General features: G+C 63.3%; 51 protein-coding genes and 1 tRNA gene (1 of these 52 running past the window's edge). 35 read left to right on the top strand and 17 right to left on the bottom strand.

What is annotated here, in order from left to right:
• On the bottom strand, positions 1-1,781 hold the 5' portion of the coding sequence (locus FHR70_RS17735) for a glycosyl hydrolase family 28-related protein (RefSeq protein ID WP_183452621.1). 1 nt of this gene lie to the left of the window's left edge; the window shows 1,781 of its 1,782 coding nt (coding positions 1-1,781); its start codon is at positions 1,779-1,781; its stop codon straddles the left edge of the window (only 2 of its three bases are visible, at positions 1-2).
• Between the two features lie 663 nt (positions 1,782-2,444).
• Here FHR70_RS17735 and FHR70_RS17730 point away from each other — a divergent pair.
• The 3 genes from FHR70_RS17730 to FHR70_RS17720 all read left to right on the top strand — a co-directional run bounded on the left by FHR70_RS17730 (position 2,445) and on the right by FHR70_RS17720 (position 4,290).
• Positions 2,445-2,855, top strand: coding sequence for a S24/S26 family peptidase (locus tag FHR70_RS17730; RefSeq protein ID WP_183452619.1), 411 nt, complete (start codon positions 2,445-2,447; stop codon positions 2,853-2,855).
• 85 nt (positions 2,856-2,940) lie between these two features.
• Positions 2,941-3,168 (top strand): DUF6894 family protein, encoded by a 228-nt coding sequence (locus tag FHR70_RS17725; RefSeq protein ID WP_183452617.1) that lies wholly within the window; start codon positions 2,941-2,943, stop codon positions 3,166-3,168.
• Positions 3,169-3,420: 252 nt separating this feature from the next.
• The gene (locus FHR70_RS17720; RefSeq protein ID WP_183452615.1) at positions 3,421-4,290 is read left to right on the top strand and encodes a hypothetical protein; all 870 of its coding nucleotides are present in this window, start codon (positions 3,421-3,423) and stop codon (positions 4,288-4,290) included.
• A gap of 64 nt (positions 4,291-4,354) precedes the next feature.
• Here the strand turns inward: FHR70_RS17720 and FHR70_RS24535 are convergent, their stop codons facing one another.
• From FHR70_RS24535 to FHR70_RS17705, 3 genes are all read right to left on the bottom strand, one after another.
• A complete protein-coding gene (locus FHR70_RS24535) occupies positions 4,355-6,481 on the bottom strand; it encodes an ATP-binding protein (protein WP_183452613.1) in 2,127 nt (708 codons plus the stop codon).
• A gap of 187 nt (positions 6,482-6,668) precedes the next feature.
• On the bottom strand, positions 6,669-7,478 hold the full coding sequence (locus tag FHR70_RS17710; RefSeq protein ID WP_183452611.1) for a class I SAM-dependent methyltransferase: 810 nt from the start codon (positions 7,476-7,478) through the stop codon (positions 6,669-6,671).
• 78 nt (positions 7,479-7,556) lie between these two features.
• Positions 7,557-8,297: a DUF4336 domain-containing protein gene (locus tag FHR70_RS17705; protein WP_183453032.1), complete on the bottom strand. Its 741-nt coding sequence runs from the start codon at positions 8,295-8,297 to the stop codon at positions 7,557-7,559.
• Between the two features lie 186 nt (positions 8,298-8,483).
• Between FHR70_RS17705 and FHR70_RS17700 the strand changes: the two genes are divergently transcribed.
• Both FHR70_RS17700 and FHR70_RS17695 read left to right on the top strand, forming a co-directional pair.
• Entirely contained in the window at positions 8,484-9,599 is a 1,116-nt protein-coding gene (locus tag FHR70_RS17700) for an NADH:flavin oxidoreductase/NADH oxidase (protein ID WP_183452609.1), read from the top strand.
• A 150-nt stretch (positions 9,600-9,749) separates the two neighbouring features.
• Entirely contained in the window at positions 9,750-10,826 is a 1,077-nt protein-coding gene (locus tag FHR70_RS17695) for an NAD(P)H-dependent flavin oxidoreductase (protein WP_183452608.1), read from the top strand.
• Positions 10,827-10,846: 20 nt separating this feature from the next.
• On the opposite strand, the gene uvrA is transcribed toward FHR70_RS17695, so the two are convergent.
• A complete protein-coding gene (gene uvrA, locus FHR70_RS17690) occupies positions 10,847-13,840 on the bottom strand; it encodes an excinuclease ABC subunit UvrA (RefSeq protein ID WP_183452606.1) in 2,994 nt (997 codons plus the stop codon).
• Positions 13,841-14,125: 285 nt separating this feature from the next.
• On the opposite strand from uvrA, the gene FHR70_RS17685 reads away from it, so the two are divergent.
• The 3 genes from FHR70_RS17685 (at position 14,126) to FHR70_RS17675 (ending at position 17,243) form a co-directional block, all read left to right on the top strand.
• Complete coding sequence (locus FHR70_RS17685; RefSeq protein WP_183452604.1) at positions 14,126-16,153, top strand: PD40 domain-containing protein; 2,028 nt, start codon at positions 14,126-14,128, stop codon at positions 16,151-16,153.
• Positions 16,154-16,287: 134 nt separating this feature from the next.
• Positions 16,288-16,815 carry a single-stranded DNA-binding protein gene (gene ssb, locus FHR70_RS17680; RefSeq protein ID WP_183452602.1) on the top strand — a complete coding sequence of 176 codons (528 nt, stop codon included), beginning with the start codon at positions 16,288-16,290 and terminating at the stop codon, positions 16,813-16,815.
• 200 nt (positions 16,816-17,015) lie between these two features.
• Positions 17,016-17,243, top strand: coding sequence for a DUF6894 family protein (locus FHR70_RS17675; RefSeq protein WP_183452600.1), 228 nt, complete (start codon positions 17,016-17,018; stop codon positions 17,241-17,243).
• A 193-nt stretch (positions 17,244-17,436) separates the two neighbouring features.
• Here FHR70_RS17675 and FHR70_RS17670 read toward each other — a convergent pair whose 3' ends face one another.
• Positions 17,437-18,867 carry a calcium-binding protein gene (locus FHR70_RS17670; RefSeq protein ID WP_183452598.1) on the bottom strand — a complete coding sequence of 477 codons (1,431 nt, stop codon included), beginning with the start codon at positions 18,865-18,867 and terminating at the stop codon, positions 17,437-17,439.
• A 195-nt stretch (positions 18,868-19,062) separates the two neighbouring features.
• On the opposite strand from FHR70_RS17670, the gene FHR70_RS17665 reads away from it, so the two are divergent.
• The 3 genes from FHR70_RS17665 (at position 19,063) to FHR70_RS17655 (ending at position 21,135) form a co-directional block, all read left to right on the top strand.
• Positions 19,063-20,181: a M20 family metallopeptidase gene (locus FHR70_RS17665; protein ID WP_183452596.1), complete on the top strand. Its 1,119-nt coding sequence runs from the start codon at positions 19,063-19,065 to the stop codon at positions 20,179-20,181.
• 98 nt (positions 20,182-20,279) lie between these two features.
• Positions 20,280-20,642, top strand: a complete 363-nt coding sequence (locus FHR70_RS17660) for a GNAT family N-acetyltransferase (protein WP_246408264.1) — start codon at positions 20,280-20,282, stop codon at positions 20,640-20,642.
• A complete protein-coding gene (locus FHR70_RS17655; protein WP_183452594.1) occupies positions 20,635-21,135 on the top strand; it encodes an RNA pyrophosphohydrolase in 501 nt (166 codons plus the stop codon). Before FHR70_RS17660 ends, FHR70_RS17655 begins: the two co-directional genes overlap by 8 nt.
• 6 nt (positions 21,136-21,141) lie before the next feature.
• On the opposite strand, the gene FHR70_RS17650 is transcribed toward FHR70_RS17655, so the two are convergent.
• On the bottom strand, positions 21,142-21,780 hold the full coding sequence (locus tag FHR70_RS17650) for a MarC family protein (RefSeq protein ID WP_183452592.1): 639 nt from the start codon (positions 21,778-21,780) through the stop codon (positions 21,142-21,144).
• 69 nt (positions 21,781-21,849) lie between these two features.
• Between FHR70_RS17650 and FHR70_RS17645 the strand changes: the two genes are divergently transcribed.
• A complete protein-coding gene (locus tag FHR70_RS17645; RefSeq protein WP_183452590.1) occupies positions 21,850-22,704 on the top strand; it encodes a protein phosphatase 2C domain-containing protein in 855 nt (284 codons plus the stop codon).
• A gap of 26 nt (positions 22,705-22,730) precedes the next feature.
• On the opposite strand, the gene rnk is transcribed toward FHR70_RS17645, so the two are convergent.
• Positions 22,731-23,159: a nucleoside diphosphate kinase regulator gene (gene rnk / locus FHR70_RS17640; protein WP_183452588.1), complete on the bottom strand. Its 429-nt coding sequence runs from the start codon at positions 23,157-23,159 to the stop codon at positions 22,731-22,733.
• Between the two features lie 1,557 nt (positions 23,160-24,716).
• On the opposite strand from rnk, the gene gyrA reads away from it, so the two are divergent.
• Positions 24,717-27,407 carry a DNA gyrase subunit A gene (gene gyrA / locus FHR70_RS17635; RefSeq protein WP_246408276.1) on the top strand — a complete coding sequence of 897 codons (2,691 nt, stop codon included), beginning with the start codon at positions 24,717-24,719 and terminating at the stop codon, positions 27,405-27,407.
• Positions 27,408-27,465: 58 nt separating this feature from the next.
• Here gyrA and FHR70_RS17630 read toward each other — a convergent pair whose 3' ends face one another.
• Entirely contained in the window at positions 27,466-28,044 is a 579-nt protein-coding gene (locus FHR70_RS17630) for a hypothetical protein (RefSeq protein ID WP_183452584.1), read from the bottom strand.
• An 83-nt stretch (positions 28,045-28,127) separates the two neighbouring features.
• Positions 28,128-28,610, bottom strand: a complete 483-nt coding sequence (locus tag FHR70_RS17625; protein ID WP_183452582.1) for a hypothetical protein — start codon at positions 28,608-28,610, stop codon at positions 28,128-28,130.
• A 9-nt stretch (positions 28,611-28,619) separates the two neighbouring features.
• On the opposite strand from FHR70_RS17625, the gene FHR70_RS23765 reads away from it, so the two are divergent.
• The 8 genes from FHR70_RS23765 to FHR70_RS17590 all read left to right on the top strand — a co-directional run bounded on the left by FHR70_RS23765 (position 28,620) and on the right by FHR70_RS17590 (position 33,784).
• Positions 28,620-28,838, top strand: coding sequence for a hypothetical protein (locus tag FHR70_RS23765; RefSeq protein ID WP_210277690.1), 219 nt, complete (start codon positions 28,620-28,622; stop codon positions 28,836-28,838).
• A gap of 105 nt (positions 28,839-28,943) precedes the next feature.
• Positions 28,944-29,444 carry a pantetheine-phosphate adenylyltransferase gene (gene coaD, locus FHR70_RS17620; protein ID WP_183452580.1) on the top strand — a complete coding sequence of 167 codons (501 nt, stop codon included), beginning with the start codon at positions 28,944-28,946 and terminating at the stop codon, positions 29,442-29,444.
• Between the two features lie 31 nt (positions 29,445-29,475).
• Positions 29,476-30,024 carry a peptidylprolyl isomerase gene (locus FHR70_RS17615; RefSeq protein ID WP_183452578.1) on the top strand — a complete coding sequence of 183 codons (549 nt, stop codon included), beginning with the start codon at positions 29,476-29,478 and terminating at the stop codon, positions 30,022-30,024.
• A complete protein-coding gene (locus FHR70_RS17610; protein ID WP_183452576.1) occupies positions 30,024-30,530 on the top strand; it encodes a hypothetical protein in 507 nt (168 codons plus the stop codon). Before FHR70_RS17615 ends, FHR70_RS17610 begins: the two co-directional genes overlap by 1 nt.
• Before the next feature lie 117 nt (positions 30,531-30,647).
• A complete protein-coding gene (locus FHR70_RS17605) occupies positions 30,648-31,115 on the top strand; it encodes a peptidylprolyl isomerase (RefSeq protein WP_183452574.1) in 468 nt (155 codons plus the stop codon).
• A gap of 122 nt (positions 31,116-31,237) precedes the next feature.
• Positions 31,238-32,314: a tRNA preQ1(34) S-adenosylmethionine ribosyltransferase-isomerase QueA gene (queA, locus tag FHR70_RS17600; RefSeq protein ID WP_183452572.1), complete on the top strand. Its 1,077-nt coding sequence runs from the start codon at positions 31,238-31,240 to the stop codon at positions 32,312-32,314.
• 67 nt (positions 32,315-32,381) lie between these two features.
• Entirely contained in the window at positions 32,382-33,563 is a 1,182-nt protein-coding gene (gene tgt, locus FHR70_RS17595; RefSeq protein ID WP_183452570.1) for a tRNA guanosine(34) transglycosylase Tgt, read from the top strand.
• A 145-nt stretch (positions 33,564-33,708) separates the two neighbouring features.
• Positions 33,709-33,784: transfer RNA gene (locus FHR70_RS17590), tRNA-Lys, on the top strand.
• A 335-nt stretch (positions 33,785-34,119) separates the two neighbouring features.
• Here the strand turns inward: FHR70_RS17590 and FHR70_RS17585 are convergent.
• The 6 genes from FHR70_RS17585 to FHR70_RS17560 all read right to left on the bottom strand — a co-directional run bounded on the left by FHR70_RS17585 (position 34,120) and on the right by FHR70_RS17560 (position 41,452).
• Entirely contained in the window at positions 34,120-35,010 is an 891-nt protein-coding gene (locus FHR70_RS17585) for a hypothetical protein (protein ID WP_183452568.1), read from the bottom strand.
• 166 nt (positions 35,011-35,176) lie between these two features.
• Positions 35,177-37,108, bottom strand: coding sequence for a DUF3604 domain-containing protein (locus tag FHR70_RS17580; RefSeq protein WP_425487882.1), 1,932 nt, complete (start codon positions 37,106-37,108; stop codon positions 35,177-35,179).
• Between the two features lie 52 nt (positions 37,109-37,160).
• Positions 37,161-38,144 carry a HupE/UreJ family protein gene (locus FHR70_RS17575; RefSeq protein WP_183452564.1) on the bottom strand — a complete coding sequence of 328 codons (984 nt, stop codon included), beginning with the start codon at positions 38,142-38,144 and terminating at the stop codon, positions 37,161-37,163.
• Positions 38,141-39,007: a peptidyl-prolyl cis-trans isomerase gene (locus tag FHR70_RS17570; RefSeq protein ID WP_183452562.1), complete on the bottom strand. Its 867-nt coding sequence runs from the start codon at positions 39,005-39,007 to the stop codon at positions 38,141-38,143. Before FHR70_RS17570 ends, FHR70_RS17575 begins: the two co-directional genes overlap by 4 nt.
• A gap of 703 nt (positions 39,008-39,710) precedes the next feature.
• Complete coding sequence (locus FHR70_RS17565) at positions 39,711-40,607, bottom strand: dihydrodipicolinate synthase family protein (RefSeq protein ID WP_183452560.1); 897 nt, start codon at positions 40,605-40,607, stop codon at positions 39,711-39,713.
• 17 nt (positions 40,608-40,624) lie between these two features.
• The gene (locus FHR70_RS17560; RefSeq protein WP_183452558.1) at positions 40,625-41,452 is read right to left on the bottom strand and encodes an IclR family transcriptional regulator; all 828 of its coding nucleotides are present in this window, start codon (positions 41,450-41,452) and stop codon (positions 40,625-40,627) included.
• A gap of 157 nt (positions 41,453-41,609) precedes the next feature.
• Between FHR70_RS17560 and FHR70_RS17555 the strand changes: the two genes are divergently transcribed.
• From FHR70_RS17555 to FHR70_RS17530, 6 genes are all read left to right on the top strand, one after another.
• Entirely contained in the window at positions 41,610-42,566 is a 957-nt protein-coding gene (locus FHR70_RS17555) for a PfkB family carbohydrate kinase (RefSeq protein WP_183453028.1), read from the top strand.
• A 62-nt stretch (positions 42,567-42,628) separates the two neighbouring features.
• On the top strand, positions 42,629-43,591 hold the full coding sequence (locus tag FHR70_RS17550; protein WP_183452556.1) for a Bug family tripartite tricarboxylate transporter substrate binding protein: 963 nt from the start codon (positions 42,629-42,631) through the stop codon (positions 43,589-43,591).
• 25 nt (positions 43,592-43,616) lie between these two features.
• A complete protein-coding gene (locus FHR70_RS17545; protein ID WP_183452554.1) occupies positions 43,617-44,111 on the top strand; it encodes a tripartite tricarboxylate transporter TctB family protein in 495 nt (164 codons plus the stop codon).
• Positions 44,112-44,118: 7 nt separating this feature from the next.
• Positions 44,119-45,666: a tripartite tricarboxylate transporter permease gene (locus FHR70_RS17540; RefSeq protein ID WP_183452552.1), complete on the top strand. Its 1,548-nt coding sequence runs from the start codon at positions 44,119-44,121 to the stop codon at positions 45,664-45,666.
• Positions 45,667-45,705: 39 nt separating this feature from the next.
• Positions 45,706-46,764 (top strand): tagatose 1,6-diphosphate aldolase, encoded by a 1,059-nt coding sequence (locus FHR70_RS17535; protein ID WP_183452550.1) that lies wholly within the window; start codon positions 45,706-45,708, stop codon positions 46,762-46,764.
• Positions 46,765-46,777: 13 nt separating this feature from the next.
• Positions 46,778-47,542, top strand: a complete 765-nt coding sequence (locus FHR70_RS17530; protein ID WP_183452548.1) for an SDR family NAD(P)-dependent oxidoreductase — start codon at positions 46,778-46,780, stop codon at positions 47,540-47,542.
• 445 nt (positions 47,543-47,987) lie between these two features.
• Here the strand turns inward: FHR70_RS17530 and FHR70_RS17525 are convergent, their stop codons facing one another.
• Positions 47,988-49,577, bottom strand: a complete 1,590-nt coding sequence (locus FHR70_RS17525; protein WP_183452546.1) for an ABC transporter substrate-binding protein — start codon at positions 49,575-49,577, stop codon at positions 47,988-47,990.
• A gap of 652 nt (positions 49,578-50,229) precedes the next feature.
• Here FHR70_RS17525 and FHR70_RS17520 point away from each other — a divergent pair.
• The 8 genes from FHR70_RS17520 to FHR70_RS17485 all read left to right on the top strand — a co-directional run.
• The gene (locus tag FHR70_RS17520; protein WP_183452544.1) at positions 50,230-50,925 is read left to right on the top strand and encodes a TetR/AcrR family transcriptional regulator; all 696 of its coding nucleotides are present in this window, start codon (positions 50,230-50,232) and stop codon (positions 50,923-50,925) included.
• 78 nt (positions 50,926-51,003) lie between these two features.
• A complete protein-coding gene (locus tag FHR70_RS17515; protein ID WP_183452543.1) occupies positions 51,004-52,059 on the top strand; it encodes a C4-dicarboxylate TRAP transporter substrate-binding protein in 1,056 nt (351 codons plus the stop codon).
• A 26-nt stretch (positions 52,060-52,085) separates the two neighbouring features.
• Positions 52,086-52,658 carry a TRAP transporter small permease subunit gene (locus FHR70_RS17510; protein WP_183452541.1) on the top strand — a complete coding sequence of 191 codons (573 nt, stop codon included), beginning with the start codon at positions 52,086-52,088 and terminating at the stop codon, positions 52,656-52,658.
• On the top strand, positions 52,651-53,961 hold the full coding sequence (locus FHR70_RS17505; protein WP_183452539.1) for a TRAP transporter large permease: 1,311 nt from the start codon (positions 52,651-52,653) through the stop codon (positions 53,959-53,961). The genes FHR70_RS17510 and FHR70_RS17505 overlap by 8 nt, the downstream gene beginning before the upstream one ends.
• Positions 53,962-53,980: 19 nt before the next feature.
• Positions 53,981-54,757 (top strand): cyclase family protein, encoded by a 777-nt coding sequence (locus FHR70_RS17500; protein ID WP_183452537.1) that lies wholly within the window; start codon positions 53,981-53,983, stop codon positions 54,755-54,757.
• Positions 54,758-54,781: 24 nt separating this feature from the next.
• Positions 54,782-55,744, top strand: a complete 963-nt coding sequence (gene kce / locus FHR70_RS17495; protein ID WP_210277689.1) for a 3,5-dioxohexanoate:acetyl-CoA acetone transferase — start codon at positions 54,782-54,784, stop codon at positions 55,742-55,744.
• 11 nt (positions 55,745-55,755) lie between these two features.
• Complete coding sequence (locus FHR70_RS17490) at positions 55,756-56,775, top strand: SMP-30/gluconolactonase/LRE family protein (protein ID WP_183452535.1); 1,020 nt, start codon at positions 55,756-55,758, stop codon at positions 56,773-56,775.
• An 88-nt stretch (positions 56,776-56,863) separates the two neighbouring features.
• Positions 56,864-56,957, top strand: a 94-nt coding sequence (locus FHR70_RS17485) for a CoA-transferase (protein ID WP_281381312.1), incomplete at its 3' end; no start/stop codon positions are given.

Genomic DNA, 56,957 nt, shown 5'->3' with positions numbered 1-56,957 from the left:
CAGATCACGAAGAACTCGTGGTGGTTTAAAGCGAGACCCTTCTTGAACTGTGCGAACTCCATCGCCTTCCGGGGGCCCGAGCCGTCGGGATCGTAGGACAGGATGCCGGTCTTCCTGTTGTAGTTGATGTAGTCGTCCGAATCCTTGGGTCGGTTGCCCCCGTTGAAGAAGTCGGCATCCAGCTTGTGCGGCTTGCTGGCGCTGCCGGGACCGAGTTTCCGGAAGATGGCGTTGTCGAGCCAGATCGAGTCGGCGCGCACGGAATAGTCCACGACAGTGTCGAAGGCCACGCGCCGGTCACTGACGGACGTTCCCAGCTTCGTATTGAAGACGAAAATGTCCCGGCCGGCTTCGCCGAAGAGGGTGTCGTTGCCGAGACCGCCATAGAGCCGATCGTTGCCGCTCCCGCCGACGACCATATCCTTGCCGTCGCCGCCGAAGAGTCTGTCGTTGCCGAGATCTCCATGGACGTGGTCATTGCCCCCCAGGCCTCGGATCGTATCGTTGCCGGATCGTCCGTTCAGGTCGTCGTCCTGACTCGTGCCCCGGCGATAATTGGAGGCCGCGTTGCCTATCCATCGATGAACTGAGGTCGAGATCGCTCCCGAGCTGAACTCGGAGACGATGTTGCCGGAGACGAAGATCATTGTGGGGCCACCCTGAGCGTTGGTCGGCTCCTCGCGGATCCCGTAGCGTGCGTCGGTCGCGCCGTGGGCGAAGATGTGATTGTTGATGATCCTCGTATCGACCGAATAGTAGGTTTGCTGAGAGAACTCGGTATCCAGCCTTAGACGAATGTTGACCTCATCATAACGGCCGTCGAATTCCTGCGAGTTGTCGTGGATGCGGCTTCCGGCGAGGGTCACGGACTTTGCGCCCTCGATCCTCACCCCTTGATTGTCGTTGCCGTAGACATCGACGCCCGTGATATTGATCCGTTCCGACAGCTTGACGAGAATTCCTTCCTTGCCGTTGTGATGGTACGAGCCGCCGATGATCTGAATGTCGGACACCCAGGGAATCGTCGTTTCGCCAGCGGGCAGGATGTTTCCTCTTTGAATGGTGATGCCAGCGCCTCCCGCTAATGCACCGTTGAACATGTAGCGGAGGCCGTTGTGGTGAGCCTCGTTGTTCTGCAGGATGAGGTTTCTCGTCTCGTTCTGGATGTTGAAGCCATGACGGTCGTTCTCGTACGCGACGTTGTTGCTGTACACGCCTCCATGGACCGCATCGGCCACGAAACCGTCGAGCCCGTTGTGATGGGAGACCGAGTTCCGGATCACCATATTGTAGGTGATCTCATGCGGATTGATCCCGTAGGCCGTGCAATTCCTCACCTCGACGCCGTCAACAGTGATGTTGGACTGTACGCGGCCGGAGCCGTCTTCCTTGACGCCGCAGATGAAGCCTGCCTGATGATCGGTGTTGTTGCTGCGATTGCCGTCGATGACGAGGTTCGAGACGGTGACCTTGTCGACCGTTTCAACCTTCGTGCGCACGATGCCGTTGATCCTGGCATTGAAGTTGTCTTCAAGCTTGATGACCGTTTCTCGTGTTCCTGACCCTGTGAGTTCGACGCCGGACGGAAGCTCGATGGCTCCCTTGGAAGGATTGCTCTTGTCTCCAGTGACCACCCAAGTGCCTGCCGCGAGTTGAACCTTCACCTGGGCTTTGGCGGGATCGCTCAAATAGAGTTGATGGGCTTGCTCGATGGCAGCTCGGATATTCGCGGTATTGGTCGCTGCATTGCCGGTCAGGTTGCTAACAAAGATTGTGGTCATTGGCAGTGTCCTTGCGAATTCGAGATGCACGGGTGTTCAGTGTGGGTTCACTGGCACCGGAGCGCCTCTTCGCATCTCAAGCGTGTCAATCGACGGTTCTATGTATTGCCGCCTGACCAACGTGCCGGGCTATGGCGTGTTACTGATCAAGCGTACGCGGACAAAGAATGATGAACCAATGGAGCCTCATGGATAAGGCAATTCATAAAAAGGAATGAATGGATATTATTGATTGTAGAATGTCATTAGGGGTAATTAAAAGGTCTTTAATGGAATATATACTTATACTCCTGGGAGTAATCATGCTTCTTGTTGTGCAGAAGCATGATTGGCATGTGGAAGCCTCTCACTGTCGACCGGTCATCCCATGAATGATTGACGAATATGCCCGACTTATTTGCGGAGGCAATCTTTCTCATGGGAGATTAAGGGCGAAAGGCTTCTCGTCTTGAGCTCAGGTTCTAGAAAAGAGAGCCGTGTCGATGGCCCTGTCCCGCTTAATGGTCCCTTGAGATTATTTCGTTGATATCGTTCTCATTGAAAACAGAAAAGCGATCGAAAAGATTGCGTCTGATGATGGGAAACTTGCTTATTACTCTGCGTTAAGCTCTCCTCTGGCAGATTGGGCGACGATTTTCGGGGCAGCCATTGGCGGGGGCAGGTGTGACAGACGAGGAAATTGAGGCCGTTGCAGAGGAACTGGCCAAAGCGGGCGGCGTCTCATGGTACCCGGGGCGCACGCGCGGAGCGCTCCTGAGGCCGGTCAGCGAACGTTACCGCGACCGAGCGAAGCTGGCGATTGCTGCACTCGATCGGGTCAGGGCCGGACATGACGCGGCTCCGGCACTAGCCCACCCGCAGACAGAGACCGCTCCCCGTCCGCCCGACCAGATCCAGGTGGGCGGCATTGTGGTTTACCGTCCCCCTGGCGATCAGAGGGCCATCACATGCCGGATCGAGCGGATCGAGGAGGGCCGCGCCTATCTTGTGCCCGTACCCCGTCCGGATGTCGGTTGGGTATCTTTGGACAACCTTCATCCGATCGGAGATGAGGCTGCTACGAAAAGCGAATAGGGAGAGGGACCGTAAGGTCTCTTCACTTCGCTGGCAAAACCCGTTAGCAGTTTCCATCCTTTCCGTGTGGGGTGGATGGTCTGACATGCGTTGCTTCTTCCACCTCGTGAGCAATCATGACGAGATTATCGATAATGCAGGCATCGAGGTTCAGGACCTTGAGAGCGCCAAGGCACAGGCTCAGACTGCCATTGAGGAACTGAGAGCCGAGATCGGCACCGAGGCTCATGACTGGTCGGGATGGCGGCTCGAAATCGTCTGCCCTCTCGGAACCCTTCTCCATTCTGTGCAGCTGACGCAAAGCATCCACTGAACCACCACGCCGACGCAGCAGGCTTAAAGCTGAAGATTAAGCTTACATGCTGCTGCTCTCAAGCGAACAGTCTACTGCGAAACTTTGCCCTGCAGTGGGTTTGCCTTACACACTACGAGTATCGATGTAACGTATATTGTCGCGAATTGTAAAAACAACTGTCTAATTAACCCTTGGTTGTGGAACTAATTTCCTGAGACATGAGTCTATTCATGCGAGCCCCATAAGGGGTAACTCCGATGGAGTAGGCAAATGGTTGCGCGTGGACATTCTGTCAGCTTTTACCGCGAGGCTTCAGTGATTGGCGCGGCAGTTCTCCTCGTTACGGTACTGGCCTGGGATCCGGCTTCAGCCCGCGATCAAAGCGGGCAATCCGACGGCATCGGTGCCGGCGTCGGCGTGAGCGTCGGCGGTGAAAGCGGCATCTCGGCAGGCCTTGGAGCCAGCATCGGCGGCGACAGCGGCATCGGCGCTGGTTTGGGCGCGAATGTCGGAGGCTCAGGCGGCATCTCGGCCGGCGGCGGAGCCAATGTCGGCGGATCGAATGGCGTGTCGGCGGGGGCTGGCGCCAATGTGGGCGGCTCCACGGGAGTTTCGGCCGGAGCCGGCGCCAACGTGGGCGGTTCCTCCGGTGTGAGCGCGGGGGCAGGCGCCAATATCGGCGGATCGAGCGGGGTCAATGCGGGGCTCGGCGCCAGCATTGGCGGCTCCGACGGGGTTTCTGCCGGTGCAGGCACGAGCATCGGCGGATCCGGTGGGGTGACGGCCGGAGTCGGAGCCGGAGTCGGCGGCTCCAACGGAGTCGATGTAGGCGTCGGTGTAGGTATCGGTAATGGAGGCACTTCCGGCGGCGGGATTGGTGGTCCTGCCAATCCGGGGCGTCCTGGCAGCGCGCCAAGTGTGGGTTCTGTCCGCAACCCGCCCACGACAGGCGGTATCGGTCCAAACCGGCCTGGCAATTCGCCTCAGGTCCAACAGCTTCAGGCGGAGATCCGGAACATGAGCCCGGCCGAGCGTATGCAGCTGCGTCGCAGCTGCGCCATGGTGGTGGCCTCACCGGACAGCTACGAGGCCGACATGCAAACCCTTTGCCGCCTGATGAGCCGCATGTCCGTGCGCTGATTAAGGAGCGGCCGAAAGGAAGGGGCGCGGCGCCGATGAAGCCCGCGCCTTTTTGCTGCATTCTCTACGCGCTGGCCTTCAGCGCCACCACACCCAGGAACTTGTCGATGGCCGTGTTCAGTTCCACCGTGTCATAAGGCTTGCGGAGGATGGTGAATCCCTCGTCCGTGGCGGTCTGGGCAACCGCGCTGTAGCCGGTGGCCAGCAGGATCGGGAGAGACGGATGCTGACTGCGAATGATCCGTGCCAAGTCGACGCCATTGAGATCGCCGGGCATTACAATGTCGCTGAAAATCAGGTCGAAGGCCGTATCCGAGCGAAGGGCAGCGAGCGCCCCGCGAGCGTCGGCCGCATGCGTAACCTGAAATCCCATCTCCTCAAGGCTGATGCGAGTGACCTCGGCAATGTCGAGATTGTCCTCGACCAGGAGAATATGGCCGTGGCCGCTCCGGATCGGCAGTTCCTGCGTTTGAACGTTGCCGGCTGCCGCTTCCAGGCTGCGCGGCAGGTACAGCGTGATCGTGGTGCCGCGCCCGGACTCTGCAAGGGCGGTGGCGGTGCCGCCCGATTGCCTGGCAAAGCCATAGACCTGGCTCAATCCGAGGCCCGTTCCCTTGCCGACAGCCTTGGTGGTGTAGAAGGGCTCGAAGACATGGGGCAGCACATCCTGCGGGATGCCGCTGCCTGTATCCGTAAGGCTGAGCGCGACGAAATCTCCCCGGAGGCCGACAATATCCCGATCGCGCAAATTCAGGTTCCAGGCCTCGATCAGCAGCCGTCCGCCATTGGGCATGGCGTCGCGAGCATTGACCGCGATGTTGAGGATGGCGAGCTCGAGTTCGTTGAGATCGACCTTGGTATTCCACAGACCGGGCGGCAGCTGCATGTCGATGGCGATGTCGCCGCGCAGGGATGAGCGAAGCATGTCCTGCAGATCGCGCAGATATCGCGACAGATTGACGACCTCAGGCTCATGCGTCTGCTGGCGGGAGAAGGACAGGAGCTGACGCACCAGACTTGCCCCGCGTCCGGCCGCCGTGTCGATGGCGTCGAGGGACCGCTTCTGCCGCTCCTCCATAGGGTAGCGCCGCAACCGGTCCACATTGCCTTTGACGACCATCAGCAGATTGTTGAAGTCATGGGCAACACCTCCGGTGAGATGGCCCACGGCCTCAAGCCTCTGCGCCTGCTTCAGAGCGGTCTCCGCGATCTCGCGCCGCTCGACTTCGGCATGGAAGCTGCGGGTGCGCTGGAGGGCGAGCAGGCTGATGGCAAACAGGCCCAGGGTCGCGGGCAGGCCGAAAGCAAGGAGCTGGGCCATTCGAGACCACAACTCCCGCCACATGCTGGCGGTTTCAATCCCGGTTGTCACGTAGACAGGGTAGCCCGGTATCTTGCGGTAACCGATGCGCCGCTCGATGCTGTCGAGTTGGGATACGGCGGTGATGAACCCGTATTGTGCGCTGCTTTGAATGGCTGGCAGGAGAGAATTGCCCGGGGTGAGCTGAAGAGGCTCGTTGCCGCGCGAAGGATAGCGCGCCAGGAACTCTCCATCGGCTCGGATCAGGCTGATGGAATCGGCAAGAGCCCGGGAGATCCGTCCATAATACTCGCGGAAGTGCTCGGGGCGCACGGAGACCGCGACGATTCCGTCGAAGCTGCCGTCCTGCGTTGGGCGGCGCTGGCTCACCACGAAGAAGCGGATGTCGCCGATCTTCGAGGTGATCGTCCTGCCGATATAGGTGCCTGCGTCCTGCTCGGCCTGTGCCTTGAAGTAGCCGCGGTCCGAGTTGTCGAGATCACGCGGCACGGGCCGGATGGTGCTCGACACGAGCGGGCGCCCGGCTCTGTCGAAGACCCAGATCGCCTCGATCTGCGGGAGCGCATCCTGTGTTCGCCGCAGGCGGTTCTGAAGGCGGGCCTCATCAGCGAGGATCTGCTCCGGCGTGAGGCCGCGCAGCACCTCGTTCGTTTCGGCCATGGTCCGCTCGATGGTCTGGAACGCCTTGAGGCTGTGCTCCTGCACCACGTCAAGTGCGCGCTCGATCCGCTCGTCCGAGTGCTGCCGGATCCGGCCGTAATCGTCCCAGGCCGTGTAGACAAAGAACAGCGCAGGGCCGAGCAGGCTTGCGCAAACCAGCAGCTGCAAGGGCCAGAGAACGGTACGGCTCTTCGGCGTTACGCGACCCACAAACGAAGACCTTCCTTGCATGGCTTGGCGAGAGGTTCTCGGGCTTGAGCGGCGATCTGTTTCGAAAGGTAAACCTGTCGGTTCCCATGCCTTCGCGAGGGGAGCCTGGCTCGGCAGATATAGTAGAGCAAAAGAGTGTCAAGGGCGGCTGACCGGGATGTTGCGCCGGAGGCAAGGCGCGGTGGGTCTATCTCCAGGCCGTCACGACGAGAGCGCTCATCCGGTTCTCGACGGATGAGGGGCCGAAGCGGTCCGAGAGCGCCTGCGTCACCCTGGCGGTGATCTCGTCGAGGCATCCCGGGGCACGCGCTTCGATCTCGGCCCGCAGGGGTGTCCCCTGGCAGAGGCCGATGGCAGGCTCCCTGGGAGAGGGCGCATGGGTGACCTTCTCGACAACGGCGATGTCGACCTTCTCGAATCCCGCCTGCTGAACCTCGCCGAGAATGCGGTCTGGATCGAAATAGCCGAAGGGTACCCGCTCGAAGAACCGGGGTGGATCATCGGGAAAGGTCCTGGCTACGGTCGCGGATACGACCTGGCTGACGGGATTGAGGTCGAGGGTGTTCCAGACGGCGAACACGAAGCGCCCGCCCGGTTTGAGCACACGCAAAGCCTCGCGATAGGCCGTCAGCTTATCGGGGAAGAACATGACGCCGAACTGGCATATCACCGCGTCGAAGCTGCTCGCCTCGAAGGGGAGTGACTGGGCGTCCGTCTGCTGCCACGTGACATTCGGCGCCTGGAGCTTCGTTTGGGCATGATCGAGCATGGCCTGGTTGAGATCGGTCGCCACGATCTCGACCTGCGGCGGCAAGGTCCTGACCATGGCACGGGTCACGACGCCCGTTCCCGCAGCTACCTCCAGAATCCGGCCTTGGGCGATATCCGCCAGTCGTCCGGCCAAATCCTCTGCAAAGGGCTCGAACGTAAGGGGAGCGAGATACTGCTCGTAGAGAGCCGGAATGGAGCCTGCGAAGGCGCTATCGGTGACGCTCATGGTCTCTCCCACCGAAAGGCCGAGATGGTCGCGCCGATCATCGTGGCGTGCAAGGGCGCAGAAGAGGCAGCCCCGGCCTCAACCCATCAGCCAGGCGAAGGCCCGTTTCAGGTTTGCCGTGCCGTCCCGCTCGAACCAGCGGCCGTGGCTGAAGATGATGCGGTCCGGATTCCAGGCGATCATCCGCGAGACGGCGTCCTGCGCCTCCTTGCGGCGAAGGCGAACGACGAAGCGCAGATAGGCCGGGGCCTCGCCATCGGGCGCGGCAACGCCGGTAAGCCGGGCGAACAGGCGCGTGCCCAGCGGCAGCTTCTCCGGCTCCAGATTCTGGATCAGGTCCGTCAGGATGAGGGTGCGCGTGGGACGATGCAGGAACGCGACCTCATGGAAGCCCGCACCGCCCGGGATGACAGCCTGCTCGATCTCGCCACCCCAGTCATCGGGCGGTGAATCCGTCAGGTCGCGATCAAGCCGGATGCCGGCTTTGCGCACCTGCGGCCGCTGCCGAAGCTTGGGCGCAGCAGACGTCTTTGCGGCCGGGCAGCCGCCCTGCCACCCTTTGAGATGTGTCCAATGCGCGATGTTGGGCGCGACGAGATGGCGGATGGGTCCGAGCGTCTCGATCTCCCGCCGCAGCTCGGCATTGTAGCGCGTGGGGGAATGAAGCCAGACATCGCCGTTGCTTAAGCGGATCACCGTCATCCGCACCGGCAGGCTCAATCCCATCGCCTCCTGCGGTCCGCTGTCGACGATCCAGAGGTTCTCCGCCACCGGCTTGAGCACGTCGAGGGGAGGGTAGGTGACGTCTTCGCGGGCCATCTGTGTGCCTTTCAAGCGTTTCACCGTAATAATGCCTCGTCCTGGGGAGAAGGTTCGCCTGTCCCCTCGGTCTTCTCCCTTATCGCGCGGTCACACCTCATCGGGGCCGACCTTTCGGACCTGTCGCGCGTTTGCGGGAAGGCGGCTCGCATAATCTCGGCAGCGCCCCGATCCGGGAGACAATCCATGACGCAGGCAAAACTCTTCACGCCCTTCCGGATCGGCGACTTCGAGCTCGCCAACCGCATCGTGATCGCGCCCATGTGCCAGTATTCCGCCGAGGATGGCTGCATGACCGACTGGCACATGATCCATCTGGGCCAGCTTGCCATGTCAGGTGCCGGGCTCCTGACCATCGAGGCCACCGCCGTGACCCCGGAGGGCCGCATCTCCTATGCCGATGTGGGGCTCTACTCGGACGAATGCGAAGCTGCCATGCGGCGCGTTCTTGACGGGATCCGGCGCTGGTCGGACATGCCCATCGCCATTCAGCTCGCTCATGCCGGGCGCAAGGCCTCCACCGACGTGCCCTGGAAGGGCGGCGCGCAGATCCCGCCGCATCGTCCCCATGGGTGGCAGACGGAAGCGCCCTCGGCCCTTCCGCATTCCGACGGCGAGGTTCCACCGACGGCTTTGGACAGGGAGGGCCTCACGCGGGTGCAGGACGCCTTCGCCGATGCGGCCCGGCGCGCGGCCCGGCTCGGTCTTCATGCGGTGCAGGTCCATGCGGCGCACGGCTACCTGCTGCACCAGTTCCTCTCGCCCCTGTCCAACCGGCGCGAGGACGAGTATGGCGGCTCGCTCGAGAACCGCATGCGTTTCCCGCTCGAGGTCTTCGATGCGGTCCGCGCCGCGTTCCCTGCGGATCGCCCCGTAACGGTGCGCGTGTCGGGAACGGATTGGGCTGATGGCGGCTGGACCATTGGGGAGACGGTGGAATTCGCCAAGGCGCTGGAGGCGCGAGGCTGCAGTGGCATCCACGTGTCGAGCGGCGGGCTGACCCCGGCACAGCGCATCCCGGTCGGCCCGAACTATCAGGTGCCGCTCGCCCGGGCCGTCAAGCAGGCCACCTCCATGCCGGTGATCGCCGTCGGGCTCATCACCGATTTCGTGCAGGCCGAGGCGATCCTTAGCACCGGCGACGCCGACCTCATCGCCATCGCCCGCGCCATCATCTACGACCCCCGCTGGCCCTGGCATGCGGCTGCCCATTTCGGCGCCGCCGTGAAGGCCCCGAGCCAGTACCTGCGTTCGCAGCCGAGGCAGTTTCCGAATTTGTTCGATGTGCGGGCGGATGATTGACGGTCCGAGGCCCTCTTCTTGCATCCTTCTGCCTTGCATACGGACCTTGTCGAAGCCTCACCAATTGTCAGCCTGCGAAGGCTGCGCACTTGTGCAGACTTTCCATCAGGCCTAGCACTAAATTCTCGCAGCGCAGGAAAGGTGGCAGTCATGTGGGCCGACCGACGCATTCTGGATCTTCTGGGCATCGATCTTCCCATCATTCAGGCCCCCATGGCCGGAGCCAACCTCTCCGATATGGTGATTGCCGTCTCGGAAGCTGGTGGGCTCGGATCTCTCCCCTGTGCCTTGCTGAGCCCCGATAAGGCCAGGGATGAGCTGTCCAGAATCCGGCAGAGCACATCGAAGTCCATCAACGTCAACTTCTTCTGTCATGAGGCGTCCGGGTTCGATGCCGGACGCGAGGCGGCATGGAAGCAGCGGCTGAAAGACTACTATCTGGAATTCGGCCTCGATCCCGATGCGCCTGCGCCTCCCTCGACACGCGCTCCCTTCGACGAGAGTTACCTGAACCTCGTGGAGGAGTTCAGGCCCGAGGTGGTGAGCTTTCATTTCGGGCTGCCGCAGCAAGGCCTGCTGAAGCGCGTGAAGGACACAGGCGCCAAGGTTCTGTCCTCCGCGACTACAGTCGACGAGGCGCGCTGGTTGGAGGACCGGGGTTGTGACGCGATCATCGCGCAGGGGTTCGAAGCCGGCGGTCACCGCGGCATCTTTCTCTCCGACGACATCTCGACCCAGGTGGGCACCATGGCTTTGGTGCCGCAGGTCGTCGATGCCGTGAGGGTGCCCGTGATCGCGGCGGGTGGCATCGCCGACGCCCGTGGCATCGTCGCGGCTCTTGCTCTGGGGGCATCGGCCGTACAGATCGGAACGGCTTACCTGTTCACGCCGGAAGCGACGATCGCACCGCTTCACAGGCAGGCTCTCAAAAACGCGAAGGACGATCAGACGGCGCTCACAAACGTTTTCACCGGCCGTCCTGCGCGTGGGATCGTCAACCGGATCATGCGCGAGGTCGGCCCGATCTCACCGGTGGCGCCTCAGTTTCCTCTCGCAGGCGGCGCGCTCGCGCCTCTGCGCCAGAAGGCGGAGCCTCTCGGTTCGAGCGATTTCATGTCCCTCTGGTCGGGGCAGGCGGCACGCCTCGCCCGCGAGCTTCCCGCTGGAGAGCTGACAAGGACGTTGGCGCAGGAGGCATTGATCAAGCTCGGGCAGCGTTCCGTCTAAGGTGAGACGGCTGCGCTGCCTTACTCCGCCGCCTGACGCGTCACCTTCTTGTCCTTCTTGGTCGCCTCTTTTTTCGCCGGCTCCTTCTTCGCAGCTTCCTTCGGAACCACCTCCTTCAAAGGCCTGCGCTCCAGCACTTCCTTCAGGAACCGCCCGGTGTGGCTGTCCTTGGACTCGGCGATGTCTTCCGGCGTGCCCTGGGCGACGATGCGGCCGCCGCCGCTGCCGCCTTCGGGGCCCATGTCGATCACCCAGTCGGCGGTCTTGATGACCTCGAGGTTGTGCTCGATCACCACCACCGTATTGCCCTGGTCGACGAGTTCGTGCAGCACTTCCAGGAGCTTCGCCACGTCATGGAAGTGAAGGCCCGTGGTGGGCTCGTCGAGGATGTAGAGGGTGCGGCCGGTGGCGCGCTTGGACAACTCCTTCGACAGCTTCACGCGCTGCGCCTCGCCGCCTGAGAGGGTGGTGGCCTGCTGGCCCACATGCACGTAATCGAGGCCGACGCGGGCCAGCGTCTGCATCTTCTCGCGGATCGACGGCACGGCCTTGAACAGCTCGCGAGCCTCCTCCACCGTCATGTCGAGCACGTCGGCGATGGATTTCTCGCGATACTTCACCTCCAGGGTCTCGCGGTCGTAGCGCTTGCCCTTGCACACGTCGCAGGTGACGTAGACGTCGGGCAGGAAGTGCATCTCGATCTTGATCACGCCGTCGCCGGTGCAGGCCTCGCAGCGGCCGCCCTTCACGTTGAACGAGAAGCGGCCGGCCTGGTAGCCGCGCGCCTTCGCCTCGGGCAGACCTGCGAACCATTCGCGGATCGGCGTGAAGGCGCCGACGTAAGTTGCCGGGTTCGAGCGCGGCGTGCGGCCGATGGGCGACTGGTCGATGTCGATGACCTTGTCGAGATGCTCCAGGCCGTCGATGCGCTCGTGCGGGGCAGGGTGCTCCAGGGCGTTGTTGAGCTTGCGCGCCACCGCCTTGTAGAGCGTGTCGATCACAAGCGTGGACTTGCCGCCGCCGGACACGCCGGTGATGCAGGTAAACGTCCCGAGCGGGATGTCCGCCGTCACGTTCTTCAGGTTGTTGCCCTTCGCGCCCACCACCTTCAGCATGCGCTTCGGGTCGCGCTTGCGGCGCTTGGCCGGAACCTTCACGGCGAGTTCGCCGGTGAGATATTTGCCGGTCAGCGACTTCGGGTTGTGCATGACCTCGTCGGGCGTGCCTTCCGCCACGATCTGGCCGCCATGGATGCCGGCGCCCGGGCCGATGTCGAACACGTAATCGGCCTGGAGGATCGCGTCCTCGTCGTGCTCGACCACGATCACCGTATTGCCGAGATCGCGCAGGCGCTTGAGGGTGCCGAGCAGGCGCTCGTTGTCGCGCTGGTGCAGGCCGATGGACGGCTCGTCGAGCACGTAGAGAACGCCCGTGAGACCGGAGCCGATCTGCGACGCAAGACGGATGCGCTGGCTCTCGCCGCCGGAGAGCGTGCCGGAGGCGCGGGCAAGCGTCAGGTATTCCAGGCCCACATCGACCAGGAAGGTGAGGCGCTCGCGGATCTCCTTGAGGATGCGGCCGGCGATCTCGTTCTGCTTCTTGGTGAGCTTCTTCGACAGCTCCGCGAACCAGATCTGAGCGTCCTTGACGGAGAGCGCGGTGGCGTCGCCGATATCGGAGCCGGCGATCTTCACGGCCAGGGCTTCGGGCTTCAGGCGCTTGCCGCCGCAGGCCTCGCACGGCGTCTCGCTCATGAAGCGACCGATCTCCTCGCGGGCCCAGTCGCTCTCGGTTTCCTTGTAGCGGCGCTCCAAATTGGGGATCACGCCCTCGAAGGGCTTGCGCACCTCGTAGGCCCGCAGACCGTCGTCATAGGCCATGCGGATGTTCTCGCCGTCCGAGCCGTAGAGAATGGTGTCGCGCACCTTCTCCGGCAGCTCGGTCCAGGGCTTCGTCATGGAAGCCTTGAAATGCTTGGTGATCGCCTCGAGCGTCTGGCCATAATAGGGCGAGGTGGACTTCGCCCAGGGCATGATAGCGCCGCGCTTGAGCGAGAGCGCCTCGTCAACCACCAGGGCCTCGTCGATGCGCATTTCGTGCCCGATGCCGCCGCAGGTGGGGCAGGCGCCGAAGGGGTTGTTGAACGAGAACAGGCGCGGCTCGATCTCGGGGATCGTGAAGCCGGAGACCGGGCAGGCGAACTTGGACGAGAAGACGATGCGCTTCGGCTTGCCCTTCTCGTCGGTCTCGTCCGCATATTCGATGACCGCGATGCCGTCGGTGAGCTCGAGCGCGGTCTCGAAGGAATCCGCCAGGCGCGCGGCGATGTCGGCCCGCACCACGATGCGGTCCACCACCACGTCGATGTCGTGCTTGAACTTCTTGTCCAGCGCAGGGGCCTCGTCGATGGCATAGTACTCGCCGTCGATCTTCAGGCGCTGAAAGCCCTTCTTCTGGAATTCGGCGATCTCCTTGCGGTACTCGCCCTTGCGGCCGCGCACCACCGGGGCCAGCAGGAAGAGGCGGGTCTTCTCCGGCAGCTCCAGCACCCGGTCGACCATCTGGGAAACCGTCTGGCTTTCGATGGGCAGGCCGGTGGCGGGGGAATAAGGGATGCCGACGCGCGCCCAGAGGAGGCGCATATAGTCGTAGATCTCGGTGACGGTGCCCACCGTCGAGCGCGGGTTCTTGGACGTGGTCTTCTGCTCGATGGAGATGGCGGGCGAGAGGCCGTCGATCTGGTCCACGTCCGGCTTCTGCATCATCTCCAGGAACTGGCGGGCATAGGCCGACAGGGACTCGACATAGCGGCGCTGCCCCTCGGCATAGATCGTGTCGAAGGCCAGCGACGACTTGCCGGAACCGGACAGCCCGGTGAACACCACGAGCTGGTCCCGCGGGACCATGAGGTCGACGTTCTTGAGGTTGTGCTCCCGCGCCCCCCGAACGGAGATCACGCGCGCATTCGGATCGCCCGCCTTGGCGCGGTTGAACAGATCGTCGAGTTTAGCCATTGCCCAGCTTAAGCCTTTTGAGAGGAGCCGGCCTCGCCAGACCGGCTCCCGCATATGTGATGCCACAGCCGCCGGTGCAATGCGGCGGATGATTCCAGGAGCAGGATCCTAGAACAAAGAGGGTACGAGGGGCAATGGGGCATGGGCCGGGAAAGGTCTGTGGGCACAAAAATCTGCAACACGGGAGCTTGGCCGTTCCTGGTTTGAACGATCTCTATTCTCTAGCTTAGAGCTTCGCAGGCTCATATAACGATACGTTATGGTATCAATATGCTTCGGTGATCCATGACGCTGACACTGACCATCCAATCCTTCAGCCGCCCTACAGCCGCATCCATCGTCAAGCGCGTCTCGGTGACAGGGGACGGAGCCGAGGCTAACGAGAGGAGCGGTGCATCAGCCTTCAGTGCCGATGGCCGATATGCGTTTTTCGAAAGCCGGGCGAGCAATCTGGATGCCGAGGCTGGACCACTCGACTGGGATATCTTCCGAAAGGACCTCGTCACAGGCGAGGTCGTCCGGATTTCGACCAATACTGCCGGCGACATGGGAAACGGCGATAGCTTCAGTGCCCGCTTCAGCGCCGATGGACGCTATGCAGTATTCACGAGCCGGGCGGACAACCTGGTCGCCGGCGATGTCAACGGAAAGGCCGACATCTTCCTCAAGGATCTCGTCACGGGCCAAGTGACACTGGTCTCTACCGACGGGAACAGATGGCAGGTCAGCGGCGACAGTGGCCAAGCGCTGATCAGCCCCGATGGCCGCTACGTGGTTTTCGAAAGCGATGCGCCCGATCTGGTGCCCAACGACACGAACAATGCGCACGATATCTTCATCAAGGATCTGTTCACAGGCGCAGTTGCCCGTCTGTCCACGAGCAAAGCTGGAGAGGGCGGAAATGGCGCGAGCCGATCCGCGCAGATCAGTCCGGACGGGCGCTACGTGCTCTTCGAGAGCAGCGCATCCAACCTCGTGTCGGGTGACGATAACGGAAATGCCGATGTCTTCCTTAAAGACGTCCTGACGGGTGAGATCCGTCGCATATCCACTGATATCAGCGGGGCCGAAGGGAATGGCTACAGCTATCAGGCCCGCTTCAGTGCCGACGGACGCTCCGTGGTGTTCACCAGCAGCGCAAGCAATCTCGTTTCAGGAGACACCAACGGCGACTACGACGTTTTTCAGAGGGATCTGGCAACCGGAGCGATCGTTCGGCTGTCGACGAGCGGCACTGGAATTGAAGTGCATGGCTGGAGCGAGGAGCCCCGCCTCAGTCAGGACGGTCGTTATCTGTTCTTTGCGAGCACCGCGAACGACGTGGTGCCGGGCGGTGGCGACGGGACAGTATACAACCTGTTTCGTAAAGACCTCCTGACCGGCGAGGTTGTTCGCCTGTCGACCTCTCCCGAGGGCCTGCCCGCGGATGGCCACACTGGCTATGGAATCGATGTCAGTCCCGACGGGCGGTATGTTCTCGTCGGCAGCTGGGCGAGCAACCTGGTGCCCGGCGATACCAACGGGATGTACGACACGTTTCTCATCGACGCGACACTCATGAAGCACGCGCCGGCCGTGATGGCGGGCCGCTACGTGGAGCTGCGTCTCGGCACCGGCTCGGCTTCCAGCATCAGCATCGACTGGGGCGACGGCGCAATCGACACTGTTTCTCCCTCAGGCGGCAGCGCTGGTTTCAGCCATGTCTTCGCCAGCAGCGGAGTTCAGAATGCAGTCGCGACAGTTGTCGAGGATGGCCGCTCATGGTCCGTGCCTTATACGATGGATCTCGCGTCCGGGCAGATGATGCGTAATCCCGCGATGACGGACACCCTCACTGGCAGCCACGGGTCGGACCGGCTCAACGGAGATCTGTGGGGGAACAGGATCATCGGCCGGAACGGCAGCGACAGGATCGATGGCTCTTCCGGAAACGACATTCTATGGGGCGGAACGGGCAACGACAGCCTGAAGGGCGGTGATGGCCGCGACTCCTTCGTGTTCGACACGCGCCCGAACAAGAGCAGCAACGTGGACCGGGTGTATGACTTCAAGTCCAGGGACGACAGCATCTGGCTCGACAACAAATATTTCACCAAGCTGGGCTCAGGCTCGGCCTCCAAGCCGAAGAAGGTCAAGGCCGACATGTTCGTGGAGGGCAACAAGGCCCTGGATGCGGAGGACCGGATCGTCTACGACCGGAAGACCGGGGCGCTGTACTACGATCAGGACGGCACCGGCTCCAAGGCTCAGGTGAAGATCGCCACCATCACCACCAAGACGAAGCTGTACCACCACGACTTCTTCGTCGTCTGAGCTTAAGGTGCAGGGCAGGGCGGCCTCATGCCGCCCCCCTTTCTGGGGACAGGCCTGTGCAGAACTTTCCGGCCGGCTTGCCCCGGAGGCTGTCCGGCCCCAGAACAGCCTCATGTGAATGAGGAGTGGCTCCGATGGCGGGCAGCGTGAACAAGGTGATCCTGGTTGGGAATCTGGGGCGTGACCCTGAGGTGCGTCGGCTGGGGAGCGGGGAGCCGGTGGTGAACCTGCGGATTGCGACCTCCGAGACCTGGAAGGACAAGGCCACGGGCGAGCGCAAGGAGAAGACCGAGTGGCACTCGGTGGTGATCTTCAACGAAAATCTGGCGCGGGTGGCCGAGCAGTACCTGAAGAAGGGCTCGAAGGTGTACCTGGAGGGGCAGCTGCAGACGCGCAAGTGGACCGACCAGCAGGGGGTGGAGAAGTACTCGACCGAGGTGGTGCTGCAGCGGTTCCGGGGCGAGCTGACGATCCTGGACAGCCGCGGCGGCGGCTCGTCCGAGTACGGCGACGAAGAGCCGGGCCAGATCTCCCGCGGTGGCGACTTCGGGGGACGTTCTCCCTCACAGGATCGGCGCCCGGCGCCGTCCATGGGTGGGGGCAGCGGCGGTGGAGGCGGGGGCTCCCGCTACAATGACCTGGACGACGATATTCCGTTCTAGGATCTGCCAGATTGACCATAGGGAGAAGGGCCGCCAGCCGGCGGCCTTTTCTCTTTCTCCCGAGCGTGGAGAGTTCGTCTCAATTCCGAGCAAAACGGAAAACTTACCTTGCGTTAATGCAGGGAAGCTGCTCATTTAGAGGTAGGCTCCGGAGCGACATAAGTCCGGCGGTTGAAGAGTTTTCCCAAGGCTGCTTTTGAGTGCATTGTTTCTTCCATCTCGTGCACAGGCATGAACGGATCCTCGATGAGACAGGCATCGAAGTCTCGGATCTGGAAGCAGCCCATTATCAAGCCATCAAGGCGATCCAGGAACTGCGCGACGAGGACGAAGCAGACGAGATCGACTGGCGCGGATGGCACCTGGAAGTCGTCGACGAAGCGGGCAGGGTCCTGCTGTCGATCCCCTTGGATATGGCGCAGCATTGAGAGGTGGGCCTTTAAAATTTTCCGCAATGATCGGTGCGGCGCAGCCAGCTTGCTGGCGTGACAAAATTAAACGTGCGGCGTCTCAATACGCCCTGATCTGAAGGCCGCGGAAGGCCCGGTACAGTCCGGGCCTTTTCAGAGTTGAGCATCTTTTGGCAAAGTCGGGTAGGCAACTCCTGCAGGCGAGACATCCTTAAAGAATGAAGTCGGCGGCCGTGAGTTGCGTCTTCAGCACGGCGTCGAGCCTGATGTAATGGCTCGTGCCCGACAGATAAATGATGGAATAGCCCGCCTTCTGAGTGATGGAGAGGCTCTCGAACGCGGCGAAGCGCCAGGCGCGCAGATCGATCTGATCCTCTCCCGGCTGGAAGTACTGGATCGTATCCCGGCCCGATGCGAGGTCGAACCCGAAGAGATCGCGGCCTCCGCCGCCGTCCAGGGTGTCGTTCCCGCTGCCGCCGTTCAGGTAGTCCGCGCCCGTTCCTCCATAGGACGAGTCGCCGATCAGGCGGTCATTGCCGGCGCCGCCATAGAGCGTGTCGTTGCCGTAGCCGGCATAAGGACCTGTGATCTGAGCGTCCCCATAGAGCACGTCGTTGCCCGAGCCGCCATTCAGGTAGTCATGGCCGCCGCGGCTCTGGTCGTTCAGCGCCATGGCATCGCCATAGAGCGTGTCCTTGCCTGTGCTGCCATAGAGCGAGTCGTTCCCGCCAATTGACGCGCCGGCCATGCTGTAGGCGTCGCCGTACAGGATGTTGTTGCCGCTCTCGCCGTAAAGAAAGTCAGCGCCGCCGATCACGTAATCGGCCATGGTATAGGCATCGCCATAGAGGAGATCGTTGCTGGAACCGCCATAGAGCTTGTCGCCGCCACCGATGACGAAGTTGCGCATGGAATAGCCATCTCCATAGAGAGCGTCTTCCGAACTGCCGCCCTTGAGGATATCGGCCCCGCCTGTGGCAGAGTTGATGAGGGAGCGGGCATCTCCGTAGAGAATGTCTTCGCCGCTGTCGCCGTTCAGCGTATCGGTGCCGCCGACGGCGCGGCTTGCGAGACTATAGGCGTCGCCATAGAGCTTGTCTTCGTGATTGCCGCCCGACAGAAGGTCTGCGCCACCCCTGGCGGAGCCGGTCAGCTTGTGCGCATCGCCATAGAGAGTGTCGTTGTCGCTCTCCCCATAAAGGCTGTCGGAACCGCCGATGGCCGTCGACGACATCGTATAGGCATCGCCGAAGAGCATGTCGTTGTCGTAGCCGCCATAGAGCTTGTCGGCGCCGCCCCGGGTGGAGCCCGACATCGTGCGGGCATCGCCATAGAGCTTGTCGTAGCCGTACTCGCCCCAGATCCTGTCCGCGCCGCCCCTGGCGGAGTAGCTCATGGAATAGGCATCGCCATAAACCGTATCGCCATCGAACCCGGCCCAAAGCGAATCGGCCCCTCCACGGGCCGTCAGCCGGAGCGTCCTTGCATCACCGTAGAGATAGTCGGCTCCGATATAGCCGTGAATCGAATCCGCTCCTGCGGTGGCTGAACTGCGGGTGCCGTCGGTGTCGCCGTAAAGGCTGTCTGACGTAGCGGTGCCTTCGAGGAAATTTCTACCGGGTGAACCAATCTTGCGGGCCATTCTTCCTGTACCTGATTCATCTGCCAAGCTGCAGGCGCACAGACTACCGTATCGTTACAAGGTATCCACCGGGCCCGGATGCGTCATATGGACATACGTTCCCAAACCCTAGGACTGAGGCGGGCGCATATGTGGGGTTGATGTTTCCGGTCAGGGATGCTTAGCCAACGGAAACGATCCCTGCATGAGGACATCATGAGCCGCTCCTCCCCGTCGCTCGACACGCTTTTCACCTGGGTCCGAACCGAGAGCCCGACCTCCGACCGGGCCGGCGTCAACCTGATGATGGACCTCGTGGTCGCGCAGATGCAGGACGCGCCGGTGGCGGTCGAGCGCATTCCGGGCACGGACGGATTGGGCGATGTGCTCGTGCTGCGGGCCGGGCCTCAGACGGGAGAGCCCGGCATTCTGGTCATGTCCCATCTCGACACGGTCCATCCCGTCGGCACCGTTGAGCGCGACCTGCCGCTGCGGGTCGAAGGCGACCGGCTCTACGGGCCCGGCATCTACGACATGAAGGGCGGCGCCTGGTTCTGCCTTGAGGCGTTCAAGGATGTGGCGCGCCGGGGCACGGCAGCGCGGCCCATCACCTTCCTGGTGACGCCCGACGAGGAGATCGGTTCGCCGATCACCCGTCCCATGATCGAGGATATCGGCCGCCGCTCGGCTTTTGCCCTCGTGACCGAACCCGCCCGCGACGGTGGCCAGATCGTCACGGCCCGCAAAGGGGTCGGGCGCTTCGACGTGCACGTGGAGGGAAGGCCGGCCCATGCGGGCTCGCGGCACAAGGACGGCCGCAACGCCGTCTACGAGGCGGCACGCCAGATCCTCGCCGTCGAGGGGATGACCGATTACGCACGTGGCATCACCACGACGGTGGGCATGGTGTCCGGCGGCACGGCGGTGAACACCATTCCGCAGCATTGCCGCTTCCCGGTGGACCTGCGGGTCGAGACCGTGGCGGACGGCGAGGCCGTGACGGCGGCGCTCCTCGGGCTGAAGCCCCAGAACCCGGACTTCATCGTCACCGTCACCGGCGGCATGAACCGGCCGCCCTACGAGCGGACCGAGCCGACCTCCCGCTTGTTCGACCACGCCAAGTCGCTTGCAGCCGAGATCGGCTTCGATCTCGTCTCTGCGCCTCGTGCAGGCGGCGGCTCGGACGGCAACTTCACGGCGGCGCTCGGCATCCCGACCCTCGACGGCCTCGGCATCGACGGCGACGGCGCCCACACGCTGCAGGAATACGGCCTCATCTCCTCCATCGCGCCGCGCCAGAAGCTCATGACGCGCCTGCTGGAAAGCCTGCGCTGAGCGGCGTCACGATCAGCGATCTGCGCGACAGGCCGGACTTTGCCGAGGCGGTCGCGGATCGCGTCTGGCGCGCCTTCTGGAAGGACAAGGGGCACCCGTTGAGCCTGCTCACCGGCCTCGTGCAGGAGAATCGTGGACCGGGTCCCATTCCCACGGCTCTCGTGGCTCATGAAGGCGGGCACTTCCTGGGCACCGTGTCCCTCATCGAATGCGACGAGGACACGCGCCCGCAATACACCCCCTGGGTCGCGGCTCTCTGGGTCGAGCCGGAACACCGGCATCGGCGGATCGGCGCGGCGCTTGTCGAGAAGGCGGTCGAATTCGCCTTCGGAACGGGTACGCAGCGCGTCTACCTGCTCGCGGGTCCCCACCGGCATTCCTATTATGCAAGGCTCGGATGGTCCGTGATCGAGCAGACCGAGGACGGGATGTTCATTCTGGCCCGGGACACCAATGACTGAGCCCCTGTACCGCCTGAATGTCGGCATCGCGCTTTTCAACCGCGCCGGACAGGTGCTGATTGCGCGGCGCTTACGCGACGACGGGCCCGAGATCGTTCTGCCGGGGCATGAATGGCAGATGCCGCAGGGCGGAGTTGATCCTGATGAGGATCTGGTGGCGGCCGCGCGGCGGGAGCTCTGGGAGGAGACGAATGTCACGCATGCGTCCTACTTGGCGGAGACGGTCGCCTGGGTGACCTATGACTTCCCGTCCTATGATGGGCCGCCTCATCGGCTGTCTCCCTTCCGCGGGCAGCAGCAGCGATGGGTGGCGTTCCGCTTCGAGGGCAGCGATGGCGAGATCGAGGTGACGCAGTCTCGCGGCGGGATGGAGCCCGAGTTCAGTGAGTGGCGCTGGGAAGCGCTGGACCGTCTGCCCGCGCTGGTGGTGCCTTTCAAGCGCAAGGTCTACGAGCACGTCGCGCTGGAATTCCAGGCGTTGGCTGAGGTCTGAAGGCGCTTACAGCGCCGCCGGCTGCAGCAGGGCGGTTACGCCGTTGATGATGAACTGCACGGCCAGCCCTGCCAGGATCACGCCCAGAAGACGGCTCAGCACGATGTTGCCGGTCACGCCGAGCATGCGCGACACGCGATCGGCCGCCATGAACACGGCGAAGCAGCTGGCGACGCCGAGGGCGATGAGGGCGATGAGAAAGCCGAGATAGACCGGGTTGCCGTCCGCCCGGCCGGCGAGCAGGATCGTCGCGGTGATCGCCCCGGGGCCGGCCATGAGCGGAATGGCGAGCGGGAAGGCCGCCACGTTGCGGATGTGGTCCTCGGTGATGGCGATGTCGGCGGTGTGCTGCTTTCGCTCGTTGCGGCGCTCGAACACCATCTCGAAGGCGATCCAGAACAGGAGCAGGCCGCCCGAGATGCGGAAAGCCGGGATGCCGACGCCGAGCAGGCGCAGCAGAACCTCGCCGCCCAGGCCGAAGAAGGCCAGAATACAGAAGGCGATCAGGCTCGCCCTGAGTGCCACCCGGCGCCGCTCCGACGCGTTCATACCCCGGGTCAGCGACACGAAGATCGGAGCAAGCGCCGGCGGGTCGAGGGTGACGAGCAGGGTCACGAGGGCGGCGGAGATATAGTCGAGGAGCATCGGCTGGACCTTCCTTCAAGCTTTGCGTTATGGCGTTGCCTGGGATGTTTGGCGAGGGGCAGGGCGACGATGTTCACGGTTTTGGATCGGATCAGCTGGCCGGGGCATCCGGACAAGCCCAATGAGGACATCTGCGGCGTCTCGGGCGACTGGGCCTGGGTGATCGACACCTCGATTTTTCCCGGCACGGCGCCGGTCATGCACGAGACGAGCGATGCCACCTGGCTCGCCACCTTCGTGAACGAGCGGCTCTCGAACCCTGCGCCTCAGGCGCAAGATGGTGTGACCCTCCTGCGTCACGTCATGGAGGAAGCCCGCACGGCCTACCTGGCCGTCGCTCCGGCGGACCGGCATGAGGAATTCGTCGCCTGGCCGCTGGGAGCCATGACCCTGGTGCGCCGGCAGGGCAACGCACTCGACGCCTGGACTTTCGGCGATACCACGGCCTATCTCCGCCAGCCTGACGGCACGGTGCAGGTCCTTGGCGATGCGCCCGGCCTGCGGGACTTTGAATCCGCAAAAGCCGCCGAGCTGATGCGGCAGGCGGGCTCCCGCCCCACGGCCATTCTCGACGAGCCTGTCTTCCTCGCCTGGCTCGGAGAACGCCGCGAACGGCAGCGCAAGAGTGGCATCCCGGCCGCTCTCCTGAGCGTCAATCCGGACGCCGCCGACCGGCTCCGGTACGAGACGGCGCCCTGCGAGGAGGGAACCGTGATCCTCCTCGCATCCGATGGCTTTTCGGCCCTGGTCGATCTCTATCGGGCGATGGATGCCAAGGCCCTCATGGAGGCTGCCCTGGCTTCCGGATTGGAGCCTCTGGCGAGTCTGGCGCGGGAGATCGAGACGGGGCGTGATCCGGGCGGAACCTTGTACCCACGGTTCAAGACCAGTGACGACACAACGGCGATCCTGCTGAGGGTGTAGCCTGCCCGCCACCGATCCTGGTTGGTTCAGGCGGGCTCGGATTCCACCGTGGCGGGCTTGCGGAGCTGCAGGACCGTCAGACGCTTCGATTCACCGTTGCGCGTCGTCCAATCGATCGATTGTCCGAGGGGAAGTCCGATGAGAGCCGTTCCGATCGGCGTCAGAACCGAGATCCGTCCCTTCGAAATGTCGGCCTCATGCGGGTAGACGAGAGTGACTGTCTGCACCCGTCCCGTCGTGTCATCCCGGAAATCGACTTCGCAGCCCATGTGCACCGCGTCTGCACGCTGCTTTCCTTCGGCCAGGATCTGGGCCCGGTCGAGTTCCGCCGCGAGCTCTCCCGCCACATCGGGCATCGTGTGCATGGCGGCCTCGGCAAGGGTCGAAAGCTTCTCGTAATCTGCGGCCTTCAGGGTGATCCGCGGCTTTGCGGGTCCGACTGCTTTTCTGGTCATTTGATGTCTCCTGTTCTCAAGTGTGCCGCAGCGCGAGACGCCGTGGCTGAAACCGGATCGTTGTCGAATGCCGGTGGATTGCGGGGAGGAGCGACGCGCTTGCGCATCGCAAGGAGCCGGTCGCTCACCGGCTGGCATGCGGCGAGCGGGAGCCCTGGTGATCTGTCGCGCGGACAGAGTCCACGATCCGGAGTGGAGCCGCGCCTGACGAGGCGTAAGGTATGACGCCATGCCGGAACGAGCGGCGTTCACGGTGTCAGCTGGCTGTCCGAATGTGTGGGAGCGCCCCGAGCCCGGAGCGCAGACGCGCGTTGAGCTCGGGGCTACTTGCCCGCGATGAGGTTGCCTGCCCGATGCAGGCCACGACGGTATCGTAAGAGGCTCAACATGATGCTCCGAGGCTCCTACACCTCGACGCGTTTGTCAAACGGCGTGAGCTGCCTGCGGGTCGTCTCTCTCGAGGTGCGACGATCAATCGTAAGACGAATATGTTCTTCTTTCGTTCTTGACAATTCTCCTAACCTGGGCTATAAGGTTGCTCAGATCTGCTCCTGTCGAGGGGCGCGCTCGCGAGGCGTCGCAGTGTGGGAGCAGGCACGGTCCTGTGGTGCAGCCTCGCACGCCGCACCGACAGGTGGCCCAGGCTGTGGGCCGGTGGTCGGAATCGGTCTCAGGCCCCCGTCGAGCAGACGGACCCCGCCTGAGGCGGTCACCGGGCCGGTCTCGCCTGTCCGCCGAAACAAGCCGTGCGCGAAGAGGCATCTCGGCTCTTCCTTCCCACCATCCATCATCGAGCCGGGCTGCCCTACGCGCCACCCTCGATCTCACCCACAGGCTCGCAGCCCACCGGCTGCGGGCCCCAAGGTGCTGGCTGCTTGACAAGCCAGCAACGGTGTCGTCCCGGACGGCGTGAGCCAATCGGGGATCGAAAGACCAGTCCAGCCCCGGCATCCCGGGCTGCGCAGCAGAGCCTGGGATCCATCACCACGACATTGCAGAGGAGAGCGAGGCAGCCGTCGCGGTTTTTCGATGGTGGTCATGATCATGGATCCCCGCCTGCGCGGGGATGACGGAGTTGAGGTATTCGTTCCTCGTCCTGCACGCCATCCCAGGTCTCGCTCCGCTCGTCCGAGATGGCATCAGATCAGTGGATGAAGTCCAATCGGATCAGTGCTTTAACGAAGGCCTCTGAAGCGGTTTCTTGCCCCTCGGCGCACCCTGCAAAAGTGCCACAGCCGCAGCCCTGCCGCCGACCAGGCCCAACCCGACAATAAGTTGCTGAAACGTAAACGGATTTCGCCTCTCGCCTTGCCTCTGGAAAACCCGTCAAAAAGCTTGAAAAAGGCGGCGTTCTCCCCCATGTAAGAGCCTGATTTCAATTGGATTCGCGGGCCTGCCGGATGGCTTGACGAAGCGGCATCGATAAGCCGCCTCTCGCGAAAGGGCAGACCGTTTTAAGAAAGACCAACCTTGACCGATCCGAACGATATCCGCTCCGGCGGCCCCGGCGGGGACCAGCCGGCGAGCGACATCAAGCTTATTTCCATCGTCGACGAGATGAAGCGCTCCTATCTCGATTACGCCATGAGCGTGATCGTGAGCCGCGCTCTGCCCGATGCCCGCGACGGCCTCAAGCCCGTACACCGGCGCATCCTCTACTCGATGCACGAGAACGGCTATACGCCTGACAAGAAATACGTGAAGTCCGCCCGCATCGTCGGCGACGTGATGGGTCAGTACCACCCGCACGGCGACAGCGCGATCTACGACGCGTTGGTGCGCATGGCGCAGGACTTCTCGCTGCGCCTCATGCTCGTGGACGGACAGGGCAATTTCGGCTCCGTGGACGGCGATCCGCCGGCGGCCATGCGCTACACCGAGTCCCGCCTCGCCAAGGCGGCGATGCCGCTTCTCGACGACATCGACAAGGACACGGTCGACTTCACCCCCAACTACGACGAGTCGAAGGACGAGCCGTCGGTGCTGCCGGCGCGCTTCCCGAACCTCCTCGTCAACGGCGCCGGCGGAATTGCGGTCGGCATGGCCACCAACATGCCTCCCCACAATCTGGGTGAGGTCATCGACGGCTGCCTGGCGCTCATCGACAATCCCGGCATCTCCGCCGAGGAACTGATCGAGATCATCCCCGGTCCGGACTTCCCGACTGGTGCGCTCATCCTCGGCCGCTCCGGCGCCAAGTCCGCCTATACGACGGGCCGTGGCTCCGTCATCATGCGGGCGAAGTCCGAGATCGAGGAGGTCCGCAAGGACCGCGAGGCGATCATCTTCACCGAGATCCCGTATCAGGTGAACAAGGCATCGCTGATCGAGAAGATCGCCGAGCTGGTGCGCGAGAAGAAGATCGAGGGCATCGCCGACCTGCGTGACGAATCCGACCGCGACGGCATGCGCATCGTGGTCGAGATCAAGCGCGACGCCATGGCCGACGTGGTGCTCAACCAGCTCTACCGCTACACCCCGCTGCAGACGAGCTTCGGCTGCAACATGGTGGCGCTCAACGGCGGCCGTCCCGAGCTGATGACGCTCAAGGATCTGATCCAGGCCTTCGTCGACTTCCGCGAGGAAGTCGTGTCGCGCCGGACCAAGTTCCTGCTCAACAAGGCTCGCGAGCGCGCCCACGTGCTGTGCGGCCTTGCCATCGCGGTGGCCAATATCGATGAGGTCATCCGCCTCATCCGCACTGCGCCCGATCCAAACGCTGCCCGCGAATCCCTCATGGGCCGCGACTGGCCGGCGCATGACATCGCGCCGCTGATCGCGCTCGTGGACGATCCGCGCCATCGCATCAACGACGACGGCACCTATCGTCTCTCGGAGACGCAGGCCCGCGCCATCCTCGACCTGCGCCTGCAGCGCCTCACGGCTCTGGGCCGGGACGAGATCGGCGACGAGCTGTCGAAGCTTGCGGCCGAAATTTCGGACTACCTTGAGATCCTGCGCTCGCGCGAGCGCATCATGGGCATCATCAAGGGCGAGCTGACGGAGGTGCGCAACACCTTCGCGACGCCACGCAAGACGCAGATCGTGGACTGGGAGTCGGATCTCGACGACGAGGACCTGATCGCCCGCGAGGATATGGTCGTCACCGTGTCGCACGCCGGCTACATCAAGCGCGTGCCGCTCTCGACCTACCGGGCGCAGCGCCGCGGCGGCAAGGGCCGCTCCGCCATGACCACGCGCGACGAGGATTTCGTCACCCGTCTGTTCGTGGCCAATACCCACACGCCGGTGATCTTCTTCTCCTCGGAAGGCCAGGCCTACAAGGAGAAGGTGTGGCGTCTGCCGCTGGCGGCTCCGAACGCCAAGGGCAAGGCCCTGGTGAACATGCTGCCCATCAAGCAGGGTGAGCGCATCACCACCATCATGCCGCTGCCCGAGGACGAGGCGTCCTGGGACAAGCTGGACGTGATGTTCGCCACCTCCCGCGGCACGGTGCGCCGCAACAAGCTGTCGGACTTCGTCCAGGTCAATCGCGGCGGCAAGATCGCCATGAAGCTGGATGAGGGCGAGCATATCGTCGACGTGCAGATCTGCTCTGAGAACGATGACGTGCTGCTCACCACGGCCAAGGGGCAGTGCATCCGCTTCCCGGTCACGGATGTGCGCGTCTTCAAGGGGCGCGACTCCATGGGCGTGCGCGGCATCAACTTGGGCCAAGGCGACGACATCATCTCCATGGCGATCCTGCGCCACGTGGAAGCCACCGGCGAGGAGCGTGCGGCCTATCTCAAGATGCGCCGCGCGGTCACCGGCGAGCAGATGGGCTCGGACGCCGATGCCTCGGACGAGGCGGAGGAGGCTTCAGCCGAGAACTTCTCGCTCTCGCAGGAGCGTTACGCCGAGATGAGCGCACAGGAGCAGTGCATCCTGACGCTCTCCGAGAAGGGTTACGGCAAGCGGACGCTCTCCTACGAGTACCGCATCACCGGACGCGGCGGCAAAGGCATCACGGCCATGGCGGTGAACAGCCGCAACGGCAAGCTGGTCGCCTCGTTCCCGGTCGAGAGCTCGGACCAGATCATGCTCGTCACCGATGGCGGCCAGCTGATCCGCGTGCCGGTGGACGGCATCCGCGTCGTCGGCCGCAACTCGCAGGGCGTCACCGTCTTCTCCACCCGCGACAAGGAGAAGGTGGTCTCGGTGGAGCACATCGAGGGCGAGGACGACGAGAACGGCGAGGGCGTGGATGACGCCGCAGCTGAGGGCGGCGAGGCTGCGGAGGAGTAAAGATCCTCCGGGTCCGTTCCAAAAAGAAGAGGGCGCCTTCGGGCGCCCTTTTGTTTCTTCACTTGCCGAGCAGTCGGGAATAGTCCGAAGCGAAGCGGTCGGCCAATCGACCAGGATTGTCGGCTGTCGTCGTGAGACGGATCTTCACGAAATTACCCTTGTGAATCGTGACGAACACGAATGAATCGCGGGTCTTGCCGTTCTGGGTGATCGCCACGTGGGCCTTCGCAAAGGGAGCGGATTCCTTCTTCGCGATGAGTTTTGCCATTTGATAGGAGCCGGAAGAGACCGCCCGATCAATGTCGCCAAGAGCTGTATCGCGCTGGTCGGAGGCCTTACGGCTATCGGTGAAGTTCTGCGTCTCGCCCAAATCATAGATGAAGATGTCGGCCCAGGTTTCGCCGGGCTTTTCGTAGCGGACGCTGAAGCCCAGGCCCGGAGTGCCATAGTCGCTCTTCTGCCCCCTTCGAAGGCCGGCAATCTCTCCCGGGAAGGGGTAGCCGTCGATTTGTTTGACATGACCCGGTATCGGGCTCTTCGTAGTCTCGGCAATCGCTCCGGATGAGGGGCAGATCGGCGCGAAGACTAGACCGAGATAGAGGCTCCAAGAACCTAGAATACGTAACAGGCGTGACATAGACCCCCCTCTTTGCAAACAGACTAGCGTAGCAAAGTTACGACAGGGAGTCCTATCCTGGTCGTTTGGACTTCGCGCGCAGGCTAAGGCTGCGAATACCGCAAGGACATGCTCCTGATCCTCGGCATGACGGCACGCATTGCAGGTGAGTCGGAGGGGAATTGCCTGTCACTGGCTACGGCGGTCAGAGCGTCCTCCGACACCGTGTCGCTGGTCTCGAAGATCGGATAGAATGTGCAGCCGCCGGGGAGCTTGCCGAGCGTTCCGCCGTCCCAGCTCGCGATGCTGCCGCCGTAATCCCATTCGAAGCCGTAGAGGACGAAGGGCTTGCCATTGGCCTTCTCCACGGTCTCGATCGGGACGCCGATGCGCAATTCCCTAGGGCCAGTCCATCCCGATCCTGCCAGATCGATGCGGGCGGGGCGCCGGAACCTCCTCTCATCGGACCAGAGCACCACGACACGCCGGACCGGATCATCCGGAAAGACGACGCTCGCTCGGACTTCCAGGCCCTCTGGCTCACGGAGCGTCTCCTGCCTGACATTCGTGCGGCCGAATGCGGCCACGATTCGCTTGTGATCCGTATCCTTGGCAAAGGGGCCCTGGCAGCTGAGTTCCTCTGCAGATACATAGCCTGTATTCAGGACAAGAGCGGCGATGAGGAGGCCGGGACGCAAAAATGGAGACCGTCCGGGACGGGGGATTACGAGAAGCTCGCCAGTGCCGCCGGGCTGAGGACGGCAATGGCGGTCACGAAGACGATGCAGAGGCGGACAATCATGGGTCTCTCCTGAAACCTTGACTTTAGGTTGAGTGGGTTATTCCACGCTCTCGCCCAGCCTGCCGTGCGCCACCGCACGGCTTGCGGGGCAGCCACAATCCGGCTACGCCTTGGCCTCATGACACGCACCGCCCTCTATACCGGCAGCTTCGATCCCGTCACCAACGGCCACCTGGACGTCCTGCGCCAGGCCTGCAGCGTGGCGGATAGGATCGTAATCGCCATCGGGGTCCACTCCTCGAAGGCGCCGATCTTCCCCGCCGAGGAGCGGGCCGAGATGCTGCGCCAGGTCTGCGGGCCCATGCTGAAGGCGAGGGGCGTCGAGTTGGAGGTCGTGACCTTCAAAGATCTGGCTGTCGAGGCAGCCCGGCGGCATGGGGCGAGCCTTATCGTGAGGGGGCTGCGCGACGGCACCGATTTCGACTATGAGATCCAGATGGCCTCCATGAATGCCACCATGGCGCCGGAGGTCCAGACGCTCTTCTTTCCGGCATCCCCCACTGTGCGCCCCATCACCGCCACGCTTGTGCGGCAGATCGCCGGGATGGGCGGCGATGTTTCGGCTTTCGTGCCGGGGCTTGTCGCCGAGCACTTGGCCGCCAAATTCAGGCGGCCATAAAGTTTCATCATCCACAGGGAGACTTCCACCCATGAAGCGTTTGCTCGCAGCCGGAGCGCTTGTGCTCGCCGGCCTCGGACCCGTCGCCGCCCAGCAGGCCGGCGACCCGCAGAACACGGTTTTCCTCGACACCAAGGACGGCCGCATCACCATCCGGCTGCGCCCGGACCTTGCTCCCAAGCATGTCGAGCAGATCAAGGCTCTGACGAAGCGCGGCTTCTATGATGGCGTCGTCTTCCACCGGGTGATCGACGGCTTCATGGCCCAGACGGGCGATCCGACCGGCACCGGCACCGGCAAGTCCGACCTGCCCAACATCCCGGCCGAGTTCACCAAGACCCAGTACAAGCGCGGCTCGGTCGGCATGGCCCGATCCCAGAGCCCGGATTCGGCCAACAGCCAGTTCTTCATCTGCTACGACGGCTGCGGCCCGCTCACCGGCCAGTACACGCTTTTCGGCGAGGTCGTGTCCGGCATGGACGTGGTCGACAAGATCAAGAAAGGTGACGCCGCTGCCAACGGCATGGTCCGGGGTCCCGACAAGATCGTGAAGATGCAGCTCGCCGCCGACGCGAAGTGATGCGCACCTTGCGACCATACGGAGCGTGGATCGCCGCGTGTCTCCTGAGCGTGAGCCCGACGCTGCCGGCGCTCGCCCAGGGGCTCTTCGGCGATCCCGACGAGCGGCGCGAGCCGCCTCCGTCCCTGCCGCAGAGCTTCAACGGCATCATCTATCCGCCAAGCGGCGAGGAGATCCCGAAGCAGGTCGACACCCTCAATGATATCGCACGCGCGATGCAGGCCTGCTGGCGGCCGACGGGCTTGCAGTATTCCGGCCAGTCGGTAACGATCCGCATCAGCTTCAAGCGGAACGGCGACGTGCTCGGCAAGCCCATGATCACCCATTATCGGGAGGGCGAGCCCGACGCGGCAAACCGAGAGGCCTTCACGCAGGCTGTGCGGGAAGCCCTGGTGCGCTGCTCGCCCATGCCGTTCACGGACAAGCTCGGTGCGGCGGTGGCCGGTCGCCCGTTCACCTTCCGCTTCGTCGATTCCCCGGCAACGGAAAAACCACAGCCCCTTTAGCGCAACATGCGGGACGGAAGGTCCGCGTCGGCGAGAAGCGGATCCTACTTTCGGATCCGAGGCTCTAGTGACCGGCGGCCGCATCCCCTAGATACGTGCCATTCCAAGGAGAAACCTATGGCAGACCCCGAGAACACCATCATCATGGAGACCACCAAGGGCCGCGTGGTCATCGAACTGCTTCCCGATCTCGCCCCTGGCCACGTCGAGCGCATCAAGACGCTTTCGCGCCAGGGCTTCTATGACAACGTGCCGTTCCACCGGGTGATCGAGGGCTTTATGGCCCAGACGGGCGATCCGACCGGCACTGGCACCGGCGGCTCCGACCTGCCGGACCTGAAGGCCGAGTTCAACGCGGAGCCGCATGTGCGCGGCACATGCTCCATGGCCCGCACGAACGCTCCGCATTCCGCCAACTCGCAGTTCTTCATCTGCTTTGACGACGCCCGCTTCCTCGACAAGCAGTACACCGTCTGGGGCAAGGTGACCGAGGGCATGGAGAACGTGGACAAGATCAAGCGCGGTGAGCCAGTGCGCGATCCCGACCGCATCGTCTCCATGAAAGTCGCGGCGGACGCGGCTTAAAACAATCAGGCGACATCCCGGGCCGCAACGCGGAACCCGGGATCGCTTGACAGATGTGGTGCCATTCTCGTCACACGATCCCGGATCGCCGGCGGCGTCCGGGATGACAGCTGAAAGTATCCATGCGCGTCGACCTGTTCGATTTCGAGCTGCCTGAAACCAGCATCGCGCTCCGCCCTGTGGAGCCGCGCGATTCTGCGCGCATGCTTGTTGTCCAACCTGAAAGAGGGCTCGAGGACCACATCGTCCGCGATCTCCCGGATCTGCTGCAGCCGGGCGACGTGCTGGTTCTGAACAACACCAAGGTCATCCCCTCCCGTCTCTATGGCCTTCGCGTGCGGGAGGAAACCGCCGCGCGTGTCGAGGTAATGCTCCATAAGCGCGAGAGCGCCGACCGCTGGCGAGCCTTTGCGCGCCCGGCCAAGAAGCTGAATGTCGGTGACCGCATTCGCTTCGGCGAAGCCTCCGAGAGCACGGCCTGTGAACTCGTGCGGCTTGATGCCGAGGTGGAGGAAAAAGGCGAGGGCGGTGACGTGGCGCTCCGCTTCTCCTTTGCCGGCGCCTATCTCGACGAAGTGATCGCCCGGCTCGGAGAGCTGCCCCTGCCGCCCTACATCGCCGGCAAACGCCCGACCGATGACAAGGACCGTGCGGACTACCAGACGGTCTATGCAAAGGACGATGGGGCCGTTGCGGCGCCGACCGCCGGCCTGCACTTCACCGAAGAGCTCTTCCGTCGCCTTGATGAGCGCGGCGTGACCCGTCATTTCGTGACCCTCCATGTGGGAGCGGGAACCTTCCTGCCTGTGAAGGCTGAGGACACCGCCGAGCACCGGATGCATGCGGAATGGGGCTCGGTATCCAATGAGACCGCTAGGGCACTCAACGAGGTACGGGCACGGGGGGGCCGGATCGTGGCGGTCGGGACGACGTCTCTGCGCCTTCTGGAGAGTGCCGCCCGGGAGGATGGCTCCATCGCGCCGTTTTCAGGCGATACGGCGATCTTCATCACCCCTGGTTACCGCTTCAGGGCGGTAGACGTGCTGATGACCAATTTCCACTTGCCGCGCTCGACCCTGTTCATGCTGGTCTCGGCCTTCGCAGGGCTGGATTGCATGAAGGCGGCCTATGCTCATGCTATCGAAACAGGCTATCGCTTCTACTCCTATGGCGATGCGAGTTTGCTGTTTCGGCGTTGATACTCCATGCCATCCCCGGCGCGCGGAACGCGCGGGAAGGGGATCCACTCCTAGACAGAGCTTCTGAATGACCACCGAGACCTTCACCTTCAGCGTCAACAAGACCGACGGGGCCGCACGCACCGGCGAGATCCGGATGCCCCGCGGCGTCATCCGTACGCCCGCCTTCATGCCGGTCGGCACCGCCGCAACCGTGAAGGCCATGTATCCCGATCAGGTGAAGGCGCTCGGCGCCGACGTGGTGCTCGGCAACACCTATCACCTCATGCTCCGCCCCGGCGCGGAGCGGGTGGCGCGGTTGGGCGGGCTGCACCAGTTCATGAACTGGCCTTATCCGATCCTGACCGATTCCGGCGGCTTCCAGGTCATGTCCCTCTCGGCCCTGCGCAAGATCGACGAGACGGGGGTGACATTTCAGTCCCATATCGACGGCTCGACCCATGTGCTGACGCCCGAGCGCTCCATCGAGATCCAAGGTCTGCTCGGCTCCGACATCCAAATGCAGCTCGATGAGTGCGTGAAGCTGCCCTGTTCCGACGATGTGGCCGAGAAGGCCATGCGCCTGTCCTTGCGCTGGGCGGAGCGTTGCCGGGTAGCCTTCGGCGAGCAGCCCGGCAAGGCCATGTTCGGCATTGTCCAGGGTGGGGCGGTGGAGCGGCTGCGCGTCGAGAGCGCCAGGGAACTCGCGGCCCTCGACCTCAAGGGCTATGCCATCGGGGGCCTTGCCGTGGGCGAGCCGCAGGAGGTGATGCTGCGGATGATCGAGACGGTCGAGCCGCACATGCCCAGGGAAAAGCCCCGCTACCTCATGGGCGTCGGCACGGCGGACGACATCGTCGAGGCGGTGCGCCGGGGTGTCGACATGTTCGACTGCGTCATGCCCACCCGTGCCGGCCGCCACGGCCAGGTCTTCACCCGCCACGGTCGCATGAACCTGCGCAACGCACGGTTCGCTGAGGACACCAGTCCCCTCGATCCGGAATCGAAATGCACGGCCTCCAACACCTATTCAAGGGCCTATCTCCACCATCTCGTCCGCTCCAACGAGATCCTGGGGATGATGCTGCTGACCTGGAACAACCTGGCCTATTACCAGGAGCTCATGGCCGGCCTGCGCAAAGCCATCTCCGAAGGGCGCCTGGAGAGCTATATCGGCGAGGTCAAGGAGGGCTGGGCCAGAGGCGAGCGGGACGGCAAGACGGAAGCCGGGCAACACGCCGACAACACGGCCATGGTGGCAGAGGGATGAGCTTGGCCGTCGTACTGGGGTCCTCTCGCGAAAGAGTGCCCAGACGACAGCAACTTGAGGTCTCAGGAGCTGAGGAATAGGTCCTTAAGGTGGGGCTTTTCGATTGACCTGAGGCACAAGACCCCCTATCTCGGGCTCACCCTGGGAGCGCGTAGCTCAGCCGGTAGAGCATCTGACTTTTAATCAGAGGGTCCTGGGTTCGAGTCCCAGCGCGCTCACCAACAATATCAAAGGGTTACCGGCATCTGCCCTTTGAACCATTTCTCTCCAGGTAGCCAATAGGTAGCCAGACGTTCAAGCAGGAGTGGCCGGCTCGGATCAGAACTAAGTCGAGCCCGAGAGCGCGAACGACGAAGTGAGTCGTATGACACCTGCACTTTGACTGACTCGGAGCATATCCGCAGTGCTATCACAGAATGGCCTGTGATCAGGCCGGAAGGTCTGTTCTTCCGCGGTGAGCAGACCTTCAGTGGGCATGCCTGAACATCCCAAATTGACCCCTTCCAGACCTTCCGTACACCACACTCTAGTGTGAGTGATGACCGGCCACCGCTGATTAGAACCTCGCGCTGATGCCGAGGATCGGCCCGTGCTGGATGGCGTCGAACTCGTAGCGGCGCCGGCCTTCGCCCTGGGCATAATCGACGGAGAGCGCCCGGTAGCCGACCACGCCCGAGAAGGCGATGCCGTGGTAGGTTCCGAAATCGAAGCTGTAGCCGCCGATGACCTGCCAGGAGAAGTCGCTGCCGACGCCAAACCCGCCGATGTCGCCGCGCAGGAAGAGTTCATGGCCGGGTGCCGCGGCATAGCGGATCCGCGCGCCGATCACCGGGTCGAGCCAGTCGACGGAGCCCGAACGCGCGATCGCGCGGCCTCCGGTGAGTTCCAGGTCGCCCGTGTCGACGGTGCCGGCGATCTCCAGCGAGAGATCTGCCTCCTGGTACCAGTAGCGGGCGCCGCCGAGCACGTCGAACGCCAGCGGGCCGGAGCGTCCAACTTCGTAGGTGGCCCCGACCTCAACGATGGCCATCTGGAAATCCAGGCTGGTGGCGGTGCCGAGCGTTCCCGTCACGCCTGGCGCCAGCGAGCGGGAGCGGATGTTGCTGCCCTCGATCCCGATCTTGGTCCAGACCAGATCATTGTAGAGGGCAAGCGGGCCATTGCGCGCCTCGAAGGCGCCCATCAACGCGACGAGGCTGTCGCTCTTCTCGACGATGTCGATGAAGCTCGCGTCGATCTTCGCGGAGCGTCCGCGCACGGTCTGGGTGCCCTTGATCGACGTCAGCCAGCCGTACGGTGTGACGCGGTAGGTCCAGCCCATGGGCGCGGCGGTCGGCTCCTCCGGGACGGGAGCGGGCGGCGCGAGGTCGGCAGCGAGCCCTGCGCCGCCTGACGCCGAAAGAGCGCAAAGTGATATCAGGAGACACCGGATCGAGCGAGGCGACATGAAGAGTTCTCCTTCTGCGGGAACTGGGGGGTGTGGCCGGCCGAAGCCAGGCTGGCGCATGTCCATGCAGCCGATCAAGAGCTTGTCGGTTTCGGGATCGGCTGTTTCAGCCCTGTCCTCTTCGGTCTTGAGCCGCCGCCTCTCGCACCCAACATCATCGGGCCGCTCATTGTGGCGTGTACCAGATCGGCGAGGTGTAGGCGCGCTCCGTGACGGTCATGGGCGTTCCCGGCAGGGGCTGCACCCCGAACCGCTTCGCATCGTAGGCGGCCCAGCGCGGCGTCGGGACCTCGATCACGCGACCGTAATAGAAGGCGGGCTGGCCCGGGTCGAAGTCCGGGTCGGTCCAGACCGTCGCCAACTCGGGCGCGCCGATCGTGTTCGTCCAGGTGGCGTTCGCCACGTCGACGGTGTCGCCGACCGGAGGCAGCCTGCCGTCCGCCTCTGGCTTGCGCCGTTCGGCATCGGCCCAAGCCACGTCGTAGACCTTCTCCTCGACATTGCCGTCCTTGGACACCCAGCCCTTGACGATCTGATAGCGGTCGAGGTTCGCCCCGAGCGGATCCTTCAGGGCCGCCACCAGGAAGGAAGGCGCCTTGCCCTGCGGGGCGGCCCGCAGCTCGCCGCCCATCGGCACGCCCTTGGTGTAACCGGTCTGTGCAGGCAGACGCGTGTTCGCATCCTGTGGGACGAAGTCCCAGCCGCCGAAGAACCGTACGAGCATGCGCGGCCCGGTCGTGGCATAGGTCTCACGGCGCTGCATCGCGTCCCACAGCGCCTCACGGGTGTTCTCCCGCGCCCACACGGCGGCATAGCCGGAGGCGGAGACCTGCCAGTCCATGATCTTGATGCCGGTCTTCGGATTGTCGACAAACGTAGCGTGCAGGCGCTCCGGGCTGGGCTCTCCGGGCGTGGTCTTGCCGAAGAAGTTGTCCTCCTCCAGCGCAGAGAGAGCCGTATGGGCGTCGCTGCTGCCGACGAGGCCAAACTTGTAGGGGTTCACGCCGAGCGTCTGCCCGAGCTTGAGGCCGTTCTTCAGCGCCGAGCGGGCATACTCGAACTCCAACATCTCCTTGGTCTTCGGCACGCTGGCATCGAGATTGGCGAAGTCCCAGCGCTCGAAATTGGCGAACTCGTCGTTCGGCGACAGGAACGGATGCGTCTCGCCGTCGCCCTTGGTCTGCGTCGCCTCGTAGAGGCGTTCCCATCGCATCCGCGTCTCAGCATACTCGCGGTCGAGCTTCTGGCCGAAGGCCTCGACGGTGGGAAACATCAGGCCGTTCGAGAGATTGCCGTTGTGGGCGATCGCCAGGACGCTGCCGCCGGTCTTGTTCTGGTAGGCCTCCATCCACTTCCAGAGCTCCGCCGGGTTGTCGCTCCCCAGCGGCGGTGTGGTTGTGAACGGTTCGACCTGGCTCGCCTTGTCCCCGCCATCGCGGAAGATGACGTTGCGGTGCAGGTTGTTGCCGGCCGTGGTCGAGGTCCACTCGTAGCCGATGAAGGCCGTGAAGCGGTCTGGATCGTTGGCCTCCTCGGCGGCCTTGATCGTCTCCTGCCAGGCGCCGCGATAGGCGCGCGTGCCGGGGGCGTAGATGAGATCCTTTGGGTACGTTCCCTGGGTAAACGAGAAGATGATGTCGATGGCGGCCTCGGCGCCGCGGCCCGACTGGATCATGTCGTACCAGCGGCGGCCCGTTGGATCGGCCAGCACCTCGGGCTTGCCGCCGAGCAGGTCGGGGAAGAAGCCCATGTTGTCGGAGTGATCGGCGACCACGAGGAAGTCGAGCGGGCGGGAGAGCTTGGCGGGCTGGCCGGACGAGGCGGTGACCTGCTCGCCCTTCGCGAAGCGGTAGGCATCGCGCGGCCCGAGCCGGGCACCGAACGCTCCGGCATCGAAGGAGAACGAGGTATGCAGATGCGTGTCGCCGAAGAACGGCCGCGTGGGGAAGTCGCGGTTGGCATAGGGCGAATACGGTGGCTTCGGCAACGCCTTCTCGATCTGCTCCCTGGACGGAGCACCAGCGTCCTGGGCGCCCGCCGCTGAGATGAGACCGAGCGCCGTCAGCATTGCCAGAATCGACCCCTCTATCGTTGGCATTCTCATGTCGTCCTCCCGTCAACAACCTGTCCAGGCTCGGTGTCGGTCCCCGTCAGAACGCGGCCACACGCTGGATCACCCAGAACATCGCCATGCTCCCGATGGCGTAGGGCGGCACCATCTCCGCCCAGCGCGGCCACGCGATCCGGACGCGCCGCGCCAGCGCCACGCAGGCAAGAGCGCCCGCGACGAACAGCAACTGGCCTGCCTCGACGCCGAGATTGAAGAACAGCAGCGCCACCGGGATCTGGCCGTCGGGCAGGCCGACCTCGCTCAGCGCCCCGGCGAAGCCGAAGCCGTGCAGCAACCCGAACGTGAAGGCGACAACCCACGGCATGCGTGCCGCCAGTCCAACCCGCCCCTGGCGGGTGTGCAGGATCTCGGCCGCCACGAACACGATGCTCAAGGCGATCACCGCCTCGACGGGCTTGGGCGGCACATGGACCATGCCGAGCGTCGCCAGTCCGAGCGTGATGCTGTGCGCGACCGTGAACGCGGTCACGGTCTTCACCAGCCGCCATGTTCCCGTCGTGAGCAGCAACAGGGCCAGCACGAATAGCAGGTGGTCGACGCCCGTGAGGATGTGCTCAATGCCGAGGACAAGATAGGTGCCCGCCACGCCCCACATGCTGGAGCGGGCTGGGATCAGGGCATCCGGCCGCCGCGGCGTGAGCCGCTCGACCCAGGTGCTACCGTCGGCAAAGACGACACGCACGAGCACGTCCGTGAGCGTGCTCTCCAGGCCCTCAATGCGCAGGGTCTGGCCGCGCAGGCCGTTCGCCCGCAGGCGCCAGGTCTGCACGGCGGCATCGCCCGTGCGGCGCGCCGCGACCGGGGCCAGCACTTCGACTGGACCGGAGAAGGAAGGGTCCAGGGCCAGGCGCATCTCGCCTGCCATCGGCGTCTTCCACAGCACGCTGAACTCGCCGGGCCGGTCCTCGCGCAGGTCGAGATAGGCGGGCCGGACCTCGTGCGCATGGCCGGAGAGTGGAGACAGCAATGCGGTTAGGGCAGCGAGGATCGGCAGCCATCTCATGGCCGGACCTCCACTTGCCCGGCGAGAGGCCCCAGGAACGGACGCACGGCAGGATCGACGGCCACCCGGTACTTCTGGATCAGCCCTTTGAGAAGCTGGTCTTGGGTCGCTTCCTGGCGCTGGCGGCGCCACTCCTCAGCCAGCTTCCCGCGAACCTCGGCAAACGGGCGCGCTTCGGGCGGCGACACTGCGGTGACCTTCACCAGATGCAGCCCGTAGCTGGACTCGACAGGTCCCGCCCAGCGCCCGAACGGAAGGGCAAAGACCGCCCCCGCGAACGTGGGTCCGAAGAGATTGTCGAGCGCCTGCTCATCCTGGTCCGCGAAGCTGTCGCCGAGCAGGATGCCGTCGCCCTGCTCCTCCGGCATGGCGGATCCTCCGGTCAGGGCGGCGAGGGTAGCGCGGGCGCGGTCGGCGCCCTGCTCACGGCGGAAGAACACCTGCGTGAACGACACCCGCGGCGGGGTGCGGACGAGATCCGGACGGGCCCCGTACATGGTGCGCAGCTCGGCCTCGGGGGGCTCAGCCACCTGAAGGGTGTCGTCGAGGAGAAAGGCCATCTTCTGCGCCAGCCGGCGGCGGATGACGGTGTCGCCGACATCGAGCTCCAGCGCCTTCGCCTCGCGGGCGAGCACCTCCTCCCGGATGTGGTCCGCGACGAGGCGCGTGAGCTCCTCGGCTGTGGGCGGGCGCCGCCACTGGCGCGTCCACATCTCCTTCAGCCAGTCGGCATCGGCCTCGGTGATCCTGACGGCTGAGGCCGATGGGGCCTTGTCCTCGCTTGGAGCGACGGCGGCGTGGGCGGCGAACAGCAAGCCGCCGAGAACAAGGAAATGCAGCAGCGGTTCCTTCAGCAGCCTCATGCAGCGGCCTCGTGGCTCTCTCTCGGCCGTTATAAATGGTGCGAATTGTAGGCCTTTGCTTGACCGTTTCGGACCACGGCTTGGCAATTACGGATACCAGCGATACGCCATGCTCTGTCCGAACCGCTCACGCCGGCCTACGCCCCCCGGCACCTGTGACGTCATTCCCACCAATCCTGACCGGAGGACCGAGGTATAGAACTTCCTTAGGTCCGAAGCTGGCACATCTGAGACCTAACGCTTTGGTCAGCTTAGAGGCTTAATGCGGACATCCGAAAGAGCAGGTAATTTCCCTGCTCCTCATTCTCTCAGGGCCTGCGGTGGTGTCGATCTACTGAGCAAGTAGATCAGAAGCTTCGGTTCTGACTTGGGGCTCCCCAGAATATACATAGGGCCTATCTCGTGAGCCCCCGTATGATTGCGGTCAGCTCGCCTGCCGCACGGCCCGTCGATGTCATGCTCGCATCGCTCATGAAACACCTCGTGAGCCCATGGTAGCACAGCCGCGAACCCTGGTCCCGTCACAATGCTGGATTGACCCCGTCACGGCCGCTGATGGGAGGCGGTAGCGCCGCAGAACACGCCTCGTGGAGTTCGGATCGAAGGCAGGAAATGTCGGGTCCGCACGGTGCGCTGGGCTATGAGAATTCCAGACCGAGGAAGTAATCGCGTCCTGACCTGCTGCCGGGCTTCCAGTCCATGGTCATCCGAACGACGTTTCCTGCAGGTCCCGGAGCGCACGGCTGAGGGTATCGACATCCGCCTGAGACGCGGCTTCCATGGGGGGGCGGGGCCAGGAGACTTTCAATCCCTGAAGCCGTTGGGCGGCTTTGACCCGCGCAGGCAGATTGGGGCCCGTCAAGGCAGCCCAGAAGTCCGAGAGCCGAGCCTGCAGTGCCAGGGCTTCGGCTGTCCGGCCCTCGCCGACAGCGCGCCAGAGACGGACGTTCTCCTTCGGGACCGCGCATGCGATCGCCGCGATCGAGCCTGCAATCCCGAAGTCGTAGCAACTCTTGAGCGACCCATCGAGAGCACCGAAAACACGCTTTGGCCCCACCGAACGGGTAAGATCCGCAAATGCATCCATGTCGCGGTCGCTCTGCTTCACGGCAATGACTTGAGGAACCGCCTGCATGATGCGCAGGGCAAGCTTCGGGCTCACCTTTGCCCAGGGGATCACGTTATAGATGACGAGGGGAATTCCGGCAGCTTCGGCGACGGCGCGATAGAAGTCGACGAAGCCATCCTCCGATGGTGGGAAAATGTAGTGAGGCGGCGCAACCTGGAGAGCTGCGATCGGCAGGCCTCGAAGCATCGTCGCGCGCGAGGCCGCGCTTCGCGTGCTGTCGGCGATGATGCTGGCCAGAACCGGAATGCGCCCGGCTGCGACATCGACGGCGCGCCGCGTCAACAGCAGAAGTTCGTCAGGCTCGAGCGCAAAGCCTTCGCCTGTGCTGCCCCCGACAACAAGCCCGTCGACCTCCTGTGCCAGCATCCAATCGATCTGCTCGACGAATGCCCCCATGTCGATCGTGCCGCTCTCGTCGAAAGGGCTCACAACGGGAACGATCACGCCGTGAAGCTCGCTAGGCGTCGTCATTATGTCCTCTGTCAGTGTCAGGATTGCGTGGTGTCATAGCCGAGTTGCCGCGAAAGTTGCGTGGCCGTCGCAACGACGTATTCGGCAACTTCCGGCACACGCTCGAGCGTGACCCGCTCCTTCGGGCCGGTCACGCTTACGGCGGCGAACACGCGGCCGGCGGCGTTGTACACGGGCGCCGCAACGCAGCGTACGGCTGGCTGGTGCTCGCCCTCGTCGATGGCGTAGCCGCGCTCGCGCACGGCGCGGAGTTCCCTACGCAGGATGTCCGGATCCGTGATCGTCGTCGGCGTGTATGGGACGAGCCCGTTGCGGATAACCTTTTCGATTACGGCTTCGTCTTGGAAGGCGAGGGTCGCCTTGCCCACGCCTGTGCAGTAAGAGGGCGAGATCGAAAGGGTGGTCGTCCAGTTGACGGAGAGGGCTCCCGGTTCGCGGTGCTCGATGATGACCATGTTGGTACCGTCGAAGACGCACAGATGAGCGCTTTCGCCGCTGATCGCCATGAGACGTTCGACGAATGGACGGGCCTCGCGGTTGATGTCGAGATTGGCCAGAACGATGCTGCCGAGTTCGAACAGGCGGATCCCCATCCGGTATCTGTCGCGCTCCTTGTCCTGCTCGAGCAGCTTCGCCTCGCGGAGGCTGGTCACGAGCCGGTGCACCGTCGTCTTCGGCATTCCGCAGCGGGCCGAGATCTCGTTTAGGGTCAGCGCGCGGTCGTAGCGGGAGAAGCAGTCGAGAACCGCCATGAGCTTCTGCATCGACTTCAGGGAGCCACGCTGATCCTGGGCTTCCGAGGATGCCTCCCGTCTGGGCGCGGTACTGCGCGCGGGCTTGTTCATGAACGGAACTCCATTCCGTGGAAGTTTCGAAATCGCATACCACAAAAAACATGAGCCCGTCATCATTTTCGGAATTGACATCCGCAATGCGGAACTTCTTAATGAGGATCAATTCCGATATACGGAATAAAGATCCGAAAATAATTGGGAGGTAATGGTGTCAGGGCGGGTTCTTTGCGTCGGCGTCGCCGTTCTCGACAACATCTTCGCCATCGAGGCCTTCCCCCCGGAGCCAACGAAGGTTTTCGCGCGAGACTATACCCAGGTCGGCGGCGGACCCGCCGCCAATGCCGCGGTCACCGTCAGCCGCCTCGGCGGCAAGGCGAGCCTCTGGGCCCGTGTCGGCGAGGATCAGGTCGGTGCGCGCATTGTCGCCGAAATCGCGGAATACGGGGTGGATGTCAGCCACGTGAGAAGCATCCCCGGCCGACGTTCGGGTGTTTCCGCGGTCATGGTCGACCGTAAGGGCGAGCGTCTCATCACCGCTTTCGCGGACAGGGAGCTCGATACCGATTCCTCCTGGCTGCCGCTGGATGGAATCCGCGGGTTTGACGTGGTTCTCGGAGATGTGCGCTGGCCCGCAGCATCCGAGCGTGCGTTGCGCGCCGCGTCCGAGCAGGGGGTCAAGACGGTGCTGGACGCCGACCTCACCACCGACGATGCAGTGGAGCGCCTGATTCATCTGGCGGACTACGCCGTGTTTTCAGCGCCCGCCCTCAAGCGCCTGTCCGGCGAAGAGGGGTTCGAGGCCGGCCTGGAGCGCGCGCAGGAACGGACGGACGGCATGGTGGGCGTCACCCTGGGCTCCCGCGGGTTCGCTTGGCTGGAGGACGGTCGATTGAGGCAGACGCCGTCCTTCGCGGTGGATGCGATCGACACGCTCGCTGCGGGCGATGTCTTCCACGGCGCCTTCGCGCTCGGCATCGCGGAGCATCTCTCGCTGGAAGAGACCGGTCGTTTCGCGGCGGCTGCGGCCGCTTTGAAATGCACCCGCTGGGGCGGCCGCGCCGGAATTCCGAGCCGCTCGGAGCTCGATGCATTTCTCAGCGCTCAATCCGGCGCGGACAATAACAAGGGGAGGGCGATCAACACTCTCATGAACCCGGCTCACTGACTGAAATCCTTGATGAAAGCCATCCGCACGAAGCGGAGGTGCGAGACACAGTGGAGGAAACCATGAAACTGACACGCCGAATTCTGTTTGCGGCGGTAGCCGCTCTAACCCTGTCGACCCCGGCTCTGGCCGAATACCCCGAGCGTCCGATCACGCTCATCGTGCCGTGGGCGGCAGGCGGCGGAACCGATGCGACCGCCCGCACCGTTGCATCTCTGCTCGAGCAGGAGCTCGGAAAGCCCGTGAACGTGGTCAACCGCACGGGCGGCGGCGGCATCGTCGGACACACCGAAATCGCGAATGCCAAGCCCGATGGCTACACGCTCGGCGTCATCACGACCGAGCTGTCGCTCTATCACTGGCTGGGCACCGCGCCCATCGACTATCGCAGCTACACGCCGATCGCGCTCTACAACACCGATGCCCAGAGCATCAACGTGCGCTCCGACGGTGCGAAGGATCTCAAGGAGCTGCTCGAGCAGGCCAAGGCGAAGCCCGGCACTTACAAGGCATCCGGTGCCAATCGCGGCGGCGCTCCGCACCTGGCGGTTGCGGGTCTCCTGAAGGCGTCGAACCTGCCGGTCGACACCATTCCGTGGGTGCCCACCGACGGAATCACGCCGTCGCTCCAGCTGCTCACCTCCAATGCCATCGGCGTTGTGGCCACCACTCTCCCGGAGGTTCAATCCATGGTGGATGCGGGTGAGGTGAAGACGCTTGCCATCATGCGCGCCGAGCGTGATCCGTCCTTCCCGAACGTGCCGACCGTCAAGGAGGCGACCGGCGTCGATTGGTTCCTGTCCTCCTGGCGCGGCGTCGCCACGCCCAAGGGTCTGCCCGACAACATTGCCAAGCGTCTGTCCGACGCCATGGCGAAAGTCGCTCAGAAGCCCGAATTCAAGTCGTTCATGACGGCTCGCAAGTTCGGCCAGGACTATGCGGGCGGCGAGGCCTTCGCAAAATTCCTCGCGGATGCGGACGAGCGGTTCGGAACGGCCATCAAGGCCGCGGGCCTCGCCAAGTAAGTCTACGTGAAAGGCAGGCGGCATCATGAGGAAAGCTGAATTCATCGCAGGGATCGTCCTGTCGGCATTGGGAGGGGGCATCGTTCTGGGAGCGGCGCAATTTCCGACCATTCCAGGACAGGATTATGGACCAGGATTCTTCCCGACCATTCTCGGCGTTGGTTTGCTTCTCAGCGGTGCCGCCTATGCGATCAACGCTCTGCGGCAGCCCGAGCCCGCCGCGGCCGCCACGTTCGGGACGGTGGACAAGGAGGGTGGCGAGACTCCTGCCGACCGCCCTTACTACGCGGCCTTGGCATGGGTTCTGCTCGGACTTGGGGTGATCATCCGCCTCTGGGAAACCGTCGGCTTCATCGTGCTGCTGTCCGTTTTCCTGACTGGGTTCATGGTGCTGCTGAAGGTGGCGCTCTGGCGTGCCGCGCTTCTGGCAGTCGTCGCCACCGTGGCCGTCTATCTGGTCTTCATCCGACTTCTGATGGTTCCGCTCCCGGCAGGAATCCTGGCGAACCTGGGGCTGTGAGGCGAGAATGCAGACGATCTTCGAAGCCTTCCGGCTGATTGCCGATCCTCAGGTCATTCTGACCGTCGTCCTGGCGTCCTTCTTCGGGCTGTTCGTCGGCGCAGTGCCGGGCCTCACGGCCACGATGGCCACGGCGCTGCTGGTGCCGATGACCTTCTTCATGGACCCGCTGTCGTCCGTGGCGGCCATCGTTGCCTGCACGGCCATGGCGATCACCGCCGGCGACATTCCCGGCTGCCTCCTGCGTATTCCCGGAACGCCCGCCTCCGCGGCCTACACTGACGAAACCTACATGATGACAAAGAAGGGGCTCGGGGCGCAGGCGCTCGGGTCCAGCCTCGTCTCGTCGGTGATCGGAGGCCTGTTCGGTGCGATCGTGCTGATCTTCGCCGCGCCATCGCTGGCACGTGTGGCGCTCAACTTTTCGAGCTTCGAGTATTTCTGGCTGGCGGCCATCGGCCTGACCTGCGCCGCACTCGTCAGTTCCTCCGGTTATCTTCCTGGAATCATCTCGCTGTTCATCGGGCTGGCGATTTCCACCGTCGGCATGGACGTGATCAGCGGCTCCCCCCGTTTCACCTTCGGCGTGGTGGACCTGATGGGAGGCGTCAGTTTCGTGCCGGCGATGATCGGCATGTTCGCCCTGTCGGAAATATTCCACAGTCTCGTCTACGGCACCGCACGGCATCGCTTCGCGAAGCCGCAGAAGGTGAGCGGCATCTTCAGCGGGATCATGCCGTTGATGGCCAAGTACCGCACGAATATCGGCCGCGGCTCCATCATCGGCACGCTCATCGGAATTCTTCCCGGCGCAGGCGGCGATATCGCGGCCTGGATCACCTACGCGACCGCGCGCCGGTTCTCGAAGGAGCCCGAGAAGTTCGGCACCGGTCACCCGGAAGGCGTCATCGAGGCGGGAGCCGCGAATAATGCGGGCCTCAGCGGCGCGTGGGTTCCGGCGCTGGTGTTCGGCGTTCCGGGCGATGCGGTCACGGCTATTGCGGTCGGCGTGCTCTACATGAAGGGTCTCAATCCGGGCCCGAGGCTCTTCGAGACGCAAGGGGCCATGCTCTATGCGGTGTTCATGATCTTTCTGATCGCGAACCTTGCGCTCCTGCCGCTCGGCTGGCTCGCCATTCGCGCCGCGAGCCGCATCCTGGTCGTGCCCCGGCCCCAGCTCATGGCGCTCATCCTCCTGAGCTGCGTCGTAGGTTCGTTCGCGATCAACAACGCCGTGTTCGACATCATCGTGATGGTGGCGTTCGGCCTGATCGCCTTTGCCCTTTCGGAAGCCCGCATCCCGATCGCGCCCATCATCCTCGGGGTCGTGCTCGGCCCCATGCTGGAGCAGAACTTCCTCACCTCCATGACCATCGCGAACGGTAACCTGCTGGCCTTTTTCGAGCGTCCCATCGCGGCGGTGCTCGGGGCTTCCGCAATTCTCTTCTGGTCGATGCCTCTGCTGGGATTGGCTCTCAGGACGAGCCGCAGGGCCCGGCCACCGTCTGCGGCTCTTGATCAGCCCCAGGAAATGGGGCGCACCACCTCTCTCTAACCATCATCACTCTTCATGATTTAGGAAAGGACTATCGCAATGCAGATCTCGGCTGGAAAGCTGCGAGGACTTCGGCGGCTGTCAGACCCCCAGGGACGCTTCAAGATGGTGGCCGTTGACCAGCGCCCGCCCATGCTCAAGGCCATCGGCGAGAAAATCGCGCCGCGGCAGGTGGGCTATGAGGATGTGGCTCCCGTGAAGGCGATGCTCGCCCGATCACTGACACCGATGGGCTCTGCCGTGCTGATCGACCCCGATTATGGCTTCAGCCTCGCCGCCGGCAGCATTCCGGCCGATCGTGGATTGCTCATCACCCTCGAGGATTTCCGCTTCGAGGACACGCCGGGCGGACGCAAGACGCGTCTTCCGGAAGGATGGGACGTGGGCAAGATCAAGCGCATGGGCGCCGACGGCGTCAAGCTGCTCCTGTGGTATCGGCCCGACTGCAGCCCCGATGTGGTGGCGCATCAGCAGGCGCTCGTGCGCTCAGTCGGCGACGCATGCGCGCGCTACGACATCGCCTTTCTTCTCGAGCTTCTCGTCTATCCGTTCCAGGGCGCGGCGAACCACACCACGGATTACATCGAGAACAAGGAGAAGTATCCGGAGCTCGTCCTTCAGAGCCTGCGCGACTTCGCTGACCCCTCCTATGGCGTGGACATTTACAAGCTCGAAAGTCCCGTGTCCGCCGATTCCCTGCCGAACCCTGATGAGAATACGGAAGAAGTCCGCAAGGCGCAGGAATGGTTCAACAAGATCGGCGACATCATTGATCGTCCCTGGGTGATGCTCAGCGCCGGAGCCGGGATGGAGCAGTTCCGCCGCGTTCTCGCCTTTGCATATCGTGCCGGAGCCAACGGCTATCTCGCCGGCCGCGCGATCTGGTGGACGGCGTTCGGATCTTATCCCGACATCGCGGCCATGGAGAGGGGGCTTCAGGAGGAATCTGCCCGGTACATGGATGAAATCAACCGCCTGACCGACCAGCTCGCCCCTCCGTGGGATCAGGCACCCGCCATGGCGAAGGGAGTGGAGCTGCAGAACGCTGGCCATAGCTTCCCGAGCCTTTATGCGGGCTTCGGCTCGCAAGCAGCCTAAGAAAGAGACGATCATGCTCAGCGATCTTAAAAATAAGCGCGTCCTCGTCACGGGGTCCAGCACAGGCATCGGAGCGGCCGTGGCGCAGGGCTTCGCCAGATTCGGGGCCCGTGTCGTCGTTCACTACAACTCCAGCGCTGCGGAAGCGGAAGCCGTCGTCGCCGCCATCCGCAACCAGGGCGGCGAGGCGCAGATGGTGAGCGGCAACGTCTCCAGCAGCGCGACCGCGAAGGCGGTCGTTGACGAGGCAGCCTCCCTGCTCGGCGGCCTCGATGTGCTCATCAACAATGCCGGGGCCATGGTGAAACGCGCTCCTCTCACGGAGGTGGAGGACGAGCTCTACGATCAGGTGCTCGACATCAACGTGCGCTCCGTCGTCATGGCTTCCAAAGCGGCGGTTCCGCACTTCCGGCGGGCAGGGGCCGGCGCCATCGTGAATACGAGCTCCATCGCAGCCCGCAACGGCGGCGGGCCCGGCGCGGGCCTCTATGCGGGCGCCAAGGCTTTCGTCGGCAACATCACCCGCAACATGGCAAAGGAACTCGCGGGCGCCAACATCCGCGTGAACGCCGTCTCGCCGGGTGTGATCATGACGCCGTTCCACCAGCGGTTCTCCAGTCCGGAATGGCTGGAGAACATGCGCAAGACGATTCCGCTCGCGCGGATCGGCGATCCGGAGGACTGCGTGGGCGTCTACCTCTTTCTATCCTCGCAGGCCATGAGCGGCTACATCAATGGCCAGACCATCGAGGTGAACGGCGGTCAGTACATGCCTTGACGAAAGCGGGAGCTGCCGGTGGAGACCAAGCGGCAGCTCCTTCGCATGGAAACGGCGCGCCTGTTTCGGCCTGAGAGCGAATGTCTGCTTCGAGGCTTGGAGCGGAGGTTGGACGGCCGCGTCAGCGCTACCGCTTTTGACCATACCAGACTATTGTCGCGAAGATGGACAGCGCTCCGATCCTGGGTCTGCGCCAGAGCACTCACGGCTAACTCAGCGATCCTTCAAGCCGATAGGTATGGCCCCGGTTCAGAATCTGTTCGACAAAACAGGCGAGCACCGGGAGAGAGAGTTCGCACAGGTCACGACAAGACGTCAGCCGTACAACGGAAAGGACCGTCCTAGACCTAAGATTGGCCAAGGACGGCTGCATGTTCATGAAGGCACCAGCATGTGCCGACTCGCTGCGCTGACATAGGTCGACAGCACGATTATCTGCGGCTCCCTAGTCCTTCTTTGCCCAATAGAACAGGAGCTGGTTGTCGGCTCGCTGGACGAGCTTGACCTTCTTCGACACGCCCCAAGCAAGGGACTGCTGGTGCAGCGGGATATGGCCGTAGTCTTTGGTGGCGATTTCAAATGCCTTCTTGATCAGCTGATTGCGCTTCTCCGGATCCGTTTCGACCAGGATCTGGTCGGTCACAGCATCAAGGTCCTTGTTGCAGTACCCACCGTAATTGGTCTCGCCCCGGCTTGATCCAGGAACGTCGCGGCAGCCCATGACGTCATAGAGAACATTGTGGCTGTCGAAGGTGCCAGGGGTCCAGCCGAGCAGCGAAACCGAGGTGGTGTAGCCACCTGACTTACCGGCTTTCCCAAAGTAGAGGGCCTTCGGCTGGGCCGTCAGGTTTACCTTGACGCCGGCGCGGGCCAGCATGCTGACGACGGCCTGACAGATCGCCTCATCATTGACGTAGCGGTCGTTCGGGCAGTCCATGCCGACCTCGAAACCGTTCGGGTAGCCGGCGTCGGCCAGCAGTTTCTTGGCCCCCTCGAGATCATACTTCGGACGCACAAAGTCCTTCGCGTGGACGAAGAGCTCCGGTGCGATCATCAGGGCTGACGGGGTCGACAGCCCGCGCATGACGCGATCGCGGATGAGATTGATATCGATCGCCTTGAAGAAGGCCTCCCGAACCCGCACGTCCTTGAATGGGTTCTTGCCCTTCACGTTCGAGAACAGAAGCTCGTCACGGGCCGAGTCCATGTTGAGAAAAATCGTCCGGAGTTCGGGCCCTGTGAGCGCCTGGGCATTCGGGGAAGAGTTGACGCGCGCGATATCCTGTACAGGGACCGGTTCGATGACATCAACCTCGCCTGACAGGAGCGCTGCAACGCGGGTGGCATCACTTGCGATAGGCGTAAAGACGATCTCATCGAGGTTGTGCTCCGGCTTGTCCCACCAGCTAGGGTTCGGCTTGAAGATCGTCTTCACGCCGGCCTGATGGCTTTCAATCTTGAACGGACCGGTCCCGTTCGCATTCAGCGACGAGAAACTTGGGGTTGTGGCAGCCGCAGGCGTCGGAGCGGTGGCGTTGTTCGCCTCCGCCCATTCCTTGTCCATAATGTACCAGGTGTCCCACTGGGAGTTCAGGATCGGGTTGGGGGTTTTCAGCTTTACGTCAACCGTATGGTCATCGACCTTCACAAGCTCGGCACTGGTCGGCACGCGGGTCGTGAAATTCGAGCCCTGAGCCCGCACCCGCGTGGCCGAGAAGATCACGTCATCCGCATTGAAGTCGTTGCCATTGTGGAACTTGACGCCCTTGCGCAGGAAGAAACGCCAGGTCAGGCCGTCATCGCTAATCTCCCAGCGCTCGGCTAGGCTCGGCTGAACCGCGAGGTCCTTCCCGCGCCGCGTCAGACCCTCGTAGACATGCCCGAGGTGGGCGTTGGTGGTGGTCTCGTTGAGCGTATAGGGGTCTAGGGATTTCAGATCACCTTGGTTAGCGTAGCGCAGGGAAGCGGCCAAGGCGGGCGTAGATAGGGCTGCAAGGAGGATCGAGGCAGGGATGAGGACGCTGTTTTGAATCATGAGGCTGTTCTCCACTGGCGGCTCCGCCTGAGGCGATGGCGGCGCTCTCGTTTGGTCCGGCCCGGTGCCGGAAGCGTCAGCGTGGCAGGAATTCCAGGGAGCGTCCAGCAGGAGAGGGGAGCCCTGAGGCCAGCAGCAGGATCAGCCTCTAAACATCCGCAAGCGACCGTAGCAGGGTCAGGACCGGGGATGGACTGAACAACGCTTCCTAAAGGGTCAAAACGGAGAAACGCCATTTTGTTACGATACGGGATGGGTATCAGTACCCACCGCACCGAGCTGCCAGCAATTCAATGCACCGCAAAGTGCTGGCACGCGGGAGTAATGAGTTGGATCGAGGGTTGTTGCGTCCGTGCCCTGCAACTCGTTTCAACTGCGGCACCGCCCTAAGTCGTGCCGCAAGCGATTGACGGAATAGAGCACGCAAAAGCCTCCACGCCCTGAAGGTCTCAAATTGGCACAGGGCTAACCCTAGCCGTACTTCCGCATTGGGGCTGCGAGGCGAACCTCACGTGATCTCGGTTGAGGGCTCAGATGGACCCAGCCCAGACGCTCCTGACTTATCTTTCGACCGCCTGACTGATCCGTTCGTTTGACTGATCGATCAGTCAGTGGTAGTCGTGTCGGCCTGATATCCCGAGGTGGAGCCGAGATGTCCGAGCAGAATGCCAGCCATGGAATTCTCGACGCCGCAGAGCGAGTCTTCGCCCTGCACGGCTTCGAAGGAGCCAGCATGCGGCAGATCGCGACAGAGGCGGGTGTCGCGCAGGCGCTCCTGCATTATCATTTTGGCACCAAGGAGAAGCTGTTTCAGGCGATGTTCGCGCGTCGCTCCGACGCCATCAATGCGGAGCGGGCGGCACGCATCGAGCGCCTCTTCGGAGCCGACGACCAAGGCCATCCATCCCTTGAGGATCTGATCGAAGCGCTGTTCCGCCCGACGGTGGAATTCGGTCATCAGGGTCAGGGCGGTAACATGTTCTCGCGCATTCTTGCGGCGACCGCGAATGCCGACGACGAGCGTTCGCGTGCCCTGATCGGGGAGCATTACGACGCCATTGCCCAACGTTTCATCCAGGCCTTCCGCCGAGTCATTCCTGGCCTGGAGCCCGCCGACGCGGTCTGGTCCTACATGTTCGCGATCGGCGTCGGTATGACCATGATGGCGGCGACCGGTCGAGCCGAGCGTCTGTCGGGTGGCATCTGCGACGATCGCGATGTCGATGCGATCATGGCGCGGATCGTGCCCTTCATTTCCGGGGGCATCAGGGCGCTGGCCGCCGGCGAGACGATCTCGGAGGGCAGGTCGCCTGCACGGCCCCGGCGGGCTGTGACGAGGGGGCGCTGACGCAGGTCGATACCTCTCCAAGCTTCCAACGACCGGGATCAACCCGGCTCCACGTTCCCATTCAGGAGGAAATAGTACATGCGCACACTACCGACTGCCGCACTCGCGGCCCTTCTTGCCTCGGTCTCGATGGCTCAAGCCGAAACAGTCACGGTCACCCTCGTGAACGGTCATCCGCCGGTCTTCCGTTGGGTCAAGCACCTGCAGGAGAGCTTCGTCCCCGCCGTCAACAAGGCGCTCGAAGGCACGGACACCAAGATCGAATGGAAGCAGCAATACGGAGGTTCGCTCGCTAAGGTCGGTGAGGAGCTCGAGGCCGTTCAGGAGGGCATCGCCGACATCGCGCTGGTGCCCACCATTTTCGAGCCGTCCAAGATGCCCCTCCAGAACGTCACCTACTACACGCCGTTCGTTTCGACCGACCCGAGCCTCGTCACGCAGGCCGTTGAGGAGGTCCAGAAGAAGGTTCCGGCCATGATGAAGGCCTGGGATGACAATGACGTTGTCTATCTCGGCGGCGGCTTCGGCCTGGACGACTACCTCCTCTTCACCAAGTTCCCCGTGAAGAGCGTCGACGATCTCAAGGGCCGGAAGATCGGCACCCCCGGCCCGTCTATCAACTGGATGAAGGGTACCGGCGCAGTCGGCGTCGCAGGCAATCTCACCGAGTACTACAACGCGCTGCAGACCGGTCTCTACGATGGGGTCGTCACCTTTGCGACGGCCGCCCTTCCGGCCAAGATCCAGGAGGTTGCTCCACATATTACCCGCGTCGGCTACGGAGCGCAATATTCCGGCGGTATCGCGGCCAATAAGGAATGGTACGAGGAGCAGCCGGACCAAGTGAAGAAGGCTCTGGAAGCCGGAGCCAAGGCATTCCAGACGGCCTATCACGATGACCTGCGCAAGGCGACCGCGGCAACTCTCGCCGAGCTCGCCGCCAAGGGCGGCACCATCAACCCAGACTCTGATGCCCTGCGCTCCGCTTACGCTAATGCCGTCGAAGACCCCACCAAGGGCTGGGTGGCAGAGCTTGAGAAGCAGAAGCTTCCGGCGCGCGATGTTCTGCAAGCCTATATGCAGACGCTCCGTGCTGCTGGGGCGACCCCAGCCCGGGACTGGGGCAAGAACTGATAACCCGCTCTGGCACAAGGCGCACCATGGCTGACGCTCCTACCAAGACCACCGACGAAGGGGATTTTCTCCCCTTCGCCGGCCATCCGGCACTCCGCGTACTCGATCGGTGCACGGCGGTTCTGAACGCCTTCGGCACCATGCTGATTGTTGGGATCATGCTGGCAATCAATGCCGACGTCATGGGCCGCGCACTGTTTGGCAGCCCCATATCGGGCGTGCCGGAGATCGTGAGCATGTCGATCGTGGCGATTGTCTTCCTTCAGATCGCCCACTCCCTGCGCACTGGCGGCCTGACCCGGGCTGAGATCCTGCTCGATCACTTACCGCCGCGCGCTCGGGCTGGCATGGAAACAGTTTACTGCCTCGTGGGCGTCGCACTGTGCGTTATCCTGTTCAACGGTCTCCTGCCGCTCTTCGACCGCGCCTGGACCCGCAACATCTTCGTCGGAGCCATCGGTGACTTCACCGCCCCGATCTGGCCCGTTCGGCTGATCATGCTGATCGGCACCGCGGCACTTGGCCTCCAGTTTCTGGCTCGCACGATCCGCGCCGGCCTCGCTGCTGCCGGCTTCTCGGAAAGGACCGGCCATGAGTGATCTCGCCATCGGCTCCATTGCGCTATTCGGGATGGTCGGCCTGATCTACGCGGGCATGCACGTAGCCATCGCATTGGTCCTCTGCTCTTTTCTCGGCGTCCTTGCCATGAAGGGCAGTGCGGCGCTTGCGGGCCGGATGCTGGCTCTGGCGGCCACCGAGTCGATCGAGTCCTATGTTTTCGGCGTCGTGCCACTCTTCGTCCTTATGGGCTTCGTGGTCTCTCAAGCCAACATCGGCCGTGATGCCTTCGATGTGGCCAACCGGATGCTCGGTCAGATCAAGGGCGGCCTCGGCATCGCCACCGTCGGCGCCAACGCCATCTTTGCGGCCATCACGGGCATCTCGATCGCGTCGGCTGCCGTGTTCACCCGCGTTGCGGTCCCCGAGATGCTCCGCCATGGCTATACGAAGCGGTTCGCCTACGGGATCGTTGCGGGCAGCTCGGTTCTCGGTATGCTGATCCCTCCGAGCCTGCTTCTTATTCTCTATGGAATTCTCACCGAGCAGTCGGTGGGCGACCTGTTCCTTGCAGGCGTCGTGCCCGGAATCATTCTGGCGATCGCGTTCGGGATCGGCGTCTACTTCATGGCCCGAAGCTGGCCCACCTTTGCCGGGTCAGGTATTTCGGAGGAGGTGACCCCGCTCTCGACGGGAGCGATGATCTCGAAGTCCCTTCCAATCATGCTTCTGATCGCCCTCGTGCTCGGAGGCATCTACGGCGGCTTTTTCACACCGACGGAGGCCGGCGGCGTTGGAGCTCTTGGCGCCATCCTGATCGGATTTGCGCGCCGGACGCTGCCGACGTCAAAGATCTGGCGGGTCCTCACGGACACAGGACAGGTGACCGCGGCGATTTGCTTTCTGATCATCGCCGCCAGCATGTACTCGCGCATGCTGTCTCTCAGCGGGCTGCCCGAGTATCTCAGCTCCGCAGTGGCTGCGAGCGATGTCGGATACTGGGGTGTCATCCTTGCCTATGTCGCTCTTATCCTCGCAATGGGCACCCTCCTCGACAGTTCGTCCATCCTGCTGATCGTGATCCCGCTGTTCCTGCCGATCATGAAGACCCTCGGCATCGATCCAATCTGGTTTGGCATCGTCACCGTGCTGGCAGTCGAGGTCGGACTCCTGACCCCTCCGTTCGGTTTGTCTGTCTATGTCATCAAGGGTACTTCGCCGGACAGGGCGTTGAAGTTGGGCGAGATTTTCATCGGGGCGCTTCCCTTCGCGGCCATCATGCTCGTTGTGCTCGCCCTGATCCTCGCGTTCCCTGTCCTCGCGACGGGCCTTCTCGGGCGCTAAATCTCTAGGAGACCATATCATGCCGCGTCGTATTGTTGATATTTCAGCTGCCCTCGAAGCCGGCATCGCCTCAGACCCACCGGGGCACCTGCCCACAATCGAGTATCTCGATCACCGTGCAACCGCAACGGGCATGATCTCCTTCTTCCCCGGTGCCAGCGTTGAGGATCTTCCCGGAGGTGAAGGGTGGGCGGTCGAGCGTCTGAATGTGTCGACCCACAACGGCACACATCTCGATGCGCCCTACCACTTCCACTCGACCATGGATGGGGGACAGCGGGCCATCACGATTGATGAGGTTCCCCTGGAATGGTGCTTCGCCCCCGGTGTGAAGCTCGACTTCCGGCACCTGCCCGACGGCCACGTTGTCACTGCGGCGGAGATCGAAGCGGAACTGGCCCGCATCGGGCATGCCCTGCAACCGTATGACATCGTTGTGGTCAACACTGCGGCAGGCTCTCACTATGGCCAGTCGGACTACGTCTCCTCCGGCTGTGGTGTCGGGCGCGAGGCGACGCTGTACCTGACCGAACGCGGCGTACGCATCACCGGTACCGACGCCTGGAGCTGGGACGCGCCGTTCGTACACACCGCAGAGCGCTACGCCGAGTCGCACGACCCTTCTATTATCTGGGAGGGGCATCGAGCCGGGATGGAGCGTGCCTACTGCCACATCGAGAAGCTTGCCAACTTGGAAAGTCTGCCACCGACCGGGTTCATGATCTCCTGCTTCCCATTCAAGATCCGCGGCGCCTCGGCCGGATTCACCCGTGCCGTGGCTATCTTCGAAGACTGATCCATCCCACCAGAGGAGAGCACGTTGTCTGACGTGAATGTACCCAAGGCGACCAAACAGTCGTCGAAGATCATTATCACCTGCGCTGTGACCGGCGGTATTCACACCCCAACCATGTCAGATGCGCTCCCGTATCGCCCTGAGGACATTGCGCGGGAGGCCATCGCCGCGGCCGAGGCGGGGGCGTCCATCCTTCACCTGCATGCGCGCGATCCGCAGGATGGCCGGCCCACGCCAGATCCCGAAGTGTTCATGCAGTTCCTGCCGCGCATCAAGCAATCGACGGATGCGGTCATCAACATCACGACGGGCGGTGGCCTCAACATGACAGTCGAGGACCGCCTTGCGGCACCTCTCATTGCCAAACCCGAGATGTGCTCCCTGAACATGGGGTCGATGAACTTCGGCATTTATCCCATGGCGGACCGGTACAAGGATTGGAAATTCAGCTGGGAGGAGCCTTATCTTCGAAACACCGACGACTTCATCTTCCGCAACACCTTCCGCGACATAGAGCGTATCCTTAAAATGCTCGGCGAAGAGCATGGCACCCGCTTCGAGCACGAATGCTACGACGTCGGCCATCTCTACAATGTCGCCCATTTCGTTGACCGAGGGCTCCTGAAGCCGCCGTTTTTCGTCCAGATGATCTTTGGTATCTTGGGCGGGATCGGAACTGACCTCGACAACCTGCTGTTTATGAAGCGTACGGCCGACAAGCTTTTCGGGGAAGACTACCGGTGGTCTGTGCTTGCCGCCGGACGGCACCAGATGAACTTTGCGACGCAGGCCGCATTGCTCGGTGGAAGCGTCCGGGTCGGGCTCGAGGACAGCCTCTATATCGGCCGGGGCAAACTGGCTTCCTCCAACGCCGAACAGGTTTCCAAGATCCGCCGCATCCTGGAGGAACTCGGCCACGAGATCGCCACCCCGGAGGAGGCCCGCGCCATGCTGGGCCTCAAGGGCGGCGACCGCGTGGGGTTCTAAGAGGTACGCTCATGAGCCGCAATCCCAATCCAATCGACGGGTTCACCGTCGATCCGTCCGCCATCATGTATATCGGGCAGGATCTCCAGCGTCCGGAATGTATACTGGCCGAGAAAAACGGGTCTCTCTGGGCGGCCGACGCCCGGGGTGGGGTTGTTCACATTCAGCCCGACGGCTGCCAAACACTCATCGCTCAGCGGGCTGAAGCGACCTTCGCTGACGCTCCCGACGAAGAGACGCGCTTCGTCGCTGGCACCCTTCCGAATGGCCTCGCCTTCGCACGAAACGGCGACATCGTCATCTCCAATTTCGGAACCGACCGGCTCGAGGTGATGTCGCGCAACGGCGAGACCCGGGTCTTGGTCGATACGATCGACGGCGAGCCGATCGGAAAGGTCAACTTCGTGCTGCGCGACAGTCGGGATCGGCTTTGGCTTACAGTGTCAACCCGAACGAAGAACTGGATGCGGGCGATGAGCCCCTCCATCATCGATGGGTTTGTAGCCTTGTATGATCAGGGGCGTTTGCGCATCGTCGCGGATGGGTTCCACTTCACCAATGAAATCCGGCTCGACGCCCAGGAGGAGTGGCTCTACGTGGCCGAGACCTGCGCCCGGCGAGTCACACGTCTGCGGGTGCTCGACGATGGAAGCCTCGTGGACCGCGAGGTGTTCGGGCCGGCTGACCATGGCGCGTTCATCGACGGCATTGCGTTTGATGCCCACGGCAACCTCTGGGGCACACATGTGATGACGGACCGGATCTTCGCCATCACACCTGAAGGCGACCTGCGCATCATCCTCGACGACGACCAGAACAGCGACGCAGGGCGTGTGCTCATGGAGGCATTCGCGCGTGACGAGGCCACATCGCAGCTCATGCTCGCCTGCGGTGGCACCATCGCTCCCTGGTTCGCGAGCGTCACATTCGGAGGTTCTGATCTGAGAACCGTCTATGTCGGCAGCTTGCGCGGCAACAGGATACCTTATTTCTGTTCGCCAGTGGCTGGTCTTCCTATGGTCCATTGGTGAGGGCACTATGTCTTGCTCTCGCCGCTACGGGGAGCAGGCTGTCATTTCTGGGATGGTATTTTGGGTAATGATAGAGAGGGGCGAGGCGATGGATAAGGTTTACAGCGACGCCCGCTCGGCGCTGGCCGGCCTGGTCAAGGATGGTATGACCATCATGGCCGGAGGCTTCGGCCTGTGCGGCA

It is taken from the genome of Microvirga lupini (assembly GCF_014191055.1).
GTDB lineage: Bacteria > Pseudomonadota > Alphaproteobacteria > Rhizobiales > Beijerinckiaceae > Microvirga > Microvirga lupini_A.
The sequence above is the reverse complement of the archived record's forward strand: the minus strand, read 5'-3'. Positions and strand labels throughout refer to the sequence as shown.

Excerpts from the sequence above, each read along its gene's own strand:
- FHR70_RS17725 (WP_183452617.1), top strand. The coding sequence starts at position 2,941 with ATGCGTTGCTTCTTCCACCTCGTGAGCAATCATGACGAGATTATCGAT.
- FHR70_RS17720 (WP_183452615.1), top strand. The coding sequence starts at position 3,421 with ATGGTTGCGCGTGGACATTCTGTCAGCTTTTACCGCGAGGCTTCAGTG.
- FHR70_RS17710 (WP_183452611.1), bottom strand. The coding sequence starts at position 7,478 with ATGAGCGTCACCGATAGCGCCTTCGCAGGCTCCATTCCGGCTCTCTAC.
- FHR70_RS17705 (WP_183453032.1), bottom strand. The coding sequence starts at position 8,297 with ATGGCCCGCGAAGACGTCACCTACCCTCCCCTCGACGTGCTCAAGCCG.
- FHR70_RS17700 (WP_183452609.1), top strand. The coding sequence starts at position 8,484 with ATGACGCAGGCAAAACTCTTCACGCCCTTCCGGATCGGCGACTTCGAG.
- FHR70_RS17695 (WP_183452608.1), top strand. The coding sequence starts at position 9,750 with ATGTGGGCCGACCGACGCATTCTGGATCTTCTGGGCATCGATCTTCCC.
- uvrA (WP_183452606.1), bottom strand. The coding sequence starts at position 13,840 with ATGGCTAAACTCGACGATCTGTTCAACCGCGCCAAGGCGGGCGATCCG.
- FHR70_RS17685 (WP_183452604.1), top strand. The coding sequence starts at position 14,126 with ATGACGCTGACACTGACCATCCAATCCTTCAGCCGCCCTACAGCCGCA.
- ssb (WP_183452602.1), top strand. The coding sequence starts at position 16,288 with ATGGCGGGCAGCGTGAACAAGGTGATCCTGGTTGGGAATCTGGGGCGT.
- FHR70_RS17670 (WP_183452598.1), bottom strand. The coding sequence starts at position 18,867 with ATGGCCCGCAAGATTGGTTCACCCGGTAGAAATTTCCTCGAAGGCACC.
- FHR70_RS17665 (WP_183452596.1), top strand. The coding sequence starts at position 19,063 with ATGAGCCGCTCCTCCCCGTCGCTCGACACGCTTTTCACCTGGGTCCGA.
- FHR70_RS17655 (WP_183452594.1), top strand. The coding sequence starts at position 20,635 with ATGACTGAGCCCCTGTACCGCCTGAATGTCGGCATCGCGCTTTTCAAC.
- FHR70_RS17650 (WP_183452592.1), bottom strand. The coding sequence starts at position 21,780 with ATGCTCCTCGACTATATCTCCGCCGCCCTCGTGACCCTGCTCGTCACC.
- FHR70_RS17645 (WP_183452590.1), top strand. The coding sequence starts at position 21,850 with ATGTTCACGGTTTTGGATCGGATCAGCTGGCCGGGGCATCCGGACAAG.
- rnk (WP_183452588.1), bottom strand. The coding sequence starts at position 23,159 with ATGACCAGAAAAGCAGTCGGACCCGCAAAGCCGCGGATCACCCTGAAG.
- gyrA (WP_246408276.1), top strand. The coding sequence starts at position 24,717 with ATGAAGCGCTCCTATCTCGATTACGCCATGAGCGTGATCGTGAGCCGC.
- FHR70_RS17630 (WP_183452584.1), bottom strand. The coding sequence starts at position 28,044 with ATGTCACGCCTGTTACGTATTCTAGGTTCTTGGAGCCTCTATCTCGGT.
- coaD (WP_183452580.1), top strand. The coding sequence starts at position 28,944 with ATGACACGCACCGCCCTCTATACCGGCAGCTTCGATCCCGTCACCAAC.
- FHR70_RS17615 (WP_183452578.1), top strand. The coding sequence starts at position 29,476 with ATGAAGCGTTTGCTCGCAGCCGGAGCGCTTGTGCTCGCCGGCCTCGGA.
- FHR70_RS17610 (WP_183452576.1), top strand. The coding sequence starts at position 30,024 with ATGCGCACCTTGCGACCATACGGAGCGTGGATCGCCGCGTGTCTCCTG.
- FHR70_RS17605 (WP_183452574.1), top strand. The coding sequence starts at position 30,648 with ATGGCAGACCCCGAGAACACCATCATCATGGAGACCACCAAGGGCCGC.
- queA (WP_183452572.1), top strand. The coding sequence starts at position 31,238 with ATGCGCGTCGACCTGTTCGATTTCGAGCTGCCTGAAACCAGCATCGCG.
- tgt (WP_183452570.1), top strand. The coding sequence starts at position 32,382 with ATGACCACCGAGACCTTCACCTTCAGCGTCAACAAGACCGACGGGGCC.
- FHR70_RS17585 (WP_183452568.1), bottom strand. The coding sequence starts at position 35,010 with ATGTCGCCTCGCTCGATCCGGTGTCTCCTGATATCACTTTGCGCTCTT.
- FHR70_RS17580 (WP_425487882.1), bottom strand. The coding sequence starts at position 37,108 with ATGCCAACGATAGAGGGGTCGATTCTGGCAATGCTGACGGCGCTCGGT.
- FHR70_RS17575 (WP_183452564.1), bottom strand. The coding sequence starts at position 38,144 with ATGAGATGGCTGCCGATCCTCGCTGCCCTAACCGCATTGCTGTCTCCA.
- FHR70_RS17570 (WP_183452562.1), bottom strand. The coding sequence starts at position 39,007 with ATGAGGCTGCTGAAGGAACCGCTGCTGCATTTCCTTGTTCTCGGCGGC.
- FHR70_RS17565 (WP_183452560.1), bottom strand. The coding sequence starts at position 40,607 with ATGACGACGCCTAGCGAGCTTCACGGCGTGATCGTTCCCGTTGTGAGC.
- FHR70_RS17560 (WP_183452558.1), bottom strand. The coding sequence starts at position 41,452 with ATGAACAAGCCCGCGCGCAGTACCGCGCCCAGACGGGAGGCATCCTCG.
- FHR70_RS17550 (WP_183452556.1), top strand. The coding sequence starts at position 42,629 with ATGAAACTGACACGCCGAATTCTGTTTGCGGCGGTAGCCGCTCTAACC.
- FHR70_RS17545 (WP_183452554.1), top strand. The coding sequence starts at position 43,617 with ATGAGGAAAGCTGAATTCATCGCAGGGATCGTCCTGTCGGCATTGGGA.
- FHR70_RS17540 (WP_183452552.1), top strand. The coding sequence starts at position 44,119 with ATGCAGACGATCTTCGAAGCCTTCCGGCTGATTGCCGATCCTCAGGTC.
- FHR70_RS17535 (WP_183452550.1), top strand. The coding sequence starts at position 45,706 with ATGCAGATCTCGGCTGGAAAGCTGCGAGGACTTCGGCGGCTGTCAGAC.
- FHR70_RS17530 (WP_183452548.1), top strand. The coding sequence starts at position 46,778 with ATGCTCAGCGATCTTAAAAATAAGCGCGTCCTCGTCACGGGGTCCAGC.
- FHR70_RS17525 (WP_183452546.1), bottom strand. The coding sequence starts at position 49,577 with ATGATTCAAAACAGCGTCCTCATCCCTGCCTCGATCCTCCTTGCAGCC.
- FHR70_RS17520 (WP_183452544.1), top strand. The coding sequence starts at position 50,230 with ATGTCCGAGCAGAATGCCAGCCATGGAATTCTCGACGCCGCAGAGCGA.
- FHR70_RS17515 (WP_183452543.1), top strand. The coding sequence starts at position 51,004 with ATGCGCACACTACCGACTGCCGCACTCGCGGCCCTTCTTGCCTCGGTC.
- FHR70_RS17510 (WP_183452541.1), top strand. The coding sequence starts at position 52,086 with ATGGCTGACGCTCCTACCAAGACCACCGACGAAGGGGATTTTCTCCCC.
- FHR70_RS17505 (WP_183452539.1), top strand. The coding sequence starts at position 52,651 with ATGAGTGATCTCGCCATCGGCTCCATTGCGCTATTCGGGATGGTCGGC.
- FHR70_RS17500 (WP_183452537.1), top strand. The coding sequence starts at position 53,981 with ATGCCGCGTCGTATTGTTGATATTTCAGCTGCCCTCGAAGCCGGCATC.
- FHR70_RS17490 (WP_183452535.1), top strand. The coding sequence starts at position 55,756 with ATGAGCCGCAATCCCAATCCAATCGACGGGTTCACCGTCGATCCGTCC.